A 42,260-nucleotide genomic window follows, 5' to 3' on the forward strand; every position below is an offset into this window, starting at 1 on the left:
ATTGCAGCAGCCGCATGTGGTGCGTCTCGAAACCCGTCCGCCGAACCTCGAAGGCGAGGGCGAAGTGACCATGCGCGACCTGGTCAAGAACTGTCTGCGCATGCGCCCCGAACGCATTATCGTCGGCGAAGTGCGCGGACCCGAAGTGTTCGACCTGCTGCAGGCGATGAACACCGGCCATGACGGCTCGATGGGAACGATCCACTCGAACAGCCCGCGCGAATGCCTCAACCGTATTGAGTCGATGATCGCCATGGGCGGCTATACGCTGCCGCAAAAAACCGTGCGCGAAATCGTCGTCGGCTCCATCGACGTGATCATACAGGCTGCACGCCTGCGCGACGGATCGCGGCGTATCACCCACATCACCGAGGTGATCGGCATGGAAGGCGACGTCATCATCACCCAGGACATCGTTCTCTATAACATCAAGGGCGAGGACGCGAACGGCAGGCTGCTGGGCGAGCACGTGTCGACTGGCATCGGCCGTCCGCATTTCTGGGAGCGCGCCCGCTATTACGGTGAGGAGCAGCGCCTCGCGGTTGCGCTCGAGGCGATGGAGAAACGCGCTGACTGATCCGTCTGGAAGCGTGGGGGCCAGGGTCGATGTTCGGAATTGACGGCACTGTATTGGCATTCGTCGTGCTCGCCGGCTTCAGCGCCGGCGCTGTCGCCTATGCTTTCCTGTTCAACAGGATCAGCACCGAGAAGCAGGTCGGCAAGCGGCTTGATTCGATCAAGACCGCCGAGACGGATCGTTCCGTCGTCAAGGCTTCGCGTGATCGCGTGGCGGAAGCGGCCAAGCGTCGCAAGTCCGTCCAGGATTCGCTGAAAGATCTCGATCAAAAGCAAAAGTCCAATCAGAGCCTGGTCAAGAAGCCACCGCTGAAGATCCAAATCCGTCAGGCCGGCATGAAGATCTCGCTTGAGCGCTTCTATGTCTACTCGGCGGTCTGCGGCGTCGTCTTGACGGCTGTTGTCTATTTCATCGGCGCACCACTGCTGGTCTTGCCGGCTGCGCTGCTGGTCGGCGTCTTGGGTCTGCCCCGCTGGTTCGTCTCGTTTCGCCGCGCGCGCCGCGTCAAGGCGTTCCTCAACGAATTTCCGAACGCGCTCGATATCATCGTGCGTGCGGTAAAATCCGGTCTGCCGCTGAACGATGCCGTGCGCCTGATCGCCAACGAGTCCCCCGAGCCGGTCAAGACCGAGTTCCGCCGCATCGTCGATTCGCAGCAAATGGGTTTGTCGATCCCCGACGCGGCCATGCGCATGCCAGAAACGATGCCGTGCACCGAGGCGAGCTTCTTCGGCATCGTCATCCAGATTCAGTCTCAGGCCGGCGGCAATCTTTCCGAAGCGCTGGGCAATCTATCGCGCGTGCTTCGCGACCGCAAGAAAATGAAAGCCAAGGTCCAGGCGTTGTCCATGGAAGCCAAGGCATCCGCCGTGATCATCGGCGCCTTGCCTTTCGTCGTCGCCTTTCTCGTCTATTTGACGAGCCCGAACTACATCATGCCCCTCTTCACCACCAGCACCGGCCATCTGATCCTCGGTTGTTCCGGCATCTGGATGTCGATGGGCGTCCTGGTAATGCGCAAGATGATGAACTTCGAAGTCTAGGACTCGCGTATGACCGATCACGTCATCAGAACTCTCACCGATCCGTCTCTGCTGATCGCACTGCTTGTCGGCATTGCGGTGTTTGCGACCGTCTTCACGCTGCTGCCCGCCTTTGGCGGAAACCAGCTCAAGGCGCGCATGAAATCCGTGGCGCTGGAGCGCGATGAGCTGCGCGCCAAGCAGCGTGCGCGGCTGGCAGTCGAAGCCGACCGCCGACGCAAGGGCCTGCGCGAAGAACAGTCGGTCGGTATGCGCAATATTGTCGATCGCCTGGATCTCAGGCGTGCGCTGGCGGATGAAGGTACCTTGCAGAAATTGAAAGTGGCGGGTTTTCGCGGGCAAAATCCGCTGACACGCTTCCTTTTCTTCCGTCTCGTCCTGCCCTTCATCGGCTTTGCATTGGCGGCGATGTATCTGTTCGTGCTCGGAGGATTGCCCGAGCAGCCGCTTTTCGTGAAGCTGTTCGTGTGCATCGTGGTAGCCTATGCGGGGTTCTACGCGCCGGTGCTCTACGTCAACAACCGCGCTACCAAGCGCAAGCAGTCGATTCAGATGGCGTGGCCGGACGCGCTCGACCTGTTGCTGATATGCGTCGAGTCCGGCATGTCGGTGGAAGCGGCGCTCCGCAAGGTCGCCGATGAGATCGGCGCGCAATCGGTGGCATTGGCGGAAGAGTTCATCCTGACCAACGCCGAGCTTTCCTATCTGCAGGAGCGCAAGCAGGCCTACGAGAACCTTGCAAGCCGAACTGGCCTCGAATCCGTCAGGTCGGTGTCCCAGGCGTTGGTTCAGGCTGAGCGCTACGGTACGCCCGTGGCGCATGCGCTGCGCGTGCTGGCCGCCGAAAGCCGCGACATGCGCATGAATGCCGCCGAGAAGAAGGCCGCGGCCTTGCCGCCCAAGCTCACCGTGCCGATGATCCTGTTCTTCCTGCCGGTGCTGTTCGCCATCATTCTGGGTCCCGCCGGCATCCAGGTCAGCCAGCGCGGCATCTTTGGCGACCAGCCGAAATCCAGCAGCGAGTAGCGCCAGCGGCGTCGCCACAAAGCTGATATGATTCAGGGCCGCGCTGCCGGTGCAGCGCGGCTCTTTGCGTTTGACATGTTGCGGAATTCTCGCGCCGGTTCGGCGCTCGAAGCGGTCAGTTGGTGGCGGGCTTTGCCTTGTCCTGGTCCTTGAGCTGGCTCCAGGCATTCTGCTGCGCCAGCATCTGGCGCAGGTAAGCGACATTGGCCTGCGCCTGATCCGGCGACAGCTCTTGCGAGGCGATCTTCTCGGCCTCGTCGAAACGGCCTTGCAGACCGACGACCAGCGCCAGGTTCTGGCGGACGCGGCTGTCTGCATTCGGCTGCTGGGCGGCCGAGCGCATATAGGTTTCGGCCGTGCGCAAATCACCTTCCAGCACGTACGACATGCCGAGATTGGAAAGGATCGACGGTTCGTTCGGCCTGAGGTCAAGCGCCTTGCGATAGCCTTGGCGCGCCTCGTCCTTCTGGCCGAGCTGGTCGAGAATGGCAGCTTCGGCCGATACCAGTTTCCAGTCAGGATATTCGGGCGTCTGGGCGCGGCGCACGGCATCGAGAGCCGGCTCGAACTGACCATTGGCGGCTAGCGCCTTGCCATAGGCGGCGAGCACGTCGCGGTCCTTCGGCAAGGCGATCGCCAGCTTGCGCATCACCGCAAGCGACTGGTCTGCGTCGCCGTCCATCTGCAGCGCCGCGGCATAGTTTGTCGCGGTCCGCTTGTCGCTGGGGTTTTTCGAATAGGACTGGCCGAGCGCCATCGTAGCGTTGTGCAGTTCGCCCGCCGACATTGTTTCCAGCGGCTTGCCGCTTGGACGAGAAATCGAGCCAGTCGTCAATTTGCTGGTTCCGCAGCCGGCGACGCCTGCGGCAAGCACCATCATCAACGCTGTGGTGATCAGCCTATGTGCACTGGCGTTCATCCTGCGGTTGGTCGGCATCGGCACCAGGGCTCCGTTCATGCGTGTGACCATTTGCGTGGTCATCTTCCCTCCCGCAGAAATATTCTGTTAACCCTAACGGAGAGTTAAGAAACGCCGACTCGGAAGCCCGGAGACCAGCGAATGCCTGTCGAACTCGTCGAGAAAGAATTGAGTAGTGCGCTGCCGGTCCATCTGGTGGCCAAGGGTGCTCTGGCGGCGGCGGGCCTTGCGCCATCCTCGGTCGCCTGGGCCAAGGCCAACGGCTTTTCCGGCGAGGCCGGCAGGACGCTGATCGTGCCTGGCGACAACGGTGCGATTACCGGAGCCCTGTTCGGCACCGGTGATGGCGAGGGCGCACTGGCCATCGGCGCACTAGCGAGAGCCTTGCCCGAAGGCGACTGGCATTTTGCGTCCGCACCGGCCAAGCCCGAGCTTACGGCACTCGCCGTGGCGCTCGGCGGCTATGTCTTCACCCGCTACGGCAAGAAGACAGGCAAGACGCTTCGCCTCGCGCTGCCGGCAGGCACCGACGGCGCCCACATCCGCCGCCTCGCCGATGGCATTTTCCTGGCGCGCGATCTGGTCAACACGCCGACCAGCGATATGGGCCCCGGGCATTTGGAGAAGGCCGCCAGGACCTTGGCCGCGACGCACAAGGCCGAAATATCGGTGACCAAAGGTGACGATCTTCTTACCGCCAACTTTCCGATGATCCACGCCGTCGGTCGAGCTTCGGCCGACGCGCCCCGCCTGATCGACATGATTTGGGGGCCGAAGAATGCCCCCAAGATAACGCTGGTCGGCAAGGGCGTCTGCTTCGATACAGGCGGTCTAGACATCAAGCCTTCCTCGGGCATGCTTTTGATGAAGAAGGACATGGGTGGCGCTGCCAACGTGCTTGGCCTCGCCTCCATGATCATGGCCACCGGGCTGAAGGTCCGGCTGCGCGTGCTCATCCCCGCAGTCGAGAATTCGATTGCCGGCAATGCCTTCCGGCCCGGCGACGTGCTGGCCAGCCGCAAGGGCATCACCGTAGAAATCGGCAACACCGACGCCGAGGGGCGGCTGGTGCTCGCCGATGCCTTGGCCTTGGCCGATGACGACGAGCCGCAGATGCTGGTCGATATGGCGACGCTGACAGGCGCTGCCCGTGTTGCGCTCGGTCCCGACCTGCCGCCGTTCTATACCGGTGACGAGGCGCTTGCATCCGAGCTGGCGGACGCCTCCGTTGCGGTCGAGGATCCGCTATGGCGCATGCCGTTGTGGAAGCCCTATGACGCCAAGCTGGCGTCGAAGGTGGCCGACATCAACAACGTCACGTCGGACGGTTTCGCTGGCTCGATCACCGCGGCGTTGTTCCTGAAGCGCTTCGTCGAAAAGACCGCCGCCTGGGCACACGTCGACATCTTCGCCTGGAACCCGTCCGATCGCCCGCACGGCCTTGCCGGTGGCGAAGCGCAAGGCATCCGAGCGCTGGAGCAGGTCATTTCGAACCGCTACGGCTGATTCTCGGGCATAGCCGACGAAGGTATTGACTGAAACGGAACCGAAACAATTTTCCGTCATGCTGGACGGATGTCGATCATCATGCGTCCAAGCCAGGCCTTGCGACTATGGCAACAGGTGGTGCTGTCCGAGGTGCGTGACGACGCGCCCGATCTCACCATGCGCCAGACGGCGATCCTGTTCACCATCTATCTCGATCCGCCGCCGCACACGGTGCGCGGGCTCGCCGCCCGCCTCAACGTCACCAAGCCCGTGATCACCCGTGCGCTCGATACGATGGGCGCGCTGAAACTGGTGTCGCGCCACCGCGACGAGCTCGACAAGCGCAACGTGCTGGTCAGGCGCACAGTCGAAGGCGCGCTCTTTGTCGAGCGCTTTGGCGATGTTATCATTGCCAGAGCCCAAGAGTTGCCCATTTGACCAAGTTGCCCATTTGAACGAGTTGCCAATTTGATCGCCAGGGATGCCCGCCTCCATGCCTTCCGCTCCGATCTCGCCGACGCCAGGCTGAAAGGCGAGGTTTCCGCCGATCGTTTCGTCGCCGGCCGGCCGGCTCGCATATCAGCCTCCGTGGCCGATGTCCGCAGGGCTCCGCGCCCGGATGCCGGCGTCGATACCCAGCTTCTGTTCGGCGAAGACGTCCTCGTCTTCGAGGACGCCGAAGGCTGGGCCTGGATACAGGCCGAGCGCGACGGCTATGTCGGCTATGTCGCGGACACCGTGCTGGGCGATCGGGAGCATGCGCCTACCCATGTTATCTCGGTGCCGCGCACTTTCCTCTATCCGGGACCGGATTTGCGGTTCCCGGTGAGCGGGCAGCTCTCGATGGGGTCATTGGTGGCGGTGACGGGCTCAGCCGAAACGCGCGGCACGCATTATGCGCTGTTGCCGTCCGGCCAAGCGGTCATCTCGGGTCACCTCAGGCCGGTCGCCGAGGCCGCCGCCGACTATGTTGCGGTCGCCGAGGCGTTTCTCGGCACGCCCTATCTGTGGGGCGGCGTCTCCGGATTCGGCATCGATTGTTCCGGTCTCGTGCAACTTGCAATGCACATGGCTGGCAGGCAAGTGCTGCGCGACACCGACATGCAGGCGGCGACCATTGGTGAACCGCTCGACCCCGGGCCGGATTTTGCCGGGTTGCGGCGCGGCGACCTGGTCTTCTGGAAAGGCCACGTCGCGATCATGACGGACCCGGAGACCATGATCCACGCCAACGGCCACACCATGCTGGTGTCGCGTGAAGGACTGAGGGAGGCGGTCGCCCGTATCGGCTATCTCTATGGCGGACCGACCGGGTTTCGCCGGCCGTAATGCGAATCGATCACCTTTTGTTCTGATTCTGCTTGGCGATTGCGCGTCACCGCGCTACCTCTGGCGCGTGACAGAGCAGCCGCGCCTTGCCGAACAGAATGCCGCCGTCGTCCTGCCCGAGCCATTCGTCAAATGGTTTGCGGAAAAGGGCTGGTCGCCGCGCGCCCACCAGATCGATTTGCTGGCCAAGGCACAGGGCGGGCAGTCGGTATTGCTGATCGCGCCGACCGGCGCCGGCAAGACGCTGGCCGGGTTCTTGCCATCGCTGACCGAACTGGCTGGCCGACCGAGGAGAAGGCCGGGGCAGGCGCACCGAGGCATCCACACACTCTACATCTCGCCGCTGAAGGCGCTGGCCGTCGACATCGAGCGCAATCTCGGCAAACCCGTCGAAGAAATCGGGCTGCCGGTCACCGTCGAGACGCGCACCGGTGACACGCCCGCACACAAGCGCCAGCGGCAGAAGCTGGCACCGCCCGACATTCTCCTGACCACGCCCGAGCAATTGGCGCTGCTGATTGCCGCGCCCGATGCCAGGCGCTTCTTCGAGGACCTGCGCTATGTCGTGCTCGACGAATTGCATTCGCTGGTGACCTCGAAGCGCGGGCATCTCCTGTCGCTCGGGCTGGCCCGGCTGCGCTCGTTTGTGCCCGCCCTGCAGACGATAGGCCTGTCGGCGACGGTCGCCGAGCCCGACGAATTGCGGCGCTGGCTGGTCAGCCAGAATCCACCGGGGCCGATGGCCGAACTGATCATCGTCACTGGCGGCGCCAAGCCCGAGATCTCCATTCTCGATTCGGAGGAGCGCGTGCCGTGGGCGGGACATTCGGCCCGCTACGCAACGCCGGAGATATACAACGAGATCAAGCGTCACAAGACAACCCTGCTGTTCGTCAATACGCGCAGCCAGGCGGAGTTGCTGTTCCAGGAGTTGTGGCGGGTCAACGAGGACACCTTGCCGATCGCGCTGCATCACGGCTCGCTCGATGTCGCCCAGCGTCGGCGCGTGGAGAAAGCGATGGGCGAAAACGCCCTGCGCGCCATCGTCGCCACCTCGACGCTCGACCTCGGCATCGACTGGGGCGATGTCGACCTGGTCGTCCATGTTGGCGCGCCGAAAGGTGCCAGCCGGCTGGCGCAGCGCATCGGCCGCGCCAACCACCGTATGGACGAGCCGTCCAAGGCGATCCTGATTCCGGCCAACCGCTTCGAGGTGCTGGAATGCAGGGCGGCGCTCGACGCCAATTATCTCGGTGCCCAGGATACGCCGCCGCTGGTCAATGGCGGTCTCGATGTGCTGGCGCAGCACGTGCTGGGCTGTGCCTGCGGTGCGCCGTTCCATGCCGATGCGCTGTTCGAGGAAGTGCGGACGGCAGCACCCTATGCGGATCTCGACCGGCCGACATTCGATCGCGTCGTCGATTTCGTCGCCACTGGCGGCTATGCGCTGAAGAACTACGAACGCTACGCCCGTATTCGTCTCAACAAGGATGCGCTGTGGCGGGTCTCAAATCCTCGCGTCGCCCAGCAATACCGGCTGAATGTAGGCACCATCATCGAAGTGCCGGCGCTCAACGTCCGCTACGTGCAGGCTGGCAGCAGAGGCGCGGCTTCGCGTGGCGGCCGGGTTCTGGGCAAGATTGAGGAGGCCTTCCTCGAGACGCTGACGCACGGCGATACCTTCATGTTCGCTGGCAAGGTGCTGCGTTTCGAAGGCATCCGCGAGAATGAGTGCTTCGTCTCGAACGCGCCCGGCAGCGACGCCAAGGTGCCGTATTACGGTGGTGGCAAATTCCCGCTTTCGACGTACCTGGCCGAACAGGTCCGCGCCATGCTGGACGATCCGCAGCGCTGGAAGAAGTTGCCGGAGCAGGTCGCAGACTGGCTGCGCTTCCAGGCCGACAAGTCGGTACTGCCGAAACGCGACGATCTGCTGATCGAGACCTTTCCGCGTGGCAACCGCTACTATCTGGTGGCCTATCCATTCGAGGGCAGGCTGGCGCACCAGACGCTCGGCATGCTGCTCACCCGCCGCCTCGACAGGGCGGGAGCCAAGCCGCTCGGCTTCGTCGCCACCGACTATGCGCTTGCCATATGGTCGCTGGCCGATATGGGCCATATGTTCAGGGCGAAGAAACCGTCGCTGGCTCAGCTATTCGATCAGGACATGCTGGGCGACGACCTCGAAGCCTGGCTCGCCGGCAGTTGGCTCTTGAAGCGCACCTTTCGCAATTGCGCGCTGATCTCGGGGTTGATCGAGAAACGCCACCCGGGGCAGGAGAAGAGCGGCCGCCAGGTAACCGTGTCGACGGATCTCATCTACGACGTGCTGCGCAGCCACGAGCCCGACCATATCCTTTTGCAGGCGACGCGGGCCGATGCCGCGACCGGTCTCTTGGATGTCAGCAGACTTGCCGAGATGCTCTCGCGCGTCCAAGGTCGAATCATGCATAAGAACCTCGAGCAGATATCGCCGCTCGCCGTGCCGATCATGCTCGAGATCGGCAAAATGCCGGTGCACGGCGAGGCCGATGACACGCTGCTGATGGATGCAGCCACGCTGGTCGAGGAGGCCATGGGGACGAAATGACTGTCGCGCTCGCCATGGCTGCGCCTCTGGCGGATGCGGGCGCTGTCCGTATCGCCGGCGAACGCGCGATCTGCGACTGTCGCGGCGTGCTCTATTTTCCCGAATTCCGGCTTCTGGCGGTATCCGACCTGCATCTGGAAAAAGGCTCATCACTGGCCAGGCGCGGCACGCTGGTACCACCTTACGACACCGGCGCGACGCTGCTGCGGCTGCAGGCGGTGATCGCCGATTATCAGCCCGCGATCGTCATCAGCCTGGGCGACAGTTTTCACGATGGCGGCGGCGCAGCGCGTATGCACGCGAGCTTTCGCGAAAGGCTGGAAGGGCTGATGGTCGGGCGCGACTGGTTCTGGGTCGCCGGGAACCATGATCCTGAAGCACCGGCCGACCTGCCCGGCGAGACCGTGCGCGAGCTGGCCATAGGCTCACTACTCTTCCGGCACGAGCCTTCGGCGGTGAGAGTGGAAGGCGAGATATCAGGCCACCTGCACCCTTGCGCCCGCATCGTGCAGCAAGGCCGCTCCGTGCGGCGGCGCTGCTTTGCCGGCGATGGCGGCCGCATGATCATGCCGGCTTTCGGCGCCTATACCGGCTCGCTCAACGTGCTCGATCGCGCCTATCTGGGACTGTTCAAGCGCGAAACGCTGATGGCCTACATGCTTGGCGCCGAACGCATCTTCGCGATTTCGCACGCGATGCTCAGGCCGGGCTAAACCTACCTGCCGTAGTACAAAGTGACGGTGTGCTTGGCCTCGGCGAAGAACAGCCAGCGCTCGACCAGCATTCCGGCGAGTTGGGCGATTGCGGCGAGTATCGACAGTGCTGCCGCATAGGGCCACGGCAAGGCGAACGCCGCGACCAGCAGCAACGCGGGCAAAGCAAAGGCCAGCACCTGCGTGATCTGGCGGAGTTTAGTGCTGTGCTTGCGCGCGATCCGAAAACCCATTTCCTTGAGCAGATAGTTTTCTTCCGTATGCGGCCACTCGATCGACCGCACCGTGCCGCCGGCGAGCCCGGTTGCGGTGTTGGCATTGGTCGGGATCTCCAGCCTGTCATTGTATCGCCAGGTCGCCAGCTTCAAACCCCAGCCGAGCGCAGTCAGCAACAGGGCAGCCACCAGAAGCGCACTCGAGCCTGCGGCAAATCCCTGCAGCAGGGCGTTGAGCAGTACGCTGCCGGTCATCGCCGAAAAGATCAGATAGCCGGGCAGGGTGAAGCGGCTGTGCCATTGGGCGATAGGCTTCAACGACGCGTAGATCATGCCGGTGGTGCAGACGGTGGCGGCCGCGCCGATGGCAGCGAGCAGCCCGGCGACAGCCACCCAGCCGCTCGTACGGCCGAGGACCACCCAGCCGATGCCGAACAGTCCCGCCGGCACGAAGGTGACGACGGACGCCACGCCTTCGCGCGACAGCCATGAGCTTCGCCATTGCGAGAAGGCACGCCAGGCGCGTTCGGGCCGGCCGAGATGGCCGGCCGACGACAGCAGGCCGGCCGAGATCAGGCCAAGCGCCAGTCCCATGCCGATGAGGCCGAGCCAGAAATCGGGCGGGATAAAGCCCTGTCCGGCTAGCACGCCAAGCAGCGCGAGCAGTCCGTAGCCGGCGCCCGTGGCGGTGGTGAAAAAGACGACCGAGAATGCTGGATGCATGAGACGCAGGTCAGTTCGAAAGCATGCGGTCTATCCAGCCGAGGAAGCCGCCTTCTGCACGCACCGCTTCTAAGGCCGGGGCGGGCACCAATGCGGCGCGAGAGGTGTGGGCACGTGGCGGCAGATATTTGTTGGTCGGCTTGTAGCCCATCTCCGGCATCAGGTCGACGCCACCGCGCTCGGCCACCAATTGTGAGATAGCCGATTCCGGATCGCCCAGATCGCCGAAATGCCGCGCGCTGGTCGGACAGGCGGCGACGCAGGCCGGCACACGATCTTCTTCCGCCAGATTGTCGTTGTAGATGCGGTCGACGCACAACGTGCATTTCTTCATCACGCCAACATCGGTGTCGAATTCGCGCGCTCCGTAGGGACAGGCCCAGCTGCACAATTTACAGCCGATGCACTTGTCCTCGTCGACCAGCACGATGCCGTCCGACGCCCGTTTGTAGGAGGCGCCGGTCGGGCAGACCGTGACGCACGCCGGTGTCTCGCAGTGCAGGCAGGAGCGCGGGAAGTTCACCGTGCGTCCGCCCATCTCCGTCATGTGCTCATAACTGTGCACGCGGTTGAACCAGACGCCGTCGGCATTGCCGCCATAGGGGTCGATGTCGGTTAGCGGCGCCATATGGCCGCCGGTGTTCCATTCCTTGCAGGCGGTAACGCAGGCCTGGCAGCCGACGCAGGTGTCGAGATCGATGACAAGGCCGAGCTTCTTGTCGGTATGGGCGGGAAGGCAGGTCATTCGGCAGCTTCTCTTTCCCGGCGAAATTCGGCGCCGAAACTGAGTTTGTCGGGCGAGGGCTCGAAGCCCGGCGGCTGCCGGAACCGCTCGAACTGCGGTTCGGTGAAGCCAGCTTCTTCGGGCGCGCATTTGACGATGCGCACGCGCAGGTCGAACCACGCCGCTTGGCCGGTCACCGGATCGGAATTCGAATAGCGTTTGCCGCTGGTATCGGCGGAGGTCTGGTCGCCGATGATGTGGTTGAGCAGGAAGCCGCGATTGGATTCGGCCGCGTCATCCTTGAGCCCCCAGCTGCCGCGCCGTTTGCCGATGGCGTTCCAGGTCCACACCGTATCGGCGTTGACGCCGTCGATCAGCCTGATCTGCCCCTTGACTTTGCCGTTGATGCTCTCGATCCACACCCAGTCGTCATCGACAAGCCTGAGGCCGGCGGCGGTCCGCTGGTGCACGAACAGCCGATTCTGGCTGGTGATCTGTCTCAACCAGGCGTTCTGCCCGCCCCAGGAATGGTACATGTGCATCGGCCGCTGCGTCAGCGCGTGCAGCGGATAGGCTTGGCTATCGACCGCAGCCTCTTCGAAGGGCGCGTACCAGAACGGCAGCGGATCCATATAGGTCTCGATGCGGCTGCGCTCTGCCTTCGGCGGCAGCACCCCGCCATGGCCGCGCGCCGCGAGGCGAAAGCGCTGCATCGGCTCGGAATAGAGCTGGAACACGATCGGCTCGGCCTTCGGGATGAAGCCCATGCTCTCGGCGAATTCGAGATACGAGCGGTTGGCCATTTTGTAGTAGCGCTGATCGGCGGCGAAATCCTGGTGCCAGAAGCCGCCATTATCGATGTAGCGCTGCAACTGGTCGGGATTGACCTCGCCCTTGCCGACCGAGGTCCCGTCCTTTCCGCGCCAGCCGGCGAGCGGACCGACACCTGGCGTGCGCTCGTGATTGACGATGTAGTCGGCATAGTCGCGATATTTGGCGGCGCCATCGTCGTCGACGAAACCGGGTAGGCCGAGCCGCGCGCCGAGCTCGATCAGCACCGACTGGAACGGCCTGACGTCGCGGTCCGGCTCGACCACGGGATGGCGGATGGCGTCGCCCGGCCCGTCGGCGTGGCTGATCGGCCGGTCGAGCAGACTGATACAGTCATGACGCTCGAGATAGGTCGTATCCGGCAGCACCAGATCGGCAAAAGGCACGGTCTCTGAATAATAAGCGTCGGAATAGATGATGAACGGGATCTTGTACTCACCCGATGCATCCACATCGGTCAGCATCGCCATCGTCTCGACCGTGTTCATCGACGAGTTCCAGGCCATGTTCGACATGTACATGAATAGTGTGTCGATCGTGTAGGGATCGCCGGCCCAGGCGTTACGGATGACCGTGTGCATGAGGCCGTGTGCTGCAAGCGGCGCGTCCCAGGAGTAGGCCTTGTCGATACGAATGGGCTTGCCGCCTTCATCGACCAGCAGGTCCTCCGGTCCGCAGACGAAGCCGAGCGGCATGCCCTCGAGCGCCGTCATTGGCTTCACATTCTTGCCGGCTGGTTTGGGGCCCGGCGGCGCGGACCGCGGATAGGGAGGCTTGAAACGGAAGCCGCCCGGCACGTCCACCGTGCCGAGAAGCACCTGAAGCAGATGAATGGCGCGGCAAGAGTGAAAACCGTTCGAATGGGCCGAGATGCCGCGCATCGCATGCATCGACACCGGCCGGCCCTTGATGGTCTCGTGCCGGCGGCCGGCCCAGTCCGTCCAGGCCACCGGCAATTCGATTTGCTGTTCGAAGGCGACATGAGCGAGTTCTGCGGCGATGCGTCGGATGGTGTCGGCGGAGATGCCGCACCGGTCAGCGACGGCGTCCGGTGAATAGCTCTCATCCAGATAGCGGTCGGCGACGAGTTGGAAGACCGGCACGCAACGGCGGCCGTCGACGAGAAAGCCGCCGGTCAATGCGGGCTTCGCGTCGGCATCGCTGGCATCGACAGGCATCTCCGCCACCCTGTCCCAAGCCAGCGGATTGCCGTCGCTATTGCGCATGAACAGCCCGTCATCGACAGCTCCAGGCTCCTGAACGACCAGGATGTGGGCGTTGGTGTAGCGCAAGAGGTACTCGAGATCGACGCGGCCAGCCTTCAGCAATTCATGGATGAGGGCGAATACGAACAGGCCGTCGGTGCCGGGCCGGATGCCGACCCAGTCGTCGGCAATCGCGTTGTAGCCGGTGCGGCAGGGGTTGATCGAGACCACCTTGGCGCCGCGCGCCTTGAGCTTGCCGAGGCCGATCTTGATCGGATTGGAATCATGATCCTCGGCAACCCCGAACAGCATGAAATATTTGGTGTTGTCCCAATCGGGTTCGCCGAACTCCCAGAACGAGCCGCCAATCGTGTAGAGACCGCCGGCCGCCATATTGACCGAGCAGAAGCCGCCATGGGCGGCAAAGTTCGGCGTGCCGAACTGGCTCGCCCACCAGCCGGTCAGCGATTGCGACTGGTCGCGCCCGGTGAAGAAGGCGAGTTTCTTCGGATCGGTTCGACGGATGTTCGAAAGCCGTTCTGTCGCGATCGACAAGGCTTCCTCCCACTCGATTTCGCGGAACTCACCCGAGCCGCGCGGACCGGTGCGCAGTAACGGCTTCTTCAGCCGGGCCGGGCTGTAATGCTGCATGATGCCGGCGCTGCCCTTGCCGCACAGCACACCGCGGTTGACCGGGTGATCCTTGTTGCCGTTGATGTAGCGGACCTTGCCGTCCTTGATATGGACGTCGATGCCGCAGCGGCAGGCGCACATATAGCAGGTGGTCTTGGCGATGCTGTCGGAGACATCAGGCGAAGTATCGACGCCGTCGCCTTCAGCGGGCGCGCGCGTATCGGCAAGCGGCCGTTGGGATGGTGCTGAGTTGGCGCCGCGCAGCGGTCTGTTGGTCATGATCCGGCGATGTTTTTGCGTTCGGCGGCCTTGGCTCTCGTCTTCGGACCTGGGCCGCGCATATAATGCTGTTCCGGACGATAGCGTTCACCGACGAGCCGCCACCGCAGGCTGCGGGACCAGTGCGTGAACACGGATTTGAACAGCCTCACCAAATTTCTACCCTCGACTGTTCTGGCGCGACTTTTTTCCAATTTCGAGCCAAAATTTAGAACAAAGCAATCAATCTGTCTAACAACTTGCTCTTGTAATTCCAATCGGATGTGCTTCTTAATGCCGGCATGACTCTGGACCAATTGCGGATCTTCGTCGCCGTCGCCGAACGGGCGCACATGACCAAAGCGGCCGACTTGTTAGGCATTTCACAGTCGGCCGCGTCCGCCGCGATCCGCTCGCTCGAACAGCAGCACGGCGTCCAGTTGTTCAACCGAGTGGGCCGCAATATCGAGCTCGCCGAGACCGGACGCCGATTCTTGCCCGAGGCCAAGGCGGTCCTCGAGCGGGCTGCGGCCGCCCACAATGTGCTGGAGCATGTCTCGCAGACGATATCAGGCAGTCTCTCGATCGCTGCCAGCCAGACCATCGCCAGCTATTGGCTGCCGCGCCGGCTTGCCTCTTTCCACGAAGCCTATCCTGCCGTCAGGCTGAGCGTGAACATTGGCAACACCAGGCAGGTCGAGACCAATGTACTTGATGGCGCAGCCGATTTTGGCCTGGTCGAGGGGCGCACCGAATCCGACATTTTGCGGCGTGCCAAGGTCGATATCGATCGCATGATGCTGGTCGTGGCGCGCTCGCACCCTGAGATCGCGGAAGTTTCGCCTCGACATCCCGACCTTGGCGGGCTTCGCTGGATCATTCGCGAAGGCGGGTCGGGCACGCGCGAGGCGCTGGAGGACCTTGCCCGACGCGACGGGATTTCGTTCGCGGACCTGCAGATATTCCTGGTATTGCCGAGCAATGAGGCTATTCGCCAGGCGGTCGAGGCCGGCGCCGGCGCCAGCATCATTTCGGAACTCGTCGTCGCGCGCGCGGTCGCCGAAGGCAGCCTGCGTTCCGTGCCGATCGATCTGCCGAAACGCGAATTTGCCATGATCACGCATCGCGACCGGCAGCCAAGCCTGGCCCAGATAGCGCTCAAGGCGCATCTCGGCGGCAAAGCTGAGAGAGCCACGCCGCTTTAAGCCGATCAGCCGAACTTCCGCTGCGCGTCGAGCGCCAGCCCAAGCCCGACCGAGCCGAACACGTCGCCTTCGATTACCGACGCCTGCGGCACCAGAGCCAGGATCTGCTGCCTGGCCAGCGGGATCGCGGTCGATCCGCCGGTCAGGAACACCGCCGTGATGTCGGAGGACTTCACCTGCGCGTCGCGGACGGTCTGCTCGACGGTAGCTGCAACGCGCTCAATATCCCGAGCGATAGTGGCTTCGAGACCTTCGCGCGTGATCTCTGCCATGAATCTCACCTCCGGTAGCGCGACCTCGATATTGGCCGACGATCGGTCCGTCAGCTCGATCTTGGCCCTTTCGACCAGCGCCGCCAGCGCGTGGCCGTAACGATGCTCGACGATGTGGATGAAGCGCTCGACCAGGTCTGCGCGCTCCGCCTCGTAGCGGATCTGGCGCAGATGCGTCATCGCCCTTGCGGTGTAGACCAGGTTGATGCGCTGCCATGTCGCCAGGTCGATGAAGTAGCTCGCCGGCAGATTGCGCTTGCCGTCCTTGGTTGGCGTCAAATAGCCGAGCTGCGGCATCACATGGGCGATGCTCAGCAGCCGGTCGAAGTCGGTGCCGCCGATGTGGATGCCGCGGCTGGCCAGGATGTCGTCTTTGCGGTCGAGCGAGCGGGCGCGCTCGGGCGAGACCCGCACGATCGAGAAATCGGACGTGCCGCCGCCCATGTCCACGATCAGCGCCAGTTCCTCGCGCGTCACCTTCTGTTCGTAATCGAGTGCCGCTGCGATCGGCTCGAATTGGAAGGCGATGTGCTTGAAGCCTTGGGCGCGAGCGGCGTTTTCGAGTTCGTGCTCGGCCTCGGCGTCGGCCCCGGCGTCGTCGTCGACGAACTGCACCGGCCGTCCGAGCACGACGCTTTCGACGGTGTCGAAGGCGTTTTCTTCGAGCTTCTTTTTCAAGTGGCCGACAAATAGGCCGACAATTTCCATGAAGCCGATCGAGCGCGCCTTGACGCGCGTCTTTTCGTGAGCGAGCGAGCTGCCGAGCACGCTCTTCAGCGAGCGCATCAGGCGGCCTTCGATACTGTCCGTATAGTTGGCGATGGCGCGTCGCCCGAAATAGGTGCGGTTGTCCTCGAAATTGAAAAACACCGCACTGGGCAGCGTGACCTGGCCGTCTTCCAACGCCACCAGCCGCGGCTGCCCGTTCCTGACCACGCTCACGGTGGAATTTGAAGTGCCGAAGTCGATCCCGGCAAATGCTGGTCGCATCGTGCGTTCCTGTATTTCTGATTTGGGGAGCAGCAGCTCGTGTCCGGTCGGGCCGGGGGTCGCGGTCTAACCCATACCCTCGGAAAGGGAAACCACTTTTACGAGTTCAGTCTTTCCTGAAGACCAGTCTTCCGAGCCAGCCGGTCAGCATGGCCAGCGAAACGGCAAAGACACCGTAGAGGAAGGAATAGTCGTGCGCGACACGGAAGATCGACTGTTCGAAACCGGACTTGCGGATTTCGAGCTGGGCGGAGCTTTCCTTGATGAACAGGCCGCTCTTGAACAGGAAGGCGCGGGCCTTGTGGGTGCCGACCGGAACGTTTGGGGCGAGCCTGACGGTGGCGCGGAACAGGTTCTGCGACAGGAACTGCACGCCGCCGACATTCTCGCTGTAGAGGCCTGTCGCCGCCTTGCGTTCGCGCAGCGCGGCGGTGAACTCCTCGATCGTCGCCGGACTGTCCTCGGCGTCGGCCGGCTGCAAATAGAGATTGGAGGCGCCAAGCGACAGCTGCTTGTAGCTGTTCGGATCGGTGACGTCCTGCAGCGGCCGCGTCGTCGCCACCGAATAGGAGACGGGTACGTTTTTGAAGGTCTCCGACTCCAGATTGACCCAGACGCCGAGCACCCGGTCCTTGCGGCGCACGACGACCGGTCGGGCCGGGCCTTCCAGCACGACGATCACGTCGTAGCGCCCTTGCCGCGCGACAAGCGGATCCGCATTTTCCAGCGAGCCGAAGATGGTCAGGTCGGCGCCGGAAAAGCCGGCGGTAATCGAGACATTGTCGGTGGAAAGGCCGATCTGGATGTTTTCGGTTAATGGCGTCTGCGCCTTCGCCGGTGGCGCAATGGCCAGCAGCGACAGCAAGGCGGCGGCCGCGAGCGTCCTCAAGCCAGCCATCAGCTCAGGCCCACGCCGGACAGCGAATAGAGATTGGGCGGCGTGACGAAAAGATCGATGGCAAGCCGGATGGCTACCGCCAGCACCAGCAGCGCCAGCAGCGCCCTGAGTTGCTCGCCCCGCAGCCTCTGACCAGCCTTGGCGCCATATTGCGCGCCGGCGACGCCGCCTGCCATCAACAGGAAGGCGAGCATGACGTCGACCGTCTGATTGGTGGTGGCGTGGACCAGCGTGGTGTAGGCCGAGGTGAAGATGATCTGAAACAGCGAGGTGCCGATGACGACGTTGGTCGGCACTTTCAAAAGGTAGATCAGGGCCGGCACCATGATGAAGCCGCCGCCGACGCCCATGATCGAGGACAGGAAGCCGATCGCCGCGCCTAGCCCAAGCACCGGAATGACGCTGACGAAGAGCTTCGAGGCCCTGAACCGCATCTTTAGCGGCAAACGATGGATCCAGTTGTGCTGGCCGGATTTCTTCAATACCGGTGCGGCGCCGCTGCGAGTGGCGCGCAGTGCATTGACACTCTCGACCAGCATCAGTCCGCCGACGGTGCCGAGCAGCACGACGTAGAGCAGCGAGATGAACAGGTCGAGCTGGCCGAGCCGGCGCAGGAGCGCAAAGACATAGATACCACCGGTCGAGCCGACGATGCCGCCGGCTAAAAGCACGCCGCCGAGCTTGAAGTCGAGCGTGCCGCGCTTCATGTGCGACAGGGCGCCGGAGAAGGAGGAAGCGATGACCTGGTTGGCGCCGGTGGCGACCGCGATTGCCGGCGGTATGTTGTAGAAGATCAGCAGCGGCGTAATGAGAAAGCCGCCGCCCACGCCGAACATGCCCGACAGGAAACCTACCGCCGCACCCATGGCCAGCAGTACGAAGATGTTGACGGAAATTTCCGCGATCGGGAGATAGATGCCCACCCGTCAGTCTCGATCAGTTTGCCTCCTGGCGAATGCAACCGTTGCGGGCATCTTGCGCCAAAAGACTATTTCGTTCTTGCGCCGGCCGGGCGGTCAAGTCAAACTTCGCCGCGCCGCCGAAACAAAAAACAACTCAATCAGTTAACAGGCAAATCTGTGGCAAGGGCGTCGCGGAAACGACGCATCTGCCGTTATTTACGCGCGAGCAGCGCCTTGACCAGCTTTTCGTCGATCGCGCCGGTTGCCTTCATATCGTTGTCGGCCTGGAAGGCCATGATCGCGTTCTTGGTTTTCTGGCCCATCATGCCGTCGGGATTGCCGGCCTCGTAGCCGTTCTTGTTGAGAATGCGCTGGATGTTCTGGACCGCTTTCTTCATATCGATGCCGGCGGTTGTCTGTGGTGTGCCGTCCTGCCACGATTCAGGAATGTCGGCCGAATTGGCAGCTGGATCGAGCGGCTTGGCCTTCCACAGTTCAGCCGCGGCCCGCGCACGCTCCAGCTGCTCGGGCCTCAGTGCCTTGGCGATCTCGTCGCGCTTGGCCGCCGCATCCTTGTCGCCGGTCTTGGCGACGAGCGCGAACCATTTGTAGCTCTCCTCGAGGTTCTGCTTCATGCCGACGCCCTTTGCCGCGAGAATGCCGAGATTGAACTGGCTGTCCTTGACACCGAGATCCGCCGCCGCCTGGAACCAGCGCGCGGCCGCTTCATTGTTGGTCACCCCATCCGCCGCCATCGCAAACAGCACGGCCAGATTGTGCATGGCGCTGGCATTGCCCTGCTCTGCGGCAAGCTGGTACCAGGTCTTCGCTTTCTTGATGTCGCGTGCGACGCCGATGCCCTTCTCGTAGAAATTGCCGATGCGGTATTCTGCAGGTGCGAAACCGAGTTCGGCAGCTTTCTCATACCATTTGGCCGCCGCCGCCATGTCTTCCTTGACGCCGCGCGACTCGGCGTAGCGCGAGCCGATCTCGAACAGCGCCTTGGCGTCGCCGCCGGCCGCTGCATCGCGCAGGGCGGCCGGACCGGCATCGGCCGGAACGTCGATCTTGGCAACGCCTGCCGCGACAGCATCCGCTAGCGGCACCGTGCCGGTCGTGTCCTGCGCAGCAGCGGTGGTGGTAGCAGGCGCGGCAGCCATTGGCTCGGCGTCGCTGACCGTCGTCGCTGCCGGCGCGGGCACTGCGGCCGTGGTGTCTGGCGCCGCCAGATCAGCGGACACCGCGGAAGCCGAGGGCGCCGTCGATGCCTCGGTTGCCGGTGTGGCGGGGCCGGTTTGCGCCGCCGTGTCGTCCTTGGTCATTGATGCGGATGGCTCTGCCTGCCTGACGGTGGGCGAGGGCGCGCTCTCCTGTGTTGTCGTCTGCGCGTCCGCCTTCGGCTGGCTGGCAACGCTGGCCAATGCGGTTTCCGCCGGCTGTACGGCCACGGCGGGTACCGCCTCATCGTTGGCGACTTCGACCGGGTCGGAGAAAAAGGCTTTGCCCAGTTGCAGGCCGGCAAGCGCCAGCATGATGGCGATTGCCCCCATCAGGATCGGCTTGCGCCGCGCCTTGAGCAGGTCGCCGATCCTGAGTGCCTTGACCGGGCCTTTCATCGTCGACTGGCGCTTGAGGGCGTCCGCCTCGGCGGCCGCCGCTTGCGCAGCCCGTCTGGCTGCCGCGATGAAGTCCGATTTCGCCGCCTCGGCGCCGCCTTCCCGGGCCGGCTGCCCGCGCTCGTCGCGCACGCGCTTCATGATGGCGCTGAGGTCGGGTGCGCCGGAGCCCGGTTCCAGTGGCCGGTTGGCGAGCTTGGGGTCGAGGGGCTCGTCGAGATCGACGCTCGGTATCTCGGCGCTCGGCGCCGAGCCTGCAAGCGGCGGCATCTCGGCCTCCTTCTTGCCCTTCAAGGCGCGCGCCAGCCCGCCTAACATCGATTTCCTGCCGCCGCCTTGCTCGGTTTTTTCACGCGTCGTGTCTGAACCGAGAGCCGCCAGGGCTGCTGCTGCGGCGGCCTCAGCCGGCGTACGCGGACCTGGCTCGTCGCGCGCGAGCGCCGCGGCGCGGCCGTCGAGATCGGCCATGCTGCCCGTCAACGGCAGCGGCTGGTCGAGGTCCATCGACGGTGCGTCCTGCACCGAGATCTTGGATGCCCGGCCGAAGCGCTTGCTCAATTCCGCGCTTGCCGGTTCGCCGGTCTCCAGTGAACCAAGCCTGTCAACGATCTTGAGCAGCGTATCGTGGATAGCCTCGAACGTCCTCGAATTGCGCTCATCCGAACGGCGCGTCAGTGCCTCGAGCGTCTTCAGGTCCTGGGCGAGGCCGGTAACGGCCGCCGTGTTCGCGCTTGATCCGGCCAGCGAGCGGACGGCGCTCTCAGCCGCCTCGCGTGCCGCGCCGAGGATGGAATCGCGGGTTCCGGCCAGCGACTTCTCGATTTCGTTGAGACGCGGGCTGATGTCGTCGAATTCCGGCAGCGGCGTGCCGGGCCTGGAAAGATGCGCCGTCAGGCCGGCGACCTGCGCTTCAAGGCTGCGGATCAACGCCGGGTCGATGCTGGCGACCTGTGCCGCGGACGAATCCAGCCGGCTTGAGATGTCTTCGAGCCGGGTCTCCAGGCCACGGATCGCCGCCTCGTTGGCAGGATCCGGAACGCGCGTCTCCATCCGCTTGGCCAGCGCGGTGAAGCGGGCATCGATGGCATCCATGATGCCGGCGCTGTCGACCTGCGGCATGCGCTGGTCCAGCCTGTCGGCGACCTCGTCCAACCGGCGCTCAAGGTCGCGAAACAGCATGTTGCCTTGTTCGATGGCGTCGCCCTGGCGACGTTCCATCATGCTGGACAGCACGTCGAAGCGCTGCTCGAGCCCCTGGAAGATGTAGTCCGCGTCGGGCATGGCAGGTGCGTGGTCGATCTTGTCGGCAATGAGCGCGACTTGCCTGGCAAGGCGCTCCATCGCCTGTTCCGGCAGATTGGCTCGGCCGGCCAGCTCATCCACGCGGCTCGACAATGTGTTGAGACGGTCGATGACCTCCCGACCCGGACGATCCTGCGACACTTCTTCGATTTGCTGGGCCAGTGAATCGATCCGCTTCTCGATGCGTTCGAAGGGCTCGGGGTCGAACGAATTGGCTTGCGCGGCAACCGTCGAGGCGACGATCGCGCGGGAAATCTCGTCGAGCCGCTCGTCGATCTGGCTGAATGTGTCGCCGCCGCGATTGTCCTGCTGGCGGGCGAAATGGTCGACCGCTCCGGCAAGCGTGCGGACCTTTTCCTCCAGCGAGCGCAGCGACAGCGACTCCGGCAGATTGCTGACGGCATTGCTGATCTGTTCGAGCCGCTCCGTCAGCGCCGACAGGCCGGGTGCATCGGAACGCTTGCGCTGATCGGCCTCGACGCGGTCCTCGAAGGCGTTCCAGCGGCGGTCGAAATCGTCCCAGCGGCGTCCGACCGCCTGCACGCTCTCCTCGCGCGCCAGCGTATCGAGCGCGGCCTTGACCTGCTCAAGCTCGAGCCGCAGCATATTGACGCTTCTGTCGTCGCTTTTTTCGGCCAGCGTCTGGATGGCGCCGGAAAGCCGCTCGAATTCGACGTTGAGTTCGGCGCTGCCTTTGCCGCCGCCATTTGACTGGAAGGCTCGCTCAATATTCTTGCGCAGTACCTCGAACTCGCGTTGCAGGCCGGAGGTCATCTGCTGGCGCAACTCTTCGCGCAGGCCGCGCAATTCCCCGGCGATCTTGCCGGCTAGGGCGACGCCGTCCTCCTGGCCGCGCACCCGGTCTATATCGCGGGCGATCACCTGGTAATTCTGGTCGAAAGCCGCTGCTGGGCCTTTCGGCCGCTGCGCGCGTGGATCCTCATACCGGCGCTGCTGGCCATAGGGCTGGGCGCTGGGATAGCGCGGTTCTGCCGCTGGTCGGCGCGGATCGGGGTGGCTTGCCGTTTCCTCGCGCGTCCGCTCCAGTCGCTGCTCCAGCGTTTCCAGGGAGCGGTTGAGCTCTTCAAGCGTCGTGTGCGGCCGGCGTTGCCTGCCGGCGTTGAGTGTATCGAGGTAGGACCGCTTGCTGTTCATCAATGCGCCCGTTTCAGAATTGCTGGCTTTCACCAGGTTCCCAAAGTCCAGCCGGGACGAAGGCGACTGCTTGGCTTGTTGCAGTGGAAGACGAGCTTCCCGGGTCTCATCCGCGCTCCGAAAAACCGTGAAAAATTCAATACAGGATAGACACGGGCAACCGACATGCGCACATTTCGCCCCAACGTGGTAAACAACGCGTTAACCAAGCTTAAGAAGTTGCAACTTTGTCACCTGACTGCCGACGGCGTCGCGTGTCCCTTTGGACGCAGAAAGGACGCTGTAGAATTTTGATCTGCCGCAGGGTTCTTTCCGAAGTCGACCGCGATTTTTGGGCTATCCGCTGGTGCTGCGGCATAAAGTTGCAAGACTAGAACGCTCTTGCGTGGTGAGGCGGCTATCGATATAGAATTGACGTAAACGTAAATGAGCGGATTACGCCGTTTGCGATTTGTTTGTTGAAACCACGAGTGGAAGCACGCCCCCGCTTTCACTCAGGCGACGCAAGGTCCGCGACCGCGACGCCACCAGACGGGGAAAGCCAGTGACCATGAAACTTATTTCGCCCGGCCAGGCCGCGGCCAACACCAACGATATGTCGAGCGAAGCCGGTGAAGAGCTTGTCCGCATCGGCGAAATGGCCAAGAAATACGGAGTGACGCTGCGTACGCTGCGTTTTTATGAGGACAAGGGTCTGCTCAACCCGCAGCGCGACGGATCGACCCGTCTCTATACACGCCGCGACAGGGCCCGGCTGAAGCTGATCCTGCTTGGCCGCAAGGTCGGGTTCTCGCTGCGTGACGTCAAGCAGATGATGGACCTCTATGATCCGAACGGCTCCAACACCAAGCAGTTGCGGCTGGCGCTCGACAAGTCGGAGAAGCAGCTTGCCCGTCTGCAGAAGCAGCGGGCGCTGATCGACGATGCCATCAGCGAACTGAGTGCTTCGATGACGACCGTCCGGCAAATGCTGGTCGAGCGCTCGACGCCGCAGGCCAGCGTGGCGAGCTAAACTAAGCTTTAGATTTCCGGCGAATGAGAACCGCGTGGCTTTCGCTGCGCGGTTCTTCGTCGTTTACCGTCCTTCGCCGTTTGCCGCCTTGGCGCGCGGGAGAAAATTTGCCGCACCGCAGAATTGACGTTTACGCAAACGTCAATATTTGTTATCTCGGCCGTAACGTTGGTCCGTCTGCCATCCTCATATGCTGGGGCTGATTTCGGGGCCAAGACCGCATGGTGGAGGAACGCATGCCGATCTACAGAGCGCCGGTCCGGGACACGCTGTTCGTGCTGAACGAAGTGCTGGGATATCAGCGCTATTCCAATCTTCCCGGATTTTCCGACGCGACGCCGGATGTGCTCGAGGCCATCCTTGCCGAGGGCGCGAAGCTCGCCGAAAACGTTATGCAACCGCTGAACCGTGTCGGCGATGTGGAAGGCTGCGTGCGCCATGACGACGGTTCGGTAACGACGCCGAAAGGCTTCAAGGAAGCTTTCGACCAGTATCGCGAAGGCGGCTGGATGGGGCTCGCCGCACCTGTCGAGTTTGGCGGGCAAGGCTTGCCCTACGCGGTGCACACCGCGGTCGCCGAATATATGGTGTCGGCCAATATGTCGCTGATGATGTATGCCGGCCTGACGCAAGGCGCGATCGCTGCGATCATCACCCATGGCACCAAAGAGCAGAAGGCAACATGGTTGCCGAAGCTGGTCGAGGGCGCCTGGACCGGCACCATGAACCTGACCGAGCCGCACTGCGGAACCGATCTTGGCCTGCTGCGCACCAAGGCCGTCCCAAATGGCGACGGCACCTACAGGATCTCCGGCCAGAAGATCTTCATCTCGGCCGGCGAGCATGACATGTCGGACAATATCGTCCACCTCGTGCTGGCCCGTATCGAGGGCGCGCCGGATGGCGTGAAGGGCATCTCGCTGTTCATAGTGCCGAAGCTCAAGCTCGATGCCTCAGGCAATCCGGGCGAGAAGAACACCGTCTCCTGTGGCTCGGTCGAGGAGAAGATGGGTATCCATGGCAACTCGACCTGCGTGATGAATTACGACGACGCTGAAGGCACGCTGCTCGGCGAGGCCAATGGCGGGCTGAAAGCAATGTTCACCATGATGAATGAGGCGCGGCTTGGCGTCGGCTTGCAGGGGCTCTCGCTATCGGAGGTCGCCTATCAGAATGCGGTTTCCTACGCCAAGGATCGTCTGCAGGGCCGCTCGCTGTCAGGACCGAAGGCGCCGGACAGGAAGGCCGATCCGATCATCGTCCATGCGGACATCCGCCGCAGCCTGATGACCATGAAGGCGTTCAACGAGGCCGGCCGCGCGCTGGCACTGTGGACGGCGATCAAGTCCGACATCGCTCACCGCTCCGGTGACGACAAAGATCGCCAGGTCGCAGACGACTATACCGGCCTGATGACGCCGGTGGTCAAGGGCGTGCTCACCGACAAGGGGTTCGATCATGCGGTAATGGCGCAGCAGGTCTTCGGCGGCCACGGCTACATAGAAGAGCACGGCATGAGCCAGTTCGTCCGCGATGCGCGCATCGCCATGATCTATGAGGGTGCCAACGGCATCCAGGCGCTCGACCTCGTCGGCCGCAAGCTGGCCTTGAATGGTGGTCGCGCGGTGCAGGCCTTCTTTAGGGAAGTCGGCGAGTTCTGCGAGGAGAACCGCACCGACGAGAAGATGGCGCCCTTCACCAAGGCGCTGAAGAGGGGCCTCAACGATCTGCAGGCGGCGACGATGTGGCTGGTGCAGAACGGCATGGCCAAGCCCGACAATGCCGGTGCCGCCTCGACCGACTACATGCATCTCTTCGGCCTGGTGGCGCTGGGCTATATGTGGGCCCGGATGGCCAAGGTGGCCGCAGCGAAAGTGGCTGATGGCGCCGACGGCGCTTCGTCTTTCTACGACAACAAGCTGGTGACGGCGCGCTTCTTCATAGAGCGGATCATGCCGGAGACGTCGGCGCATCTTGCCCGCATCTCCAGCGGTGCCGATACATTGATGGCACTGCCCGCGGAAGCGTTCTAGGTTCGGCGTTCCCCTCCTCCTTGAGGGGAGGGTGGCCCGAAGGGCCGGGAGGGGTCCTGCGTGCAGTGCGCCGACCTCCATTCTGGTGCATGCCTTGGGAGGAAAACGATCGCAATGCCGTGGGACATGGCGCAGGTTGTAAAAGATAAGGTCGAGCACGTCATCGGCGACCCCACCTGGCCGCTTCGCGGCCACCCTCCCCTCGAGGGGGAGGGGAACGTCGGCGCGAGGGAGAAGACATGACCAACCCCGCCGAAATCCTTGGCCTTCCGAAGCCCGCCTGGGCGGCGGACGAAGTCGGCATGCTTTACGACATGGCGCACCGCTTCATGTCGGAAGAGATCGCGCCGCGTTACGACGAGTTCGAGAAGAACGAGATGGTCGACCGCGAGAGCTGGCTGAAGGCGGGTGCTGCCGGCCTGCTCTGCGCTTCTATGCCGGAGGAATATGGCGGATCGGGCGGCACCTTCGCGCATGAGAGCGCCATCATCGAGGCGATCGGCCATGTCGGCGTCGACGGGTTCGGCATTGGCCTGCACAATTCGATCGTCGCCCCCTACATCCTCCATTACGGCTCGGAGGAGCAGAAGAAGAAGTGGCTGCCGAGGCTGGCGACCGGCGAGCTGATCGGCGCCATCGCCATGACCGAGCCGGGTGCGGGCTCCGACCTTCAAGGCGTCAGGACGCGCGCCGAAAAGGACGGCAACCGGTACAAGCTCAACGGCTCGAAGACCTTTATCACCAACGGCCAGCTCGCCAATTTCATCATCGTCGTTACCAAGACCGATCCTGAGAAGGGCGCCAAGGGCATCTCGCTGATCGTCGTCGAGACCGACGAGGTGGAGGGTTTCCAGCGCGGCCGCAACCTCGACAAGATCGGCCTCAAAGCCAACGACACGTCGGAACTGTTCTTCAACGACGTGCGTGTGCCGACCTCGAACCTGCTCGGCAACGACGAAGGCCAGGGCTTCGTCCAGTTGATGCAACAATTGCCGCAGGAGCGGCTGCAGATCGGCACCACTGCTATCGCCATGGTCGAGCGGGCTCTGGCGCTTACCATCGACTACGTCAAGGAGCGCAAGGCCTTCGGCAAGGCCATCATCGAATTCCAGAACACCCAGTTCAAGCTTGCCGAATTGAAGACCGAGGCGACCATCGGCCGCGTCTTCTATAATGACTGCGTTGCCCGCCACATTAACGGTGGCCTCGACCCGGTGACGGCGTCTATGGCCAAATACTGGCTGTCAGACCTGCAGGGAAAAGTCGTCGACGAATGCCTTCAATTGCATGGCGGCTATGGCTACATGAATGAATATCCGATTGCGCGCATGTTTCGCGACGCCCGCGTCCAGCGCATCTACGGCGGCACCAACGAAATCATGAAATTGCTGATCGGGCGCTCGCTCTGAGCGAATTTCAGCAAACCCAAGGAGCAGGAAAATGGCCGAAGCTTATGTCTATGATGCCGTGCGCACGCCGCGCGGCAGGGGCAAGAAGGATGGCTCGCTGCACGAAGTGCCGGCGGTGCGGCTCGGCGCCAAGGTGCTCGAGGCCATCCGCGACCGCAACGGACTGAACACCGCCGCTGTTGACGACATCATCTTCGGTTGTGTCGATCCGGTTGGCGAGGCGGGTGCGGTCATTCCACGTGCCGCCGCTTTCGAGGCCGGCTACGACACCAAGGCGCCTGGCATGCAGATATCGCGCTTCTGCGCCTCGGGCCTCGACGCTATCAATTTCGGCGCCGCCAAAATCGCGCAAGGCGCCGACGAGATCGTGATTGCCGGTGGCGTCGAATCGATGTCGCGCGTCGGCATGGGCGCCTCCGGCGGCGCCTGGTTCATGGACCCGTCGGTCGGCCTGCCCGGCTGGTTCGTGCCGCAAGGCATCTCGGCCGACCTGATCGCCACCAAATACGGGTTTTCGCGCGACGACGTCGACGCTTATGCGGTCGAGAGCCAGAAGCGCGCCGCCAAGGCCTGGGGCGAGGGCCGCTTCAAGAATTCGGTGATCTCGGTCAAGGACCAGAACGGCCTGACCATCCTCGACCACGACGAACACATGCGGCCTTCGACCGACATGCAGTCGCTGGCCGCACTCAACCCGTCCTTCGTCATGCCCGGCGAAATGGGCGGCTTCGATGCCGTCGCCGTGCAGAAGCATCCCGAAGTGGAAGAGATCAACCACGTCCACCATGCCGGCAATTCCTCCGGCATCGTCGACGGCGCGGCGGCCGTGCTGCTCGGCTCGAAAAAGGCGGGAAAGACGCTCGGCCTCAAGCCGCGCGCGCGCATCCGTGCGTTCGCCAACATCGGCTCCGAACCGGTGCTGATGCTGACCGGCCCCGTCGACGTCACCGAGAAGCTGTTGAAGCGGGCGAAGATGAAGCTGTCGGACATCGACCTGTTCGAGCTCAACGAGGCCTTCGCTTCGGTGGTGCTGCGCTACATGCAGGCTTTCGACATTCCGCATGACCGGATCAACGTCAATGGTGGTGCCATAGCCATGGGCCATCCGCTCGGCGCCACCGGTGCGATGATCTTCGGTACGGTGCTGGATGAATTGGAACGCCGCGACCTCATCACCGCGCTGGTGACGCTTTGCATCGGCGCCGGCATGGGCACTGCAACGATCATCGAACGCGTCTGACGGAGAGAGATGATGAGCTACACCAATTTCACCCTCGACATCGACGCCGATGGCATTGCGCTGGTCACCTGGGACATGCCGGACCGTTCGATGAACGTCTTCACCGAGGAGGTGATGCTCGAACTGAACGCCATCGTCGACAATGTGGCGAGCGATGCAGCGATAAAGGGCGCGGTGATCACCTCCGGCAAGGATACGTTCTCGGGCGGCGCCGACATCACCATGCTGCAAAAGATGCTGGCGGCCTTCGCCGCCGACAAGGCGAAGGACCCGGAGAAGGCGACCAAGGCGCTGTTCGACAATGCGGGCACCATGAACGGCCTGTTCCGTAAGCTGGAAACCTCGGGCAAGCCGTGGGTCTCAGCGATCAACGGCACCTGCATGGGCGGCGCGTTCGAATTGTCGCTCGCCTGCCATGGCCGTGTCGCGGCCGATTCCGACAAGGTGAGGATGGCCCTTCCCGAAGTGAAGATCGGCATTTTTCCGGGCGCCGGCGGCACCCAGCGCGTGCCACGGCTGACCGACCAGCAGCAGGCGCTGCAAATGCTGACGTCCGGCCAAACGCTGTCGCCTCAGAAGGCCAAGTCGATGGGCCTGATCCATGAGATTGCCGAGCCGGACAAGCTGGTCGAAACCGCCAAGGCGATGATCAGGAACGGCTTGAAACCGGTGGCGCCATGGGATGAAAAGGGCTTCAAGCTGCCCGGCGCCCCGATCTATTCGGTGGCCGGTGCCAATCTGTGGCCGCCGGCCATCGCCATCCTGCGCCGCGAGACCTATGGCAATTATCCCGCCGCTGCCGCCATCCTGAAATGCGTCTACGAGGGCTTGCTGGTGCCATTCGACACCGCCTTGCGGATCGAGCAACGCTACTTCACCGAGATCATGCAGACCAGGGAAGCGGCGGCGATGATCCGTTCGCTGTTCGTGTCGCTGCAGGAACTGAACAAGGGCGCGCGCCGCCCGGCCGGAGTACCGGAAACGAAGTTCAAGAAGATCGGCGTACTCGGCGCCGGCTTCATGGGCGCCGGTATAGCCTATGTGACGGCCAAGGCGGGCATTCCGGTGGTGCTGCTCGACCGCGACATGGAGTCCGCCGCCAAGGGCAAGGCGCATTCCGACAACCTGATCTCGGATCAGGTGAAGAAGGGCCGTGCCAAGCCGCAGGACAAGGATCAGTTGCTGTCGCTAATCACGCCGACGGCCGACTATGCGGATCTCGCCGGCTGCGATCTTGTGGTCGAGGCGGTATTCGAAGATTCGGCCGTAAAGAAGGGTGCCACCGAACAGGCCGAGGCTGTACTCAAACCGTCGGCGATCTTCGCCTCGAATACGTCGACCATACCGATTACATCGCTGGCCAGGAATTCGGCGCGGCCGAAGAATTTCATCGGCATCCACTTCTTCTCGCCGGTCGACAAGATGATGCTGGTCGAGATCATCCTCGGCAAGAAGACCGGCGACAAGGCGCTGGCCACCGCGATCGACTTTGTCCGCGCCATCAAGAAGACGCCGATCGTCGTCAACGATACGCGCGGTTTCTATGTCAATCGCTGCGTGCTGCGCTACATGTCGGAAGCCTACAAGATGCTGATCGAAGGTGTTCCGGCGCCAATGATCGAGAACGCGGCCAAGGCCGCCGGCATGCCCGTCGGCCCTTTGGCGTTGACCGACGAGACGGCGATCGACCTTGCCCAGAAGATCATGAAGCAGACCATGCGCGACCTCGGCGACAAGGCGGTCGATCCGAAGCAGATGGCGCTGTTCAACACGATGGTCGACACGCATGGTCGCTTGGGCCGCAAGAACGGCAAGGGCTTCTATGACTATCCGGCAAAACCGGCCAAGAAGAAGCTGTGGCCAGGCCTCAGGGATCTCTACCCGCAGCTGGCGCCGGAGCAGGTCGATTATGAGGAACTGAAGCAGCGGCTGCTGGTCACCATCGCGCTTGAGGCGGTACGGGTGATGGAAGAGGGCATCGTTACCGACCCACGCGAGGCCGATGTCGGCTCGATCCTGGCCTTCGGCTTCGCGCCCTATACAGGCGGTGCACTGTCCTACATCGACGGCATCGGCGCGAAGAAATTCGTGAAACTCTCCAAGCGCCTGCAGAAGAAATACGGCACCGAGTTCAGGGCGCCGAAGCTGCTGCTCGATATGGCCGAGAAGGGCGAGACCTTCTACGAGCGCTTCGATCCCTATACCAGGGACGAGGCCAAGGAGGCAGCGTGACGCCGTCTTCGGCGGTGGACAAGATGGCGGCCGAGGGGTAGAACAGGGAAGGTATTTTTTCCTGTTTCGAAGGAGAGCAAGGTGCTCTCGCACGACCGCGTTTGGGCCGCCATCGACGCTCTTGCCGAGCGCTATTCGCTTTCGGCCTCCGGACTGGCCAGGCGCGCTGGCCTCGACTCGACCGCCTTCAACAAATCGAAGCGGCTGTCCTCGGATGGGCGGCCGCGTTGGCCGTCGACCGAATCGCTGGCCAAGATCATCGAGGCGACCGGCGCCTCGCTGGATGAATTTGCGGGGCTGGTCGAGGGTCGGGGTAATTCCGGCGCACTGCCCGTGCAGAGATCGTCGGTGCCGCTGCTCGGCTTCGCCCAGGCGGGCGCCGGTGGCTTCTTCGACGACGCTGGGTTTCCGGCGGGGCAGGGATGGGACCTGATAGAGCTTCCGGCGAGGGCAACCGAAACCTCCTATGCCTTGAAGGTCCAGGGCGATTCCATGCTGCCGCTCTATCGCAATGGCGATGTCCTGATCGTCGAGCCGGGGGCTGCCATACGAAAGGGCGATCGCGTCGTCGTCAAGACCAATGCCGGCGAGGTGATGGCCAAGGTGCTCGACCGCCAGACACCGAGGTCGATCGCGCTGGTCTCCCTCAATCCCGATCACCCGGACCGCGACATCCCCATGCGCGATGTCGAATGGGTGGCGCGGATTGTCTGGGCAAGCCAGTAGGCGCGGGGCCGGTGCGTCTGCCTCACCTTGCCTTGGCTGTTCTGGCGATCCCCGCGATGGCCACGGCAATTGTCGCCGGCGGCCGCGCCGTCCAGAGCGAAAGCGGCGGCCCCTGGAAGCAAATCCAGGTCAGCGCTGAACCGCAGCCCGTCGCGCCGGCTACGTCGGCTATCCCCAAACCAGAGCCGGCCAAGCAGGCGGCGCATTCGAGGGCAATCGATCCAGAAATTGTGGTGCCGCCGCAGCTCGGTTCCAACGAGCTTGAACGGATAGAGCCGCGCGCCCCGTTGAGCGATCTGGCATTGGCCGGACCGCCCAAGCCGCCAAAAACGAAAATGCCCGACGACTGGAAAGGCACGAAACTGTTCCAGCCTGTTGCGCCGGCCGCCGGGCTCATCGAGGCAAAGGGCTATTCGATTGCAGTTTCCGGTATCGACATCGTCAAGCAGGAGGAGACTTGCACCGACGGCGGCAAATCCTGGAATTGCGGCATCCAGGCGCGAACGGCCTTCCGCGCCTTTCTGCGTAGTCGTGCGGTGGTCTGTGCCGTGCCGCCCGAAGGCGGCCGTGATCTGATCGCCGCCGAGTGCCGGATCGGCAACCAGGATATCGGCCAATGGCTGGTCGAAAACGGCTGGGCGCGCGCCGCCAAGGGCGGCGCTTACGTAGAAGCCGGCGAGAAGGCGCGTGCAGCAAAGAAAGGCGTCTTCGGGCCGGCGCCGAGCGTTTCAGGCCTGCCGCCGCTCCCGGCTGCGTCGCGATCCGCGCCTGTAGCGCCGAGCTCGATCCTGGAAGAGCAGGACGGCGTCCTCATGCCGCCAGCTGACCAGCCAGCGCCCGCTGAATGAGCTCGCGCGTTTCGGCGATGCCGTAGAGCGCGGCGAAGGAGCCGAAGCGCGGCCCGCGTTCCTGACCTATCAGCACCTGATAGATCATCTGGAAGAAGGCGACGGAGACACCGGGTCCGCCCTCCGGGCTCTGCTTGGAATGATCCTGGTAGCGCTCGATCTTGCGCGCAACATTGAGGGCAGCGTTCTGGATCGCCTCGCTGTCGGCATCAGCCGGCAGCGCGGCGAGCGCTTCCGAGAGCTTGGTCAGCGCCTCGCGCTCGACCGTGTCGGCAGCACGGTACACTTTGGCCGGCTTCACGAAATCGTCGAAATAGCGGATGGCATATTCGGCCAGTCGGTCGAGCTCGGGATGCGTCGTCGGCGTCACACCCGGCGCGTGGCGCGAAATGAAACCCCACAGCACGCTCCTGTTTTGGGCATTCGAGGCGCTGACCAGGTTGAGCAGCAGCGAGAACGGCACCGGCAGGTCGACTGCCCGGGGATTGCCGTCATGCATGTGCCAGACCGGATTGCCCAGCCGCTCCTTCCAGTCCTGCCTCTGATAGGCAGAGAGGAACGTGTAATATTCGTCTACCGCCTTCGGGATGACGTCGAAATAAAGCTTCTTCGCGGTTCGCGGGCGCTGGAACATATAAAGGCTAAGGCTCTCGGTCGGCGCGTAAGTCAGCCACTCGTCGATGGTCAGCCCATTGCCCTTCGACTTCGAGATCTTCTGGCCATGCTCGTCGAGGAACAGCTCATAATTGAAGCCCTCCGGTGCCGGAGCATCGAGCGCGCGGCAAATCTGCCCGGCGAGCTTGACGGAATCGATCAGATCCTTGCCGGACATCTCGTAATCGACGCCGAGCGCTGCCCAGCGCATCGCCCAATCGGGCTTCCATTGCAGCTTGGCATGACCGCCGGTCACCGGCGTCTCGAAGCGCTCGTCGGTGTCAGGGTCGCGCCACACGATGGTGCCGGCGTCGAGCTTGCGCTCGTCGATCGCGACTTGCATGACGATGCCGGTCTTGGGATGGATCGGCAGGAAGGGCGAATAGCTCAGCGCCCGCTCCTCGCGCAGCGACGGCAGCATGATTGCCATCACCTTATCGAAGCGCTCGAGCATCTTGAGCAGCGTCGCGTCGAAGCGGCCGGAAGTGTAATAGTCGGTCGAGGAAGCGAATTCGTAATCGAAGCCGAAACGGTCGAGGAAAGCGCGCAGCCGTGCGTTATTGGCGGCGCCGAACGACGGATACTCATTGGAGAAAGGGTCCGGTATCCTGGTCAGCGGCTTGCCGAGATAGGCGCGCAGCATGTCCTTGTTAGGCACATTGTCCGGCACCTTGCGCAATCCGTCCATGTCGTCGGAGAAGCACAGCAGCCGCGTCTTGACCTTGTCTTCGGTCAGCACGCGGAAGGCGTGGCGCACCATAGACGTGCGCGCCACCTCGCCGAACGTGCCTATATGCGGCAGCCCCGACGGGCCGTAGCCGGTCTCAAACAGCACCGTTTCCGGGTAGCCGCTGCTCGCGTATCGGGCGACGATCTTTTTCGCTTCCTCGAATGGCCACGCCTTGCTTTCGGCGGCGGCGGTGAGGACTTCCGGGCTGAGATCGATCGGCTGTTGTTCGGCCATGATGCTATTCCTGCAACTTTGCCGGCATCCATGCTGGCAGCCGCATGCTCTAGACCATGATCCCGAAAAGTGGAACCCGGTTTCCGGGCAGGACCGTGATCAGGCAAGAAGATTAAGAGCCCCCGTCCCGATAGTCAGGATGGATCAAGTTCCAAGGTGTGACCGGAGCGCCAACGATCGCGGCTGTTTTTCCTTGCGGCGCCGGTCCCTCGTTCCTAACTTCGGGACCATCTCAAGGAGTTGTAAATGCCATTGTCGCCACACGAAGCCATGATCTACCTGATGGTCATCACCTCGGCGTCGGACCGCGACATGACCGACGTCGAACTGGCGCGGATCGGCGACGTCGTTCGATCCTGGCCGGTGTTTGAGGATTTCAACCAGGAGCGGCTGGTCGAAGTCGCCCAGGCCTGCCAGAAAATGCTGCAGGAAAAGGACGGGCTGGAGGGCGTCCTGGCGCGTGTCGCCGAGGCGCTGCCCGAACGCCTGCGTGACACCGCCTATGCGGCCGCCTTCGAGGTCGCAGCCGTCGATCTCGAAATGCGCCTGGAGGAGGTGCGCGTGCTGCAGCTCGTCCGCCGGGAACTCGACCTCGATGCGCTGACGGTCGCCGCCATTGCGCGAGCCGCCAAGGCCCGCCTTCGCACGCTGACCTGAGCCGGCAGCCAAGCTCAGAAAAAGCTGACCGGAAAATAGCGCAGATAGAACTCGGCGAACGTTCCTTTCACCGAAATTTCCTGCAGCGCGTAGTCGAAAGCGGCGGCCAGTGCCGGATCGTCGGCCCTGGTGGCGATTGCCATGCCTGAGCCAAGATATTCGGGCGCCAGATAGGGGCCGCCGGCAAAGCGGCAGCAGCCCGCCGCATCGGATCCGCCGAGCCAGAAGGCGAAGCGCATGCCGTCGCCGAAGGCGGCGTCGACCTTGCCGGTTTTCAGCTCGCCATAAAGCTCCTCCGGCTTTGCGAAGGGGACGATTTGGACGTCGCCAAAATAGTCGCGCAGCATCCGCTCATGCGCGGAGCCGGCGATCACGCCGACACGCTTGCTGCGCAGCCTGTCGAACATTGGTTCGGCCAGCGCCTTTGTCTTCACCATGATGAAGCGCGCCGGAAATTGCAGGTAGGAGCGTGAAAACGCGTATTTCGACCGCGACTCCGGCGTCGCGGCGATGCCGGCGATGATCGCTTCGCCTTCGCCTTTCCCGAGCGCACCTTCGAGCTCGGCCCAGGGCAGCGCCTGGATCTGGCATTTTTCGGCAATGCCGAGCTCGGCGCAGATGGCGCGCGCCAGGTCGACATGGAAGCCCGACAGCCGGCCTGCCCCATCGAGGAAATTGAACGGCGGGAAATCCGTGGTGGTCAGGAATCGCAGCCGCGGCAGCATCGAAAGGTCCGGCTTTGGCAGCCGCTCCTTGGCGTCCCAAAACACCGGCACCTGCGGCTCCGCGGCGGGCGCAGCAGCCGCAAGCAATTGCGCTCCGATCAGTATCGAGATCAATGAAATGGATATGCGCCGAAACGCCACGCGACGACTCCGCCCGGTCTTGCACCGACTTTAGTACGAAATAACACAGGTTTTTGTACGAAAATAACACAGGTACAACGGTTTTTGGTTTCATCGTGACGATTTAGGGATATTGTTTAGTGAGTTTGCAAATGACTGCGTGATGCCGGCTGAAGAGGAGCAGTAGGACGCACAGGGGAAGCAGCTTTGCAGTCCGGGGTTGATGGCGTGGTGCGGGTTGATCACTGCCATTGGCCTCAAGAGCGGAAGGCAACATGGGGTAGATGTTGCGATGGGTCATTTCGATCGTACCCTGGAACTGATAGATCAGTTGCAGCACGCCGGCACTGCGGCCGCCGTCTGCGAAAAACTGCTGGGGGTAACAAGCGGGTTCGGGCTGACGGCGCTGATGGCCGGCACGGTTCCGCAACCTGGCACGCCGAGAAACCAGCAAAAGGACCATGTGCTGCTTTGCGACTGGCCGGCTGAATGGCTTGAGCGCTACGTTGCGCGCAACTACGTCGATCACGACCCCGTCGTCAGTCACATGAAGCAGCTTCAAGCGCCATTCCAGTGGCGGGAAGCGTCTCAGGGCATCCGCATCGGCAAGAGCGGCGGCGAGGTGATGGGCGATGCCGGCGAATTCAAGCTGCGCGACGGGTTGGCCTTCCCGCTAATCACGCTCGATGGCCAGATCGTCATGGTGTCACTTGGCGGCGAGGCTGTCGAATTGTCGAGCGCCGAGTTTGGGCTGGTGTCGCTGGTCTCGACTTATGCGATTGGCCGCGCAATGCAGCTCCACACCATGGCGGGCAAAACCATCGATCATGTCGAATTAACGCCGCGTGAGCGCGAATGCCTGCAATGGGCCGCCGTTGGCAAGTCCGAATGGGAGATCTCACAAATTCTCGGCATTTCGGAACACACGTCAGAGAAACACCTTCTTAACGCCAAAAGCAAACTCGGTGCCGTCAACCGGGTCCAGGCCGTCGCGGAAGCGATAAGGCGCGGCTATATTAACTAGGTCGGCCGCGCCGGCCTAGAAATTCTTGCTTGCGTGATCGCGTAATTTTTTTGGGAAAGCACGGCCGTATCTTCCTATTGAAACAGGAGACGGCAAAATGCTCTTTTCCCTCACGACCCAGGAATTGATGGAACGGCCCGACCTCTGGGAGTCAGTTCATCGTTTGCGTTACAAGATTTTCGTCGAAGAGATGGGATGGACCGATCTGCAGCGCCCCGATGGCCTGGAGATCGATCAATTCGACCACGACGAGGCAGTGCACCAGATCGTCATCCGCAATGGCGAGCTCGCCGGTTACCAGCGGATGTTGCCGACGACCCGGGCACATCTTCTAACCGACGTGCTGGCGGACCTTTATGAGGGAACCCCACCGTCGGGCCCGAATGTCTATGAACTGACCCGCTATGCGGTTGCGCCGGGGTTCCGCGACGGTCGGCGCGGCGTGTCGACGGTGGGCACGGAGCTGATCGCTGGCTTCGTCGAGTGGGGCCTGAAGCGCAACGTCAACCAGGTGATCATCGAATTCGAGCCGATGTGGGTGCTTCGCGCGCTGCAGCTGCATTTCCTGGCAACGCCGCTCGGTTACCAGCGTACCTATGGCAACCAGCAGGTGGTCGCCACACTGCTCACCTTCAACGAGCACACGCTCGACGTGGTGCGTTCGCGCCGCAACCACTTTGCGCCGGTGCTGGCCAGAGGGTACCCGGACATGCTCGGACAGAGACGCGCCTCGTGAGATTGGAGAGAGGCCATGAACGTTCACTCAAAAGCAGAATTCCGCAATCACACGCTGATCGTCACGGTATCGTCGGGTGACGGCCGCCCGGTGCTGGACAGGCGGGCCTATGAAAGCCTGGCCAGGACATTCCACGAAGCTGCCGTCGACGACGACGTCCGCGTCGTGGTCCTGCGCGGCTTGGCCGGGTGCTTCTGCCTCGGTGCCGATTTCTCCGAATTTCTCGACGCCACCAAACATCGGCGACTGATCGACGCCGTCACCGATATGTTCCGCACGCTGGCGACATTCCCGAAACCGGTCCTTGCCTGTGTCGACGGCGACGCCGTCGGCGTCGGCTGCACCATCCTGTTCCACTGCGACATGGTGATCGCCTCGAGCAAGAGCACGTTTCGGGTGCCGTTCGTCGATTTCGGCCTGGTGCCGGACGCGGCGACCAGTATTCTGGCGCCGCAGAAGCTCGGCTATGCCGGGGCGTTCCGCTTCTTCTGCCTGGGCGACACGCTCACCGCCGAAGATGCCAGGGCACTGGGCCTTGTCGGCGAGATCGTGACGGACGGCAGCGTCGAGGAAGCCACGTTGGCAAGAGCCAGGCAACTCGCCAAGAAGCCTGTCGCGGCGCTGCTGCAGACGCGCGACCTGCTTAGGGGCGACACCGGCGCGCTCTGCGACCGCATCGACCAGGAGATCTCGCTTTTCCAGCAGGCGCTGCAGGACGACACCACGCTGAAGCGACTGCAGCGGATTGCCCGGCTGGCGGCATGAGAGCCGCGTATCGATGAGGTGAGCTTATTTTTCGAGGAAAGTCGGCCCTTCGCCGATGATCTTCCTGTCCTCCTTGCCGATGACGTCGAGGTCGCGGCCGTCATAGGGAAGCGAAAGGAGAATGCGCTGCATGACGGCCAGCCGCGCGCGCCGTTTGTCGTTCGCCCGCACAATGATCCAGGGCGCGAACTCCTTGTGCGTGCGCTCGACCATCAGGTCGCGCGCTTTGGTGTATTCGTCCCATTTGGTGATGCCGGCGATGTCGATTGGCGAAAACTTCCAGCTCTTCAGCGGGCTCCAGCGGCGGTCATGGAATCGCTCGAGCTGCGTTTCCCGGCCGATGTTCAGCCAGAATTTGAAGAAATGTATACCCTCGTTGCGGATCATCCGCTCGAAATGCGGAACCTCGTCCAGAAATTGCTCGTGCTGCTCGGGCGTGCAGAATCCCATCACCGGTTCAACGCCGGCGCGATTATACCAGGAGCGGTCGAAAGTGACGAATTCGCCCGACGTCGGGAAGTGGTCGACGTAGCGCTGGAAGTACCATTGTCCAAGCTCGGTGGGTGTTGGCTTGGTCAGCGCCACGTTGCGCGCCGTGCGAGGGTTCAGATACTGGCGCAAAACGAAGATCGTGCCGCCCTTGCCGGCGGCGTCGCGCCCCTCGAACAGCGACATTACCCGCTTGCCTGTCGACTGCAGCCACGCCTGCGCCTTGACCAGCTCGATCTGCAGCTTCTCAAGCCTCTCGTCGTACTCCTCGCTTTTCATCTTCTTGTCGTAGGGATAGCCGCCGGCGGTCAGCTTGCGGTCCTCGACCCACTCGGGAAGCGTCGGGGCCTCGATGTCGAACTCCCGCTCCTTGCCGTCGATGATGATCTTCAGCGGACCCGATGAAGGTACGGCGGGACTTTCCTTGGTGTTTTTCATCGAGGCGAACCTTTCCAGCTTCCGGACTCATGCTATTGGGAGCCTTACTGCATCGGCCTGGAAATCGGAATCGATTTTCGGAAAGAACGATGCAGCAGATAAAGTGGTAGAGCGTCCTTTGTGCGTCCAATTGAACGCACTGTGCTCTAGCGCCGGTCCAGCAGGAAGTTCTTGAAGTTGGCCGCAGACGGAGCGCAAATGGCCGACATCGGCACAAAGCGGAAAGGCAGGGCGCAAGGTGTCGCCATGCGGCTGTGGAACAGCCGCTGGCTGCTGGCGGCCGGCCTCGTTGCGGTTCTGATGGTCTATGCTTTTGCCGGCATGTCCGGCTATGTGGTGCTGCTGGCAGGCGCGTTGCTGGTTGCCGCTGCGATGCTGCCGGCCGGCGTCGCGCGTCAATCGACCGAAAATGCCGTGGCCATCGAGGCGAGCGGCCTGCAGCGGCTTTCCGGCGAATATCTCGCGGCGGCGGTTGCCGATCCGTTGATCATTTTCGATCGCTCCGCCGCCATCGTCCATGCCAACGCCGCCGCCTTTGCCGCCTTTGGCGGGATTGCCCCCGGTATGTCGCTGTCGCTGAAATTCCGAGCGCCGGAAATGCAGGCCTTGCTGGATAGTATCTTGGCGGGCAACGTCGCTTCGGACAGCGTCGACTACATAGAAAAGCTGCCGGTCGAACGAGCCTATCGGGTGAGCGCGTCTTCAGTCGGCCATGCCACGGATCTCTACGTGCTGGTGTTCAAGGACCAGAGTGAGGCGCGCCGGATCGACAGAATGCGTGCCGACTTCATTGCCAATGCCAGCCACGAGCTGCGCACGCCTCTCGCCTCGATCGCCGGCTTCATCGAGACGCTGCGCGGGCCGGCCCGCAACGACCCCGAGGCGCGCGAGCAGTTCCTGCAGATCATGCAGAACCAGACCAGCCGCATGGCGCGCCTCATCGACGACCTTCTGTCGCTGTCGCGCCTGGAGATGAAGCCCTATCTCAAGCCGGGAACCGAGGTCGACCTGCGCCAGGCCATCGACAGCGTCATCGATTCGCTTGGGCCGCTCGCAAAGGAAAACGGCGTCGTCATCGAGCGTGATTTCGCGGAAGGGCCGCTCGACGTGCCCGGCGATCGGGACGAGCTTTTCCAGGTCTTCGAAAACCTGCTGGAAAACGCCTGCAAATATGGTCAGTCGGGCGGACGCGTCGTGGTGTCGATCATACGCAGCGACAGCGATCCCGAACCGGGCATCGACGTCACCATCAGGGATTTCGGCCCCGGCATCCCCGAAGAACACATCCCGCGCATCACCGAGCGGTTCTACCGCGTCGACGTCGAGAACAGCCGGAGCCAAAAGGGCACCGGCCTTGGCCTGTCCATCGTCAAGCATATCCTGACGCGCCACAACGCCAGGCTCTCCATCAGGTCGGAGCTCGGCAAGGGTGCGGCGTTCACGGTCCATTTGCCGGCTCGCTGACGCGGTACTATCACTACCACATAATGGGCCGTTTCTTTTTTCTGTCATCCGGCTAGCGTATCAGCGGGGATTCGAGGGAACGACTCAACCACAAGATCCCGGGAAGGCATTTCGTCCATGCAGTCCGTGCATATCGTCAGCGCCTATGACGAGGAGCTGAAATATCTGTCGAAGCGCATCGCGGCGATGGGCGGGCATGCCGAGCGCATGGTCGAGCAGGCAGTCGCGGCGCTGGTCAATGCGGATCCGGGGCTTGCCCAGAAAGTCATTCGAGACGACCTGGTTCTGGATGAGGGACAGCGCGAGATCGACGACAAGGCGATCATCATCATCGCCAAGCGCCAGCCGATGGCGACGGATCTGCGCGAGATTGTCGGCGCGATCCGCATCTCGGCGGACCTCGAACGGGTAGGCGACCTCGGCAAGAACGTCGCCAAGCGGGTGGTTGCCGTCGCAGACGGGCGCCAGCCGAACAGCCTGTTCCGCGGCCTCGAGGCTTTGGCCAATCTGGCACTGACCCAGCTCAAGGAAGTACTCGACGTCTACGCATCGCGGTCGGTGGAAAAAATCGGTTTCGTGCGCGACCGCGACGACCAGATCGATGCCATGTACACCTCGCTGTTTCGCGAGTTGCTGACCTACATGATGGAAGACCCACGCAACATCACGCCCTGCACACATCTCCTGTTTTGCGCCAAGAACATCGAGCGCATCGGCGACCACGCCACCAACATCGCCGAGACGATCTACTATATCGTCACCGGCGACCAGATGCCGGCCGATCGTCCAAAGGGCGACAAGACGGACAAGATTATTCTTCCTGCAACGCCACCGGCGAAGTGAGTTCTCCCGACACCGATGCGAATTTCGGATTCGCCACCTGACAGAAAATTGCGCTAAGCTTTCGACGCGCCGACTTCTCAGTTCCGCGATGAAGGCCCCGCCTTCAGGAGGCTGCGATGGAATATGTCCGCGAGTTTGCTCCTGCGCCGCCGATGTCGGGCATAATCGCTTGCGGCGTCTATACGGCTGGGCGGCGCATCGCCGACATTCCGATCGAGGAAGCCGGCGAATGGGCCGGGAAGCCGGGCCACGTGGTCTGGATCGGACTGCTGGAGCCCGACCGCAATTTGTTGCTGCGCGTCCAGGCGCAATTCCATCTGCATGAGTTGGCGATCGAGGACGCCGAGCATCCGCACCAGCGACCGAAGATCGAGCAATATGGGGATGCCCTGTTCATCGTTGCCCGCACGGCGCAGCTGATCGACAGCCGTGTCACCTTCGGCGAGACGCATCTGTTCGTCGGCGCCGGCTATATCGTCAGCGTCAGGCATGGCCCGTCGACCTCCTACGCAGCCGTTCGCCAGCACTGGGAAAGCTGCCCGCATTCCCTTGCCAAGGGCGAGGATTTCGTCCTCTACGCCATTCTCGATTTCATCGTCGACAATTACATGCCGGTGCTCGAGCAGATCGAAAACGAGGTCGAGGCGATCGAGGACAAGGTTCTGCTGAAACCGATGACCGGCTCCGATATCGAACGGCTTTATATGCTGCGCCGCGATCTCTTGCGCCTGCGTAATGCGGCCCTGCCGCTGGTGGAGGTCTGCCGGCGGCTGACCAGCGCCGATCTGCCGCAAATCCACACAGCCATGCACCCGCTGTTTCGCGACGTCACCGACCACATCCGCACTGTCCAGGAAAAGATCGACAGCCTGCGTGAGGTTCTCGCCTTCGCCTTCGAGGCTAGCCTTCTGGTCGGTCAAAGCCAGGAGACGGCGATCTCCAAGAAGCTTGCCTCATGGGCCGCCATCTTGGCGGTGCCCACGGCGTTCGCCGGCATTTACGGCATGAATTTCAGCGACATGCCGGAACTGAGGATGGAATATGGCTACCCGGCCGTCCTGGCGGCGATTGCCCTGATCTGCACGTTTCTTTACTGGCGGTTTCGCAAGAATGGGTGGCTATGAAGGGTAGGGCAGTAGGGCAGTAGGGCAGTAGGGCAGTAGGGCAGTAGGGCAGTAGGGCAGTAGGCCAGTAGGCCGGTAGGGGAGTAGGCAAGAAAGCGTGTAGGGGAGTCGGGGAGAGGCGGAGGGGGCGAGGGGGGGGGTCG

At 62.9% G+C, this 42,260-nt stretch carries 34 protein-coding genes (1 of these 34 cut by a window edge); 23 read left to right on the forward strand and 11 right to left on the reverse strand.

Features of this window, described 5'->3' with window-relative positions; translation table 11 throughout:
* The 3 genes in view from NKI19_RS18625 to NKI19_RS18635 are tightly spaced (at most 29 nt apart) and all read left to right on the forward strand, a layout consistent with a single transcriptional unit that may run on beyond the window.
* Nucleotides 1-577, forward strand: the 3' portion of a protein-coding gene (locus tag NKI19_RS18625) for a TadA family conjugal transfer-associated ATPase (protein WP_352488192.1). Its footprint begins 932 nt before the window's first position; the window shows 577 of its 1,509 coding nt (coding positions 933-1,509); its start codon lies off the left edge, out of view; the stop codon is at nucleotides 575-577.
* A gap of 29 nt (nucleotides 578-606) precedes the next feature.
* The gene (locus NKI19_RS18630; RefSeq protein ID WP_352488193.1) at nucleotides 607-1,620 is read left to right on the forward strand and encodes a type II secretion system F family protein; all 1,014 of its coding nucleotides are present in this window, start codon (nucleotides 607-609) and stop codon (nucleotides 1,618-1,620) included.
* 9 nt (nucleotides 1,621-1,629) lie between these two features.
* Nucleotides 1,630-2,646, forward strand: coding sequence for a type II secretion system F family protein (locus tag NKI19_RS18635; RefSeq protein WP_292654024.1), 1,017 nt, complete (start codon nucleotides 1,630-1,632; stop codon nucleotides 2,644-2,646).
* Nucleotides 2,647-2,761: 115 nt separating this feature from the next.
* On the opposite strand, the gene NKI19_RS18640 is transcribed toward NKI19_RS18635, so the two are convergent.
* A complete protein-coding gene (locus NKI19_RS18640) occupies nucleotides 2,762-3,583 on the reverse strand; it encodes a tetratricopeptide repeat protein (protein WP_352488566.1) in 822 nt (273 codons plus the stop codon).
* Between the two features lie 123 nt (nucleotides 3,584-3,706).
* Here NKI19_RS18640 and NKI19_RS18645 point away from each other — a divergent pair, with 123 nt between their 5' ends.
* The 5 genes from NKI19_RS18645 (at nucleotide 3,707) to pdeM (ending at nucleotide 9,685) form a co-directional block, all read left to right on the forward strand.
* Entirely contained in the window at nucleotides 3,707-5,071 is a 1,365-nt protein-coding gene (locus NKI19_RS18645) for a leucyl aminopeptidase family protein (RefSeq protein ID WP_352566250.1), read from the forward strand.
* Between the two features lie 69 nt (nucleotides 5,072-5,140).
* A complete protein-coding gene (locus NKI19_RS18650) occupies nucleotides 5,141-5,491 on the forward strand; it encodes a MarR family winged helix-turn-helix transcriptional regulator (RefSeq protein ID WP_023676939.1) in 351 nt (116 codons plus the stop codon).
* Nucleotides 5,492-5,521: 30 nt separating this feature from the next.
* Entirely contained in the window at nucleotides 5,522-6,382 is an 861-nt protein-coding gene (locus NKI19_RS18655) for a C40 family peptidase (protein WP_352488195.1), read from the forward strand.
* A 67-nt stretch (nucleotides 6,383-6,449) separates the two neighbouring features.
* On the forward strand, nucleotides 6,450-8,972 hold the full coding sequence (locus NKI19_RS18660) for a ligase-associated DNA damage response DEXH box helicase (protein WP_352488196.1): 2,523 nt from the start codon (nucleotides 6,450-6,452) through the stop codon (nucleotides 8,970-8,972).
* Nucleotides 8,969-9,685 carry a ligase-associated DNA damage response endonuclease PdeM gene (gene pdeM, locus NKI19_RS18665; protein ID WP_352488197.1) on the forward strand — a complete coding sequence of 239 codons (717 nt, stop codon included), beginning with the start codon at nucleotides 8,969-8,971 and terminating at the stop codon, nucleotides 9,683-9,685. Before NKI19_RS18660 ends, pdeM begins: the two co-directional genes overlap by 4 nt.
* Before the next feature lie 2 nt (nucleotides 9,686-9,687).
* On the opposite strand, the gene NKI19_RS18670 is transcribed toward pdeM, so the two are convergent.
* Genes NKI19_RS18670 through NKI19_RS18680 form a run of 3 tightly spaced genes read right to left on the reverse strand, consistent with a single transcriptional unit; the run spans nucleotide 9,688 to nucleotide 14,295 of the window.
* The gene (locus tag NKI19_RS18670; protein WP_352488198.1) at nucleotides 9,688-10,623 is read right to left on the reverse strand and encodes a dimethyl sulfoxide reductase anchor subunit family protein; all 936 of its coding nucleotides are present in this window, start codon (nucleotides 10,621-10,623) and stop codon (nucleotides 9,688-9,690) included.
* A gap of 10 nt (nucleotides 10,624-10,633) precedes the next feature.
* Nucleotides 10,634-11,368, reverse strand: coding sequence for a 4Fe-4S dicluster domain-containing protein (locus tag NKI19_RS18675; protein WP_352488200.1), 735 nt, complete (start codon nucleotides 11,366-11,368; stop codon nucleotides 10,634-10,636).
* The gene (locus NKI19_RS18680) at nucleotides 11,365-14,295 is read right to left on the reverse strand and encodes a molybdopterin oxidoreductase family protein (RefSeq protein ID WP_352488201.1); all 2,931 of its coding nucleotides are present in this window, start codon (nucleotides 14,293-14,295) and stop codon (nucleotides 11,365-11,367) included. Before NKI19_RS18680 ends, NKI19_RS18675 begins: the two co-directional genes overlap by 4 nt.
* A gap of 281 nt (nucleotides 14,296-14,576) precedes the next feature.
* Between NKI19_RS18680 and NKI19_RS18685 the strand changes: the two genes are divergently transcribed.
* Entirely contained in the window at nucleotides 14,577-15,479 is a 903-nt protein-coding gene (locus NKI19_RS18685; RefSeq protein WP_352488203.1) for a LysR substrate-binding domain-containing protein, read from the forward strand.
* A gap of 5 nt (nucleotides 15,480-15,484) precedes the next feature.
* Here NKI19_RS18685 and NKI19_RS18690 read toward each other — a convergent pair whose 3' ends face one another.
* The 4 genes from NKI19_RS18690 to NKI19_RS18705 all read right to left on the reverse strand — a co-directional run bounded on the left by NKI19_RS18690 (nucleotide 15,485) and on the right by NKI19_RS18705 (nucleotide 22,614).
* Nucleotides 15,485-16,741: an Hsp70 family protein gene (locus tag NKI19_RS18690; RefSeq protein ID WP_352488204.1), complete on the reverse strand. Its 1,257-nt coding sequence runs from the start codon at nucleotides 16,739-16,741 to the stop codon at nucleotides 15,485-15,487.
* A gap of 106 nt (nucleotides 16,742-16,847) precedes the next feature.
* Entirely contained in the window at nucleotides 16,848-17,639 is a 792-nt protein-coding gene (locus NKI19_RS18695) for a TIGR02186 family protein (RefSeq protein ID WP_352464879.1), read from the reverse strand.
* Nucleotides 17,639-18,562, reverse strand: a complete 924-nt coding sequence (locus tag NKI19_RS18700; protein ID WP_023676949.1) for a sulfite exporter TauE/SafE family protein — start codon at nucleotides 18,560-18,562, stop codon at nucleotides 17,639-17,641. The genes NKI19_RS18695 and NKI19_RS18700 overlap by 1 nt, the downstream gene beginning before the upstream one ends.
* Nucleotides 18,563-18,753: 191 nt before the next feature.
* Nucleotides 18,754-22,614, reverse strand: a complete 3,861-nt coding sequence (locus NKI19_RS18705; RefSeq protein ID WP_352488206.1) for a peptidoglycan-binding protein — start codon at nucleotides 22,612-22,614, stop codon at nucleotides 18,754-18,756.
* Between the two features lie 550 nt (nucleotides 22,615-23,164).
* Between NKI19_RS18705 and NKI19_RS18710 the strand changes: the two genes are divergently transcribed.
* From NKI19_RS18710 to NKI19_RS18740, 7 genes are all read left to right on the forward strand, one after another.
* A complete protein-coding gene (locus NKI19_RS18710) occupies nucleotides 23,165-23,626 on the forward strand; it encodes a MerR family transcriptional regulator (protein WP_352488568.1) in 462 nt (153 codons plus the stop codon).
* A 236-nt stretch (nucleotides 23,627-23,862) separates the two neighbouring features.
* Entirely contained in the window at nucleotides 23,863-25,659 is a 1,797-nt protein-coding gene (locus NKI19_RS18715) for an acyl-CoA dehydrogenase (protein ID WP_352488208.1), read from the forward strand.
* Nucleotides 25,660-25,898: 239 nt separating this feature from the next.
* Nucleotides 25,899-27,068, forward strand: coding sequence for an acyl-CoA dehydrogenase family protein (locus NKI19_RS18720; RefSeq protein WP_352488209.1), 1,170 nt, complete (start codon nucleotides 25,899-25,901; stop codon nucleotides 27,066-27,068).
* A 31-nt stretch (nucleotides 27,069-27,099) separates the two neighbouring features.
* On the forward strand, nucleotides 27,100-28,308 hold the full coding sequence (locus NKI19_RS18725; RefSeq protein WP_352488211.1) for an acetyl-CoA C-acetyltransferase: 1,209 nt from the start codon (nucleotides 27,100-27,102) through the stop codon (nucleotides 28,306-28,308).
* Nucleotides 28,309-28,320: 12 nt separating this feature from the next.
* Nucleotides 28,321-30,540: a 3-hydroxyacyl-CoA dehydrogenase NAD-binding domain-containing protein gene (locus NKI19_RS18730; protein WP_352566248.1), complete on the forward strand. Its 2,220-nt coding sequence runs from the start codon at nucleotides 28,321-28,323 to the stop codon at nucleotides 30,538-30,540.
* Nucleotides 30,541-30,621: 81 nt separating this feature from the next.
* Nucleotides 30,622-31,266, forward strand: a complete 645-nt coding sequence (locus NKI19_RS18735; RefSeq protein ID WP_352488213.1) for a S24 family peptidase — start codon at nucleotides 30,622-30,624, stop codon at nucleotides 31,264-31,266.
* An 11-nt stretch (nucleotides 31,267-31,277) separates the two neighbouring features.
* Complete coding sequence (locus NKI19_RS18740) at nucleotides 31,278-32,114, forward strand: thermonuclease family protein (protein WP_352488215.1); 837 nt, start codon at nucleotides 31,278-31,280, stop codon at nucleotides 32,112-32,114.
* On the opposite strand, the gene NKI19_RS18745 is transcribed toward NKI19_RS18740, so the two are convergent.
* Nucleotides 32,077-33,732 carry a lysine--tRNA ligase gene (locus NKI19_RS18745; RefSeq protein ID WP_352488216.1) on the reverse strand — a complete coding sequence of 552 codons (1,656 nt, stop codon included), beginning with the start codon at nucleotides 33,730-33,732 and terminating at the stop codon, nucleotides 32,077-32,079. The two genes, NKI19_RS18740 and NKI19_RS18745, sit on opposite strands and share 38 nt — an antisense overlap.
* Before the next feature lie 246 nt (nucleotides 33,733-33,978).
* Between NKI19_RS18745 and NKI19_RS18750 the strand changes: the two genes are divergently transcribed.
* Nucleotides 33,979-34,389 carry a tellurite resistance TerB family protein gene (locus NKI19_RS18750; RefSeq protein WP_292659499.1) on the forward strand — a complete coding sequence of 137 codons (411 nt, stop codon included), beginning with the start codon at nucleotides 33,979-33,981 and terminating at the stop codon, nucleotides 34,387-34,389.
* A gap of 14 nt (nucleotides 34,390-34,403) precedes the next feature.
* Here NKI19_RS18750 and NKI19_RS18755 read toward each other — a convergent pair whose 3' ends face one another.
* Entirely contained in the window at nucleotides 34,404-35,255 is an 852-nt protein-coding gene (locus NKI19_RS18755) for an ABC transporter substrate-binding protein (protein ID WP_352488218.1), read from the reverse strand.
* Between the two features lie 271 nt (nucleotides 35,256-35,526).
* Between NKI19_RS18755 and NKI19_RS18760 the strand changes: the two genes are divergently transcribed.
* From NKI19_RS18760 to NKI19_RS18770, 3 genes are all read left to right on the forward strand, one after another.
* Complete coding sequence (locus tag NKI19_RS18760) at nucleotides 35,527-36,258, forward strand: helix-turn-helix transcriptional regulator (RefSeq protein ID WP_023677341.1); 732 nt, start codon at nucleotides 35,527-35,529, stop codon at nucleotides 36,256-36,258.
* A 97-nt stretch (nucleotides 36,259-36,355) separates the two neighbouring features.
* Nucleotides 36,356-36,994 (forward strand): acyl-homoserine-lactone synthase, encoded by a 639-nt coding sequence (locus NKI19_RS18765; RefSeq protein ID WP_352475930.1) that lies wholly within the window; start codon nucleotides 36,356-36,358, stop codon nucleotides 36,992-36,994.
* A gap of 15 nt (nucleotides 36,995-37,009) precedes the next feature.
* Nucleotides 37,010-37,759 (forward strand): enoyl-CoA hydratase-related protein, encoded by a 750-nt coding sequence (locus tag NKI19_RS18770; protein ID WP_352488219.1) that lies wholly within the window; start codon nucleotides 37,010-37,012, stop codon nucleotides 37,757-37,759.
* Between the two features lie 24 nt (nucleotides 37,760-37,783).
* Here NKI19_RS18770 and ppk2 read toward each other — a convergent pair whose 3' ends face one another.
* Complete coding sequence (ppk2, locus tag NKI19_RS18775) at nucleotides 37,784-38,686, reverse strand: polyphosphate kinase 2 (protein ID WP_352488221.1); 903 nt, start codon at nucleotides 38,684-38,686, stop codon at nucleotides 37,784-37,786.
* Nucleotides 38,687-38,884: 198 nt separating this feature from the next.
* On the opposite strand from ppk2, the gene NKI19_RS18780 reads away from it, so the two are divergent.
* From NKI19_RS18780 to NKI19_RS18790, 3 genes are all read left to right on the forward strand, one after another.
* Nucleotides 38,885-40,150 carry a sensor histidine kinase gene (locus tag NKI19_RS18780; protein ID WP_352488222.1) on the forward strand — a complete coding sequence of 422 codons (1,266 nt, stop codon included), beginning with the start codon at nucleotides 38,885-38,887 and terminating at the stop codon, nucleotides 40,148-40,150.
* 117 nt (nucleotides 40,151-40,267) lie between these two features.
* Complete coding sequence (gene phoU, locus NKI19_RS18785) at nucleotides 40,268-40,993, forward strand: phosphate signaling complex protein PhoU (RefSeq protein WP_352488223.1); 726 nt, start codon at nucleotides 40,268-40,270, stop codon at nucleotides 40,991-40,993.
* Between the two features lie 116 nt (nucleotides 40,994-41,109).
* Nucleotides 41,110-42,117 (forward strand): magnesium and cobalt transport protein CorA, encoded by a 1,008-nt coding sequence (locus tag NKI19_RS18790; RefSeq protein ID WP_023677347.1) that lies wholly within the window; start codon nucleotides 41,110-41,112, stop codon nucleotides 42,115-42,117.
* The last annotated feature ends 143 nt before the right edge of the window (nucleotides 42,118-42,260 follow it).

Origin of the sequence: Mesorhizobium sp. M0751 (assembly GCF_040320265.1) — a bacterium.
Classification (GTDB): Bacteria; Pseudomonadota; Alphaproteobacteria; order Rhizobiales; family Rhizobiaceae; genus Mesorhizobium.

Coding starts and splice junctions, on each gene's coding strand:
- NKI19_RS18630 (WP_352488193.1), top strand. CDS start 607: ATGTTCGGAATTGACGGCACTGTATTGGCATTCGTCGTGCTCGCCGGC.
- NKI19_RS18635 (WP_292654024.1), top strand. CDS start 1,630: ATGACCGATCACGTCATCAGAACTCTCACCGATCCGTCTCTGCTGATC.
- NKI19_RS18640 (WP_352488566.1), bottom strand. CDS start 3,583: ATGCCGACCAACCGCAGGATGAACGCCAGTGCACATAGGCTGATCACC.
- NKI19_RS18645 (WP_352566250.1), top strand. CDS start 3,707: ATGCCTGTCGAACTCGTCGAGAAAGAATTGAGTAGTGCGCTGCCGGTC.
- NKI19_RS18650 (WP_023676939.1), top strand. CDS start 5,141: ATGTCGATCATCATGCGTCCAAGCCAGGCCTTGCGACTATGGCAACAG.
- pdeM (WP_352488197.1), top strand. CDS start 8,969: ATGACTGTCGCGCTCGCCATGGCTGCGCCTCTGGCGGATGCGGGCGCT.
- NKI19_RS18670 (WP_352488198.1), bottom strand. CDS start 10,623: ATGCATCCAGCATTCTCGGTCGTCTTTTTCACCACCGCCACGGGCGCC.
- NKI19_RS18675 (WP_352488200.1), bottom strand. CDS start 11,368: ATGACCTGCCTTCCCGCCCATACCGACAAGAAGCTCGGCCTTGTCATC.
- NKI19_RS18680 (WP_352488201.1), bottom strand. CDS start 14,295: ATGACCAACAGACCGCTGCGCGGCGCCAACTCAGCACCATCCCAACGG.
- NKI19_RS18685 (WP_352488203.1), top strand. CDS start 14,577: ATGACTCTGGACCAATTGCGGATCTTCGTCGCCGTCGCCGAACGGGCG.
- NKI19_RS18690 (WP_352488204.1), bottom strand. CDS start 16,741: ATGCGACCAGCATTTGCCGGGATCGACTTCGGCACTTCAAATTCCACC.
- NKI19_RS18695 (WP_352464879.1), bottom strand. CDS start 17,639: ATGGCTGGCTTGAGGACGCTCGCGGCCGCCGCCTTGCTGTCGCTGCTG.
- NKI19_RS18705 (WP_352488206.1), bottom strand. CDS start 22,614: ATGAACAGCAAGCGGTCCTACCTCGATACACTCAACGCCGGCAGGCAA.
- NKI19_RS18710 (WP_352488568.1), top strand. CDS start 23,165: ATGAAACTTATTTCGCCCGGCCAGGCCGCGGCCAACACCAACGATATG.
- NKI19_RS18715 (WP_352488208.1), top strand. CDS start 23,863: ATGCCGATCTACAGAGCGCCGGTCCGGGACACGCTGTTCGTGCTGAAC.
- NKI19_RS18720 (WP_352488209.1), top strand. CDS start 25,899: ATGACCAACCCCGCCGAAATCCTTGGCCTTCCGAAGCCCGCCTGGGCG.
- NKI19_RS18725 (WP_352488211.1), top strand. CDS start 27,100: ATGGCCGAAGCTTATGTCTATGATGCCGTGCGCACGCCGCGCGGCAGG.
- NKI19_RS18730 (WP_352566248.1), top strand. CDS start 28,321: ATGAGCTACACCAATTTCACCCTCGACATCGACGCCGATGGCATTGCG.
- NKI19_RS18745 (WP_352488216.1), bottom strand. CDS start 33,732: ATGGCCGAACAACAGCCGATCGATCTCAGCCCGGAAGTCCTCACCGCC.
- NKI19_RS18750 (WP_292659499.1), top strand. CDS start 33,979: ATGCCATTGTCGCCACACGAAGCCATGATCTACCTGATGGTCATCACC.
- NKI19_RS18760 (WP_023677341.1), top strand. CDS start 35,527: ATGGGTCATTTCGATCGTACCCTGGAACTGATAGATCAGTTGCAGCAC.
- NKI19_RS18765 (WP_352475930.1), top strand. CDS start 36,356: ATGCTCTTTTCCCTCACGACCCAGGAATTGATGGAACGGCCCGACCTC.
- NKI19_RS18770 (WP_352488219.1), top strand. CDS start 37,010: ATGAACGTTCACTCAAAAGCAGAATTCCGCAATCACACGCTGATCGTC.
- ppk2 (WP_352488221.1), bottom strand. CDS start 38,686: ATGAAAAACACCAAGGAAAGTCCCGCCGTACCTTCATCGGGTCCGCTG.
- NKI19_RS18780 (WP_352488222.1), top strand. CDS start 38,885: ATGGCCGACATCGGCACAAAGCGGAAAGGCAGGGCGCAAGGTGTCGCC.
- phoU (WP_352488223.1), top strand. CDS start 40,268: ATGCAGTCCGTGCATATCGTCAGCGCCTATGACGAGGAGCTGAAATAT.
- NKI19_RS18790 (WP_023677347.1), top strand. CDS start 41,110: ATGGAATATGTCCGCGAGTTTGCTCCTGCGCCGCCGATGTCGGGCATA.